Origin of the sequence: Campylobacter sp. BCW_6873, assembly GCF_001762365.1 — a bacterium.
In the GTDB taxonomy this organism is placed as follows: Bacteria; Campylobacterota; Campylobacteria; order Campylobacterales; family Campylobacteraceae; genus Campylobacter_D; species Campylobacter_D jejuni.
Genome location: NZ_MJWS01000020.1, coordinates 1 through 56,955, shown reverse-complemented (window position 1 = coordinate 56,955; position 56,955 = coordinate 1). Strand labels below are relative to the sequence as shown.

General features: G+C 30.3%; 55 protein-coding genes, 2 tRNA genes and 1 pseudogene. 40 read left to right on the top strand and 18 right to left on the bottom strand.

All coding sequences use genetic code 11. The features are described 5' to 3' along the window. A partial coding sequence (locus AJ932_RS00585) for an autotransporter outer membrane beta-barrel domain-containing protein (protein WP_148123011.1) occupies nt 1-939 on the top strand: 939 nt, incomplete at its 5' end. A gap of 234 nt (nt 940-1,173) precedes the next feature. Here AJ932_RS00585 and AJ932_RS00580 read toward each other — a convergent pair. Then, nucleotides 1,174-1,249 (bottom strand) — tRNA-Met (locus tag AJ932_RS00580). A gap of 34 nt (nt 1,250-1,283) precedes the next feature. Further along, nucleotides 1,284-1,358: transfer RNA gene (locus AJ932_RS00575), tRNA-Gln, on the bottom strand. A gap of 92 nt (nt 1,359-1,450) precedes the next feature. Here AJ932_RS00575 and AJ932_RS00570 point away from each other — a divergent pair. From AJ932_RS00570 to lpxD, 5 genes are read left to right on the top strand one after another with little or no spacing between them, the layout of a single operon-like run. Beyond that, nucleotides 1,451-2,470: a bifunctional 3,4-dihydroxy-2-butanone 4-phosphate synthase/GTP cyclohydrolase II gene (locus AJ932_RS00570; RefSeq protein WP_070233245.1), complete on the top strand. Its 1,020-nt coding sequence runs from the start codon at nt 1,451-1,453 to the stop codon at nt 2,468-2,470. An 11-nt stretch (nt 2,471-2,481) separates the two neighbouring features. After that, entirely contained in the window at nt 2,482-2,925 is a 444-nt protein-coding gene (locus tag AJ932_RS00565) for a GatB/YqeY domain-containing protein (RefSeq protein ID WP_002852081.1), read from the top strand. A 17-nt stretch (nt 2,926-2,942) separates the two neighbouring features. Next, on the top strand, nt 2,943-4,643 hold the full coding sequence (locus tag AJ932_RS00560) for an acetolactate synthase large subunit (RefSeq protein WP_070278473.1): 1,701 nt from the start codon (nt 2,943-2,945) through the stop codon (nt 4,641-4,643). Next, nucleotides 4,640-5,104 (top strand): acetolactate synthase small subunit, encoded by a 465-nt coding sequence (ilvN, locus tag AJ932_RS00555; RefSeq protein ID WP_070278475.1) that lies wholly within the window; start codon nt 4,640-4,642, stop codon nt 5,102-5,104. The genes AJ932_RS00560 and ilvN overlap by 4 nt, the downstream gene beginning before the upstream one ends. Continuing rightward, on the top strand, nt 5,101-6,066 hold the full coding sequence (gene lpxD / locus AJ932_RS00550) for a UDP-3-O-(3-hydroxymyristoyl)glucosamine N-acyltransferase (protein WP_070278477.1): 966 nt from the start codon (nt 5,101-5,103) through the stop codon (nt 6,064-6,066). Before ilvN ends, lpxD begins: the two co-directional genes overlap by 4 nt. Here the strand turns inward: lpxD and queA are convergent. The 4 genes and pseudogenes from queA to hemW all read right to left on the bottom strand — a co-directional run bounded on the left by queA (nt 6,055) and on the right by hemW (nt 9,347). Further along, nucleotides 6,055-7,083, bottom strand: coding sequence for a tRNA preQ1(34) S-adenosylmethionine ribosyltransferase-isomerase QueA (gene queA / locus AJ932_RS00545; RefSeq protein ID WP_070248252.1), 1,029 nt, complete (start codon nt 7,081-7,083; stop codon nt 6,055-6,057). The genes lpxD and queA overlap by 12 nt on opposite strands. Then, on the bottom strand, nt 7,076-7,813 hold the full coding sequence (tatC, locus tag AJ932_RS00540) for a twin-arginine translocase subunit TatC (RefSeq protein WP_002856930.1): 738 nt from the start codon (nt 7,811-7,813) through the stop codon (nt 7,076-7,078). The genes queA and tatC overlap by 8 nt, the downstream gene beginning before the upstream one ends. Next, a pseudogene (tatB, locus tag AJ932_RS00535) lies at nt 7,806-8,221 on the bottom strand (Sec-independent protein translocase protein TatB). Before tatB ends, tatC begins: the two are co-directional and overlap by 8 nt. A 58-nt stretch (nt 8,222-8,279) precedes the next feature. Further along, nucleotides 8,280-9,347 (bottom strand): radical SAM family heme chaperone HemW, encoded by a 1,068-nt coding sequence (gene hemW / locus AJ932_RS00530; protein ID WP_002881855.1) that lies wholly within the window; start codon nt 9,345-9,347, stop codon nt 8,280-8,282. A 101-nt stretch (nt 9,348-9,448) separates the two neighbouring features. Here hemW and AJ932_RS00525 point away from each other — a divergent pair, with 101 nt between their 5' ends. From AJ932_RS00525 to cmoA, 10 genes are read left to right on the top strand one after another with little or no spacing between them, the layout of a single operon-like run. Then, nucleotides 9,449-9,919: an RNA pyrophosphohydrolase gene (locus AJ932_RS00525; protein WP_044794063.1), complete on the top strand. Its 471-nt coding sequence runs from the start codon at nt 9,449-9,451 to the stop codon at nt 9,917-9,919. A gap of 1 nt (nt 9,920) precedes the next feature. Continuing rightward, nucleotides 9,921-11,123 carry an aspartate kinase gene (locus AJ932_RS00520; RefSeq protein WP_002880294.1) on the top strand — a complete coding sequence of 401 codons (1,203 nt, stop codon included), beginning with the start codon at nt 9,921-9,923 and terminating at the stop codon, nt 11,121-11,123. Beyond that, nucleotides 11,124-11,660, top strand: a complete 537-nt coding sequence (locus AJ932_RS00515) for a HobA family DNA replication regulator (RefSeq protein ID WP_002861289.1) — start codon at nt 11,124-11,126, stop codon at nt 11,658-11,660. A gap of 5 nt (nt 11,661-11,665) precedes the next feature. Further along, nucleotides 11,666-12,265, top strand: a complete 600-nt coding sequence (locus AJ932_RS00510; RefSeq protein WP_002880295.1) for a DNA polymerase III subunit delta' — start codon at nt 11,666-11,668, stop codon at nt 12,263-12,265. A gap of 1 nt (nt 12,266) precedes the next feature. Then, on the top strand, nt 12,267-13,409 hold the full coding sequence (folP, locus tag AJ932_RS00505) for a dihydropteroate synthase (RefSeq protein WP_070278479.1): 1,143 nt from the start codon (nt 12,267-12,269) through the stop codon (nt 13,407-13,409). Beyond that, nucleotides 13,410-15,353 (top strand): NAD-dependent DNA ligase LigA, encoded by a 1,944-nt coding sequence (gene ligA / locus AJ932_RS00500; RefSeq protein WP_070277251.1) that lies wholly within the window; start codon nt 13,410-13,412, stop codon nt 15,351-15,353. Next, on the top strand, nt 15,334-16,338 hold the full coding sequence (locus tag AJ932_RS00495) for a hypothetical protein (protein ID WP_079860372.1): 1,005 nt from the start codon (nt 15,334-15,336) through the stop codon (nt 16,336-16,338). The genes ligA and AJ932_RS00495 overlap by 20 nt, the downstream gene beginning before the upstream one ends. Next, a complete protein-coding gene (locus AJ932_RS00490; RefSeq protein ID WP_070277250.1) occupies nt 16,335-17,096 on the top strand; it encodes a TlyA family RNA methyltransferase in 762 nt (253 codons plus the stop codon). The genes AJ932_RS00495 and AJ932_RS00490 overlap by 4 nt, the downstream gene beginning before the upstream one ends. Next, nucleotides 17,062-17,916 carry a bifunctional riboflavin kinase/FAD synthetase gene (locus AJ932_RS00485; protein ID WP_070278480.1) on the top strand — a complete coding sequence of 285 codons (855 nt, stop codon included), beginning with the start codon at nt 17,062-17,064 and terminating at the stop codon, nt 17,914-17,916. The genes AJ932_RS00490 and AJ932_RS00485 overlap by 35 nt, the downstream gene beginning before the upstream one ends. Next, nucleotides 17,903-18,613 carry a carboxy-S-adenosyl-L-methionine synthase CmoA gene (cmoA, locus tag AJ932_RS00480; protein ID WP_072225838.1) on the top strand — a complete coding sequence of 237 codons (711 nt, stop codon included), beginning with the start codon at nt 17,903-17,905 and terminating at the stop codon, nt 18,611-18,613. The genes AJ932_RS00485 and cmoA overlap by 14 nt, the downstream gene beginning before the upstream one ends. Here the strand turns inward: cmoA and AJ932_RS00475 are convergent. The 5 genes from AJ932_RS00475 to nth are packed head-to-tail and all read right to left on the bottom strand — an operon-like array spanning nt 18,603 to nt 21,230. Then, entirely contained in the window at nt 18,603-18,824 is a 222-nt protein-coding gene (locus tag AJ932_RS00475; RefSeq protein ID WP_079860371.1) for an EexN family lipoprotein, read from the bottom strand. The two genes, cmoA and AJ932_RS00475, sit on opposite strands and share 11 nt — an antisense overlap. After that, nucleotides 18,815-19,255, bottom strand: coding sequence for an EexN family lipoprotein (locus AJ932_RS00470; protein ID WP_070277248.1), 441 nt, complete (start codon nt 19,253-19,255; stop codon nt 18,815-18,817). Before AJ932_RS00470 ends, AJ932_RS00475 begins: the two co-directional genes overlap by 10 nt. Before the next feature lie 58 nt (nt 19,256-19,313). Beyond that, nucleotides 19,314-19,946 (bottom strand): trimeric intracellular cation channel family protein, encoded by a 633-nt coding sequence (locus tag AJ932_RS00465; RefSeq protein WP_002861298.1) that lies wholly within the window; start codon nt 19,944-19,946, stop codon nt 19,314-19,316. Nucleotides 19,947-19,956: 10 nt separating this feature from the next. Further along, nucleotides 19,957-20,607 carry a DNA/RNA non-specific endonuclease gene (locus AJ932_RS00460; RefSeq protein WP_044780003.1) on the bottom strand — a complete coding sequence of 217 codons (651 nt, stop codon included), beginning with the start codon at nt 20,605-20,607 and terminating at the stop codon, nt 19,957-19,959. Then, nucleotides 20,604-21,230: an endonuclease III gene (nth, locus tag AJ932_RS00455; RefSeq protein WP_044779333.1), complete on the bottom strand. Its 627-nt coding sequence runs from the start codon at nt 21,228-21,230 to the stop codon at nt 20,604-20,606. Before nth ends, AJ932_RS00460 begins: the two co-directional genes overlap by 4 nt. An 80-nt stretch (nt 21,231-21,310) precedes the next feature. Here nth and peb4 point away from each other — a divergent pair, with 80 nt between their 5' ends. From peb4 to AJ932_RS00430, 5 genes are all read left to right on the top strand, one after another. Then, nucleotides 21,311-22,132: a peptidylprolyl isomerase PEB4 gene (gene peb4 / locus AJ932_RS00450; RefSeq protein ID WP_070278482.1), complete on the top strand. Its 822-nt coding sequence runs from the start codon at nt 21,311-21,313 to the stop codon at nt 22,130-22,132. Continuing rightward, nucleotides 22,132-23,196 (top strand): class II fructose-bisphosphate aldolase, encoded by a 1,065-nt coding sequence (fbaA, locus tag AJ932_RS00445; RefSeq protein WP_002931943.1) that lies wholly within the window; start codon nt 22,132-22,134, stop codon nt 23,194-23,196. Before peb4 ends, fbaA begins: the two co-directional genes overlap by 1 nt. A 94-nt stretch (nt 23,197-23,290) precedes the next feature. Beyond that, complete coding sequence (locus AJ932_RS00440) at nt 23,291-24,733, top strand: MotA/TolQ/ExbB proton channel family protein (RefSeq protein WP_070209851.1); 1,443 nt, start codon at nt 23,291-23,293, stop codon at nt 24,731-24,733. Further along, on the top strand, nt 24,730-25,683 hold the full coding sequence (locus tag AJ932_RS00435) for an OmpA family protein (protein ID WP_002852313.1): 954 nt from the start codon (nt 24,730-24,732) through the stop codon (nt 25,681-25,683). Before AJ932_RS00440 ends, AJ932_RS00435 begins: the two co-directional genes overlap by 4 nt. Continuing rightward, on the top strand, nt 25,670-26,545 hold the full coding sequence (locus AJ932_RS00430; RefSeq protein WP_070277245.1) for a 1-aminocyclopropane-1-carboxylate deaminase/D-cysteine desulfhydrase: 876 nt from the start codon (nt 25,670-25,672) through the stop codon (nt 26,543-26,545). The genes AJ932_RS00435 and AJ932_RS00430 overlap by 14 nt, the downstream gene beginning before the upstream one ends. Here AJ932_RS00430 and AJ932_RS00425 read toward each other — a convergent pair. Genes AJ932_RS00425 through AJ932_RS00415 form a run of 3 tightly spaced genes read right to left on the bottom strand, consistent with a single transcriptional unit; the run spans nt 26,537 to nt 30,299 of the window. Then, nucleotides 26,537-27,880 (bottom strand): sodium-dependent transporter, encoded by a 1,344-nt coding sequence (locus AJ932_RS00425; protein ID WP_070209852.1) that lies wholly within the window; start codon nt 27,878-27,880, stop codon nt 26,537-26,539. The genes AJ932_RS00430 and AJ932_RS00425 overlap by 9 nt on opposite strands. A gap of 50 nt (nt 27,881-27,930) precedes the next feature. Further along, complete coding sequence (locus tag AJ932_RS00420) at nt 27,931-28,599, bottom strand: MOSC domain-containing protein (RefSeq protein ID WP_070209853.1); 669 nt, start codon at nt 28,597-28,599, stop codon at nt 27,931-27,933. Continuing rightward, on the bottom strand, nt 28,596-30,299 hold the full coding sequence (locus tag AJ932_RS00415; protein ID WP_070209854.1) for a protein-disulfide reductase DsbD family protein: 1,704 nt from the start codon (nt 30,297-30,299) through the stop codon (nt 28,596-28,598). Before AJ932_RS00415 ends, AJ932_RS00420 begins: the two co-directional genes overlap by 4 nt. Before the next feature lie 93 nt (nt 30,300-30,392). Between AJ932_RS00415 and ppk2 the strand changes: the two genes are divergently transcribed. The 5 genes from ppk2 to AJ932_RS00390 all read left to right on the top strand — a co-directional run bounded on the left by ppk2 (nt 30,393) and on the right by AJ932_RS00390 (nt 37,021). Further along, nucleotides 30,393-31,274: a polyphosphate kinase 2 gene (ppk2, locus tag AJ932_RS00410; RefSeq protein ID WP_053872584.1), complete on the top strand. Its 882-nt coding sequence runs from the start codon at nt 30,393-30,395 to the stop codon at nt 31,272-31,274. Nucleotides 31,275-31,282: 8 nt separating this feature from the next. After that, a complete protein-coding gene (locus tag AJ932_RS00405) occupies nt 31,283-32,473 on the top strand; it encodes a M20 family metallopeptidase (protein ID WP_070278484.1) in 1,191 nt (396 codons plus the stop codon). Between the two features lie 78 nt (nt 32,474-32,551). After that, complete coding sequence (locus AJ932_RS00400; protein WP_070278485.1) at nt 32,552-33,724, top strand: efflux RND transporter periplasmic adaptor subunit; 1,173 nt, start codon at nt 32,552-32,554, stop codon at nt 33,722-33,724. Next, nucleotides 33,724-35,649, top strand: a complete 1,926-nt coding sequence (locus tag AJ932_RS00395) for an ABC transporter permease (RefSeq protein WP_070277241.1) — start codon at nt 33,724-33,726, stop codon at nt 35,647-35,649. The genes AJ932_RS00400 and AJ932_RS00395 overlap by 1 nt, the downstream gene beginning before the upstream one ends. Before the next feature lies 1 nt (nt 35,650). Next, on the top strand, nt 35,651-37,021 hold the full coding sequence (locus AJ932_RS00390; RefSeq protein WP_070277240.1) for a TolC family protein: 1,371 nt from the start codon (nt 35,651-35,653) through the stop codon (nt 37,019-37,021). Between the two features lie 2 nt (nt 37,022-37,023). Here the strand turns inward: AJ932_RS00390 and AJ932_RS00385 are convergent, their stop codons facing one another. Genes AJ932_RS00385 through ctf form a run of 4 tightly spaced genes read right to left on the bottom strand, consistent with a single transcriptional unit; the run spans nt 37,024 to nt 41,122 of the window. Further along, on the bottom strand, nt 37,024-38,202 hold the full coding sequence (locus AJ932_RS00385) for an SGNH/GDSL hydrolase family protein (protein ID WP_070278487.1): 1,179 nt from the start codon (nt 38,200-38,202) through the stop codon (nt 37,024-37,026). Further along, entirely contained in the window at nt 38,189-39,199 is a 1,011-nt protein-coding gene (locus AJ932_RS00380) for a DUF459 domain-containing protein (RefSeq protein WP_044780017.1), read from the bottom strand. Before AJ932_RS00380 ends, AJ932_RS00385 begins: the two co-directional genes overlap by 14 nt. Beyond that, complete coding sequence (locus AJ932_RS00375) at nt 39,200-40,576, bottom strand: MBOAT family O-acyltransferase (RefSeq protein WP_044780018.1); 1,377 nt, start codon at nt 40,574-40,576, stop codon at nt 39,200-39,202. Between the two features lie 42 nt (nt 40,577-40,618). After that, the gene (gene ctf, locus AJ932_RS00370; RefSeq protein WP_002852256.1) at nt 40,619-41,122 is read right to left on the bottom strand and encodes a non-heme ferritin; all 504 of its coding nucleotides are present in this window, start codon (nt 41,120-41,122) and stop codon (nt 40,619-40,621) included. Nucleotides 41,123-41,302: 180 nt separating this feature from the next. Here ctf and AJ932_RS00365 point away from each other — a divergent pair, with 180 nt between their 5' ends. The 14 genes from AJ932_RS00365 (at nt 41,303) to hypA (ending at nt 56,717) form a co-directional block, all read left to right on the top strand. Continuing rightward, nucleotides 41,303-42,298 (top strand): substrate-binding domain-containing protein, encoded by a 996-nt coding sequence (locus AJ932_RS00365; RefSeq protein WP_070274095.1) that lies wholly within the window; start codon nt 41,303-41,305, stop codon nt 42,296-42,298. Between the two features lie 9 nt (nt 42,299-42,307). Next, the gene (pstC, locus tag AJ932_RS00360) at nt 42,308-43,222 is read left to right on the top strand and encodes a phosphate ABC transporter permease subunit PstC (RefSeq protein ID WP_053872560.1); all 915 of its coding nucleotides are present in this window, start codon (nt 42,308-42,310) and stop codon (nt 43,220-43,222) included. Beyond that, nucleotides 43,219-44,307, top strand: a complete 1,089-nt coding sequence (gene pstA, locus AJ932_RS00355; RefSeq protein ID WP_044780021.1) for a phosphate ABC transporter permease PstA — start codon at nt 43,219-43,221, stop codon at nt 44,305-44,307. Before pstC ends, pstA begins: the two co-directional genes overlap by 4 nt. Next, the gene (gene pstB / locus AJ932_RS00350; protein ID WP_038853906.1) at nt 44,304-45,044 is read left to right on the top strand and encodes a phosphate ABC transporter ATP-binding protein PstB; all 741 of its coding nucleotides are present in this window, start codon (nt 44,304-44,306) and stop codon (nt 45,042-45,044) included. The genes pstA and pstB overlap by 4 nt, the downstream gene beginning before the upstream one ends. A 71-nt stretch (nt 45,045-45,115) precedes the next feature. After that, the gene (locus AJ932_RS00345) at nt 45,116-47,554 is read left to right on the top strand and encodes a hypothetical protein (protein WP_070278489.1); all 2,439 of its coding nucleotides are present in this window, start codon (nt 45,116-45,118) and stop codon (nt 47,552-47,554) included. Nucleotides 47,555-47,556: 2 nt separating this feature from the next. Then, the gene (locus tag AJ932_RS00340; RefSeq protein WP_070278491.1) at nt 47,557-48,873 is read left to right on the top strand and encodes an MATE family efflux transporter; all 1,317 of its coding nucleotides are present in this window, start codon (nt 47,557-47,559) and stop codon (nt 48,871-48,873) included. Continuing rightward, nucleotides 48,849-49,496, top strand: a complete 648-nt coding sequence (locus AJ932_RS00335; protein WP_070278493.1) for a M48 family metallopeptidase — start codon at nt 48,849-48,851, stop codon at nt 49,494-49,496. Before AJ932_RS00340 ends, AJ932_RS00335 begins: the two co-directional genes overlap by 25 nt. A 41-nt stretch (nt 49,497-49,537) precedes the next feature. Beyond that, nucleotides 49,538-51,058: a hypothetical protein gene (locus tag AJ932_RS00330; RefSeq protein ID WP_070278495.1), complete on the top strand. Its 1,521-nt coding sequence runs from the start codon at nt 49,538-49,540 to the stop codon at nt 51,056-51,058. Beyond that, entirely contained in the window at nt 51,039-53,228 is a 2,190-nt protein-coding gene (gene hypF, locus AJ932_RS00325; protein ID WP_070278497.1) for a carbamoyltransferase HypF, read from the top strand. Before AJ932_RS00330 ends, hypF begins: the two co-directional genes overlap by 20 nt. A gap of 77 nt (nt 53,229-53,305) precedes the next feature. Continuing rightward, nucleotides 53,306-54,046: a hydrogenase nickel incorporation protein HypB gene (gene hypB, locus AJ932_RS00320; RefSeq protein WP_070278499.1), complete on the top strand. Its 741-nt coding sequence runs from the start codon at nt 53,306-53,308 to the stop codon at nt 54,044-54,046. Further along, nucleotides 54,046-54,327: a HypC/HybG/HupF family hydrogenase formation chaperone gene (locus AJ932_RS00315; RefSeq protein ID WP_002776342.1), complete on the top strand. Its 282-nt coding sequence runs from the start codon at nt 54,046-54,048 to the stop codon at nt 54,325-54,327. The genes hypB and AJ932_RS00315 overlap by 1 nt, the downstream gene beginning before the upstream one ends. Beyond that, nucleotides 54,311-55,402 (top strand): hydrogenase formation protein HypD, encoded by a 1,092-nt coding sequence (gene hypD / locus AJ932_RS00310; RefSeq protein ID WP_070278501.1) that lies wholly within the window; start codon nt 54,311-54,313, stop codon nt 55,400-55,402. The genes AJ932_RS00315 and hypD overlap by 17 nt, the downstream gene beginning before the upstream one ends. After that, nucleotides 55,399-56,373, top strand: a complete 975-nt coding sequence (hypE, locus tag AJ932_RS00305; RefSeq protein WP_070278503.1) for a hydrogenase expression/formation protein HypE — start codon at nt 55,399-55,401, stop codon at nt 56,371-56,373. The genes hypD and hypE overlap by 4 nt, the downstream gene beginning before the upstream one ends. Continuing rightward, on the top strand, nt 56,373-56,717 hold the full coding sequence (gene hypA / locus AJ932_RS00300) for a hydrogenase maturation nickel metallochaperone HypA (RefSeq protein WP_070233280.1): 345 nt from the start codon (nt 56,373-56,375) through the stop codon (nt 56,715-56,717). Before hypE ends, hypA begins: the two co-directional genes overlap by 1 nt. The last annotated feature ends 238 nt before the right edge of the window (nt 56,718-56,955 follow it).

Below are 56,955 nucleotides of genomic sequence, written 5' to 3'. Positions count from 1 at the left end.
TTTGCTTTAGCTTCTTCAAGTAAATCTCAAAGCATTGCTATGTCTGAAAAGGGTAATTTATATGCAGATGCAAGTGATTATATAAAGAGTGATTTAAATAATGGAAGCTATGGTTCTAATAAAGAACATTCTTTATTCATCCTTCCTTATACTTCTTCACAGAATGTTGAACTTTCTTTAAATGAAGAAAGTAAAGGACACACTAAAGGAACCATTATAGGTTATTCTACTTTAAAAGACAGTGGAATATATGGTGTGTATGCAGGTTATGAAGATACAAGAATGGGTTCAACTTATTTTGATATTAATAATAGAACCTATTATGCAGGTTTAAAATACTTTAATACCTTATTTACTACAGAAAAAGGTCAAGAAGTTTATATCAAAGCTCAAGGTAAAGCTGCTTTGATTAAAAATGATTTAACTAAAAAAATAGGAAATAATGAAGCTAAAGCTGAACCTAATTCTTATGCTTATGGAGTCAATACAGCCTTAGGTATGAATTTTATTTCTAATAAAGATATATTCTCCCCTGAAATAGGTCTTGCTTATGAAGGAGGCTATACTGAAGCTTTTTCTATGAAAGACACTATAGGACAAGCAACAGTTAAGGATGGAGAAAGAACCTATGCAAACTATTTAAATCTTTTCTCTACTAAAACAAGCTTTACTTGGTTTAGAGATTGGTTGCCTAATTTAAAAACTTCAGTAGAACTTGGAGCTAAGTTTAATATCAATCCTAAAGTAGAAGCTGAGGCTAGATTTGGAAATATAAAAGTAAGTGATGAGTTTGATTTACCAAGAATACAAAAATTTGTAAGCACTTCTTTTATCGTTCCTGTTAATGAAGCTTTCTATTTTAGTTTAAACTATAATGGGATGTTTGATAAAGATGGCAATACTCATACAGGATTTACTCAGTTTAATTATCTTTGGTAATATCACAAAAGATAATACTTAGTTTGATTAGTTTACTCTCCTACTTGTTAAAAATTTCATCCTGATAATTTTAAAATTATTAGGATGGATGTTTTTAAGGTTGTTAAACTCTTTTTAGATTGCAATCATTCTTTTAAAGTATTTTAAAAACTCAGCTAAGATTAACAATACAATCATTTTAAATTATTTTAATACAATTAAAAAGAAGTGAAGAGGATTGAAGATTAATACATTTGGTTGCGAAGGGGAGATTTGAACTCCCGACCTTCGGGTTATGAGCCCGACGAGCTAACCACTGCTCTACTTCGCGGCATATAAGATACTTTGAAATATAAAATAAGAAGTGGATGGGGTAAAGGGATTCGAACCCCTGAATGACAGGACCAAAACCTGTTGCCTTACCGCTTGGCGATACCCCAATAAATATTTTTTAAAAGTGTAATTATAGTGAATTTTAATTTATTTGTCAAGCAATTTAAGTTATAATTTTAAAAATTTTAAGGAAATAAAGATGAAATTTGTTAACGTAGAACAAGCGATTAGGGATTTACAAGCAGGGAAAATGCTTGTAATGGTAGATGCAGAAGATAGAGAAAATGAAGGCGATTTAATCTTTCCTGCGCAATTTAGCACTCAAGAAAAAGTAAATTTCATGATAAAAGAAGCTCGTGGTGTGGTTTGCGTAGCTTTAGATGAAACTTTGGCAAAAAAATTTGAACTTCCTTTAATGGTGCCTAAAAATACTTCAAACCACGAAACCGCTTTTACCATAACCGTAGATGCAAAAGATGCTACAACGGGAGTTAGTGCTTATGAAAGAAATATGACTATACAAATTTTTGCTGATGATAATGCTAAAGCGAGTGATTTTGTAAGACCAGGACATATCAATCCTTTAATCGCAAAAAAAGGCGGAGTTTTAGAACGCACAGGTCATACAGAAGGTACGGTTGATCTTTGTAAATTAGCAGGATTAAAAGGTGCTTGTGTGATTTGTGAAATCGTAAAAGATGATGGAGATATGGCAAGAAGAGAAGATCTAGAATTTTTTTGCCAAAAGCATGATTTAAACATGATAGCCGTAAGTGATCTTATAGAATATCGCCTAAAACATGAAAGCCTTATTAAGCTTGAAGAAAAAAGTCAAAGTGTTTTAGCAGGCTTTAAAGCAGAAAAATTTATCTTTAGCGATCATAATCAAACCCAACACATAGCTTTTTGCTTTAAAGATATCAAAAAATGTGAAAATGTTAAATTTCATATCAGTGGTAGTGATTTTGAGCTTTTAACTTCAGATAAATTTTCAAAACTTTTAGAGCAAATCAAATTTCTTAGTGAAAATGGTGGCGTTATAGTTTTCATGCAAGGAGAAAAATCCAGTACCACTCAATACAAAAACTATGGTATAGGAGCGCAGATTTTAAGATATTTTGGTATAGAAGAAATTAAACTTTTATCTCAAAGTTGTGATAAAGACTATATAGGCTTAGAAGGTTTTGGTTTAAATCTTAAAGCTTGTAATTTTAACTAAAAAGGAAAAAAATGACTTTAAAAGAACAAATTTTAAACGATATCAAAGAGGCAATGAAACAAAAAGATGATTTTAAAAGAGATAGTTTAAGAACTTTAAATGCAGCTTTTAAGCAAATAGAAGTGGATGAAAGAATAGAATTAGATAATGAAAGAATTTATAAAATTATTGCAAGTGAAATCAAAAAACGTAAAGACGCAATCGAACTTTATCTTAAGGCAAATCGTGAAGATTTAGCACAAAAAGAACAAAATGAAATAAGTCTTTTTGAAATTTATCTGCCTAAACAACTAAGTGATGAGGAGTTAACTTTAGCCTTAAAACAACTTATAGAAGAATTGGGCGTAAGTTCACTAAAAGAACAAGGTTTGGTGATGAAAGAAGCTAAAATAAAATTAGGTGCGAGTGTTGATGGTAAAAGACTTAATTTAGCACTTAAAGAGCTTTTACAATAATTTTTTGGAGTGTTATTATGAAAGAGTTAAGCGGTTCAGCAATGATTTGCGAGGCTTTAAAAGAAGAAAATGTTAAAATTGTTTTTGGCTATCCTGGAGGCGCTGCGCTTAATATTTATGATGAAATTTACAATCAAAAGTATTTTAAACATATTTTAGTGCGTCATGAACAAGCGGCTTTGCATGCTGCTGATGCTTACGCAAGAATGAGCGGAGAAGTGGGCGTAGCTATAGTTACAAGCGGACCAGGTTTTACAAATACTATTACAGGCCTAGCTACGGCTTATAGTGATTCTATCCCTTTAATATTGATTTCAGGGCAGGTGGCAAATTCTCTTATTGGTACAGATGCTTTTCAAGAAATTGATGCAGTAGGTATTTCAAGACCTTGTGTAAAGCATAATTATTTAGTTACTTGCATAGAAGAGTTTCCACGCATTTTAAAAGAGGCTTTTTATATAGCAAGAAGTGGTAGACCTGGGCCTGTGCATATAGATGTGCCAAAAGATATAAGTGCAACTTTGGGACTTTGGGAATATCCTAAAGAAATTTCTATGAAAACTTATAAGCCTGTTTATAAGGGTAACTCAAAGCAAATTAAAAAATTTGCAGAGCTTTTAAAAGAAGCAAAAAGACCTTTATTTTACTTGGGTGGAGGTTGTATCAGTTCTAATGCAAGTGAGCAAATCAGAGAGCTTGTAAAATTTACAAAAATTCCAGCAGTTGAAACCTTGATGGCGCTTGGAACTTTAAGAAGTGATGATGTTTTTAATCTCAAAATGGCAGGCATGCATGGAAGCTATGTCGCTAATATGGCTTTAAGTGAGTGTGATTTGCTTGTGAGTGTAGGAGCGAGATTTGATGATAGGATTACAGGAAAAACAAGTGAATTTGCCAAACATGCGACTATAGTTCATGTTGATATTGATCCTAGTTCTATTTCAAAGATTATCAATGCGCATTATCCTATAGTAGGAGATATTAAAGAAGTTCTTAAAGAGCTTTTAGAAGAGCTTAAAAAGGAAAATTTCAACACAACTTTTAAAGAATGGCACGAAACTTTAAAGCGTTATAATGAACTTTATCCACTTTCTTATGAAGATAGCAATGAAGTTTTAAAACCGCAATGGGTGATTGAAGAATGTGCGAAGATGGCTCCTGATGCAAGGATTATTACCGATGTGGGTCAGCATCAAATGTGGGTAGCACAGTTTTATCCTTTTAATTATCCAAGACAGCTTGCAACAAGTGGAGGGCAAGGAACTATGGGATATTCTTTGCCTGCTGCTTTGGGTGCAAAGCTTGCTGTGGATGAAGAAGTGGTGATTAATTTCGTAGGTGATGGATCGGTTTTAATGAATATCCAAGAGCTTATGACTGCTCGTGAGTATGGTATAAAAACTATAAATATTATTTTAAATAATGCCTTTTTAGGTATGGTAAGACAATGGCAAAGTATGTTTTATAAAGAGCATTTTTCACAAACAGATTTAAGCACTCAGCCTGATTTTATCAAAATTGCTCAAGGCTTTGGTTGCGAAGGTTATGAAATTTCAAGCAAAGAAGAATTCATTCAAGCTTTTAACCAAGCTTTAAAAAGTGATAAAACCTCTCTTTTAAATGTAAAAATTGATCGCTTTGAAGATGTTTTACCTATGGTGCCTGCAGGAAGTGCGATTTATAATATGATTTTACCAAAGGCAAAGGATAGACAATGAGAAGGGTTTTATCGGTAATTGTTTTAAATGAGCATGGGGTTTTATCTCGTATAGTAGGACTTTTTTCAGGAAGAGGTTATAATATTGACTCGCTCACAGTAGCACCTTTGGAAAATAAAGAATTTTCGCGTATTAATATAGTCACTTCAGGAAATGAAAGAACTTTTGAGCAGATAGTCAAACAACTTCATAAGCTTATTCCTACTTATAAAGTGATAGAAAGAGAAGAATTTATTGACAAAGAAATGGCTTTGGTGAAAATTCCTTTAAATGAAAATTTAGGTGGACTTGATGCCGTTTTGAAAGCTTATAATGGTACTATTGCAAATAGTAATGAGAATTTTTTGTTTTTAATGGTTGCTGATGATGCAAATCGCATTGATAATTTTTTAAAAACAATTAAAAAATACAATCCTAGTGATATAGTTCGCAGTGGATCTGTTTTGATGGAGATTAAATGAAATTAAGTGAAATAGCAGAATTTTTAAGCTTGGAGTATAAAGGTGAGGATATAGAAATCAGTGCTTTAAATTCTTTATTGAAAGCAAATTTTACAGAGCTTACTTATTGTGATGGTGAGAAAAATACCAAAGATATACCTCATACAGGAGCTGCTGCTATTTTAGTATCTAAAGAATATGAAAATTTAGTGCCTAAAGATACTAAAGCTTTGATTACTCAAAATCCACATTTGAATTTTGCTTTTTTAAGCAAGCTTTTTGCTAAGCCTTTGATAAGCACAGCTAAAGAAAAAGTGCAAAATATCGCAAAAAGCGCAAGAATTATGCCTAATGTCTATATAGGTGATAATGTCTATATAGGTGATAATGTAATCATTATGGCAGGAGCTTATATAGGCGATAATGTCAGCATTGGCGATGAGAGTATTATCCATCCTAATGTAGTGATTTATAATGACACTAAAATAGGTAAAAAATGTCATTTGCTTGCTAATTGTGTAATAGGAAGCGATGGTTTTGGTTATGCGCACAATAAAAACGGCGAACATTATAAAATTTATCATAATGGCAATGTGATTTTAGAAGATTTTGTAGAAGTGGGGGCTTGTACAACTATAGATAGAGCAGTTTTTGATAGTACTATTATCAAAGCAGGCACTAAGGTAGACAATCTAGTTCAAATCGGACATAATTGCAATATAGGTCAAAATTGTATCATTGTAGCACAAACTGGAATTTCAGGTTCAAGTGAGTTAGGACGCAATGTTATTATGGGTGGTCAAAGTGCAACGAGTGGACATTTAAAAATAGGCGATTTTAGTACTATAGCTGCAAGAGGTGGTGTGAGTAAAAATTTAGAAGGTGGGCGCGTTTATGGTGGTTTTCCTATCATGCTTCAAAAAGATTGGCTAAAACTTCAAGCTAAAATAGCAATAAATTTTAAAGAAAAATCACAAGATTAACATCGCATCGCCATAAGAGTAAAAGCGATATTTTTCTTTTATGGCAAGTTCATAAAGTTTTAAACACTGTTCTCTACCGATAAAAGCTGAAACTAGCATGATAAGAGTAGATTTTGGTAAATGAAAATTGGTCAAAAGATGATTTTGTCTTATAGGTGGATTTTGCGGGTGTAAAAAAAGATCGCAAAAACCATTTTTTGTTTTAGTTCTTGCGTAATATTCTATAGTTCTTGTTACCGTTGTTCCTACGCCTAAAATAGCTTGTTTTGAATCTATAATTTCACATGCTTGCTGCGGAATATTAAAAAATTCGCTATGCATTTTATGCTCTTGTATATTTTCACATTCCACGCTTTTAAAGGTTCCAGCTCCTACATGTAAGGTTAAATGATAAATTTCGTGTTTTTTTCTTAAATTTTCAAGCATAGTCTCACTAAAATGTAAACTTGCAGTTGGAGCAGCTACCGCGCCTAAATTTTTTGCAAAGATACTTTGATAATCTTTCAAATCACTTTTTTCATCCTCCCTTTTAATATAAGGAGGCAAGGGTATATGTCCTATCTTGTCAAGCAGGTTGTAAAGATTTGATGTGTCTAAGGTTTTATCATTTTGAAAAAATTGAACTTTTCGAAGACCATCATCTAAAAGTTTTACAACGCGCGCTTTTAAATCCTCTTTAAAATATAAGATTTCATCTTTTTTAACACGCCCTTTAATTTGAGCTAGAAAAAGTGGATTGTGAGAATTTAAAAAAGGTTGATGTAAGAAAAGCTCTATTTTTCCTCCGCTTGCTTTATTGCCATAAATTCTTGCTTTAATAACTTTAGTATCATTGAAAAAAATCGCGCAGTTGGGTAAAAAGTCTTGTAAATTTTTAAAAGTAGTGTGAAAAATTTCTTTGTTTTTGCGATCAAAAACCAAAAGCCTAGCATCTTCTTTTGGATTTGCAGGATAGTTGGCTATGAGTTCATTAGCTAGAGTGTAATCATAGCTTGAAAGAAGTAAGTCTTTATTCATCACTTTCTTTATCTTTTGGGGCAGGATTTACCTTTTGAACAATTAAAATAGAAAGTCCATAAAGTCCGCAAAGTGGTCCTGCCATTAAAAATTGAGATAAAACATCAGGTGGAGTCATAAAGGCTGAAAAAACAAAAATAACTAAAACAGCTATGCGAAAATGGCGTTTTAAAAAACTATCATCTATAAGCCCGATTTTAGCAAAGAAAAAGGCAATTACAGGCATTTCAAAAGCTAAGCCAAAAGCCACAACAACTTTTGTAAAAAAATCTACATAAGTTCCTATGGTAATCACAGGATTAAAATCTTCATTTAAACCAAAATTAATCAAAAATTTAAAAGCCAAAGGCACTACAACAAAATAACAAAAACAAGCCCCTAAGGCGAACATAATGCTTGCAAAGCTAACAAAAGGCACCACAAGGCGTTTTTCATTATCGTAAAGTCCCGGAGCTACAAATTTCCAAAATTGCCAAAAAATTACAGGTAAAGAAAAGATAAAGGCCGCAAAAAAACTAACTTTCATTGCAGTAAATAAGGCTTCTTGTACTTCAATTACATTCACATGTTTGGCTACTTCGGGCAAAACAGCTATAAGTGGAGCTTTTAGAATATCTAAGATATAGCTTCGTAGAGCAAAACATACAATAAACATAACTACAATGCAAGCAACGCTTATAAAAAGGCGTTTTCTAAGTTCTATTAAATGAGGTCTTAATTCTTCAAACATTTATTTTTCCGTTTTATCTTGTGTTTCTAATTTGCTAAGATTTGGTTTTTCTTCTGTATTTAAATTTTGTCCGCTAAGGTTATTTTTTGTGTTATCATCTCTGCTATCAAAGGTTAAATCTACCTTTGTTTTATCTAAAATATCTCTTTTAAGGTCATCAAATTCTTCAAAACTGAGTTTTTTGCGTATGTTTTCATTAGTGCTTGAAAATTCATCTTTGTATTTCTTAGCTTCTTCTTTTAAGTCATTGATGCGTATTTCTTTTTCTATGCTTGATTTTGCATCATCTATGTTGCGTTTTACAGCTTTTAGAATTTTTGCTATTTGTACTATAGCTTCTGGAAGTTTATCAGGCCCTAAGACTAAAATCGCTACAACTAAAATAACTATAATTTCACCAAAACTCATTAATCGTTACTCTTTGATTTGATATTTTAAATAAATATTTTACTTAAAAAACTTAAATTTAAGATGAGAGATATAAAGCAAGCTCATCGCTAATGAGAAAATTAGGATTAAAATATCTTTTATTTTTGTAAAAAAGTTTTTTTTCTTTTAATAATATATTTATTTTGTCTTTTTGCCATTGATTGAGTTTTGTTTCATCAATCCCTACTATACTTCTAAGTCCTAAAAATAGGTGTTCTAAATTCAAGTCTTTAAAACTTAGCTGCTCTATAGATCTAAAAGTGGGATTTTCTATGTAATTTTTTAAATTTTTTGCTGTATAAAAACGCTTGTTTTCATAAAATCCTACCGCACTTAATCCACAAGCTAGGTAGTTTTTTCCTTGCCAATAAGCAAGATTATGTTTGCAAATTTGGGCTTTGGTTTTTGAAAAATTACTGATTTCATATTGAAAAAAGTCAAGCTCTAGGAGTTGTTTGATGAAAAATTTCATTAAATTAGGAGCATTTTTTTTAAAGTGTTCTTTTTTGGCAAAGGCTGTGTTTGATTCTATGGTTAAATTATAAGCACTAAGGTGTGTGATTAAAGCCTTGATTTGTTTTAAGTATAAGAGTTCAAATTCAAGCATTTTTTTATTGTCTAATTTTGTATCATAAATAAGATCTAAATTGATATTTTTAAAACCTACTTTATTTGCGTTTTCTAATGCTTTGATAATCATTTCTTGATTATGAATTCTTCCAAGAAAGTGAAGTTTTTTAGGATGAAAACTTTGAGCTCCAAAAGAAATGCGATTAACTCCTAGATTTTTCATATTTTTAAGCCAATTTAATGTTGCTGAGTTGGGATTAGCTTCGCATGAAATTTCTACATTTTTATCTAGTAAAGGATATAAAATTTTAAAAATATCTTCATAATTATACGCATCAACACAACTTGGTGTTCCTCCGCCTATGAATAAGGTTTTAATTTGATTTGATTGAATGTTAAATTGTTTTAATTGAAAAACAATATCTTCTTTTAAAGCCTTAAAATAGGCTTTTTCATAATCATTTTTTTTCAAACTTGTAAAAGCACAATAATTACATTTGCTTTCACAAAATGGAATATGGATATAAAAATGCATAAAAACCCTAAAATATTTTATTAAATTTTTTTAATGTATTTTAATAAAAATTTGATTTGATTTAGGTTAAAATTATTTCCTTTAAATTAAGGAAAAATATTGTGGAAAACGAGAAAAATTATAGACCAAATGTTGCAGCTGTTATTTTGTCAAGTTCTTATCCTTTTGAGTGTAAGATTTTTATAGCTAGAAGAAGTGATATGGATAATATTTGGCAATTTCCACAAGGAGGTATTGATAAAGGTGAAAGTGTCAAAAACGCTTTATTTAGAGAACTAAAAGAAGAAATAGGCACCGATGAGGTTGAAATCATTGCTGAGTATCCAGAATGGTTGAGTTATGATTTTCCAAGTAAAATTGTTAAAAAAATGTATCCTTATGATGGACAGATTCAAAAATATTTTTTAGTGCGTTTAAAGCACAGTGCTACAATCAATATCAATACCAAGCATCCTGAATTTGATGATTATCAATTTGTGAGTGTTAAACAAATTTTTGAAATGATTAATCATTTCAAAAAAAATATTTATGTTAAAGTGATCAAATATTTTGAAGAGAAAGGTTATATCTAAAATGCTTATAGTTCAAAAATATGGTGGAACAAGCGTTGGAACACTTGAGCGTATCGAAGCAGTAGCCAATAGGGTTATTCAGAGTGCGCAACAGGGTAATCAACTTGTTGTTGTAGTATCTGCAATGAGTGGGGTGACAAATACTCTTATCGAGCAAGCTGAATATTTTAGTAAAACTCCTAATGGCAAAGATATGGATATGCTTTTAAGTAGCGGAGAGCGTGTAACAAGCGCTTTACTTTCTATTGCTTTAAATGAAAAGGGTTATCCTGCTATATCATTTTCTGGGAGAAAAGCAGGAATTATTACAGATAGTGTTTTTACAAAGGCAAGAATTCATCATATTGATACAAAAGCGATAAAATCAGAACTTCAAAATGGTAAAATAGTCGTTATAGCGGGTTTTCAAGGTGTAGATGAGGAAGGTAATGTAACTACTTTAGGGCGTGGCGGAAGCGATTTAAGTGCTGTGGCAGTAGCAGGTGCCTTAAATGCGGATTTGTGTGAAATTTATACCGATGTTGATGGGGTCTATACAACAGATCCAAGAATTGAACCAAAGGCAAAGAAATTGGATAAAATTTCTTATGAAGAAATGCTTGAACTTGCAAGTTTGGGTGCAAAAGTTTTGCAAAATCGTTCTGTAGAGCTTGCAAAAAAATTAAATGTTAACTTAGTAACCAGAAGTAGTTTTAACAATAACGAAGGAACAATGATAACAAAGGAAGATGGAATGGAACAAGCTTTAGTAAGTGGTATTGCTTTAGATAAAAATCAAGCAAGAGTGACTTTAAGAAATGTAGAAGATAAACCTGGAATCGCAGCTGAAATTTTTTCTGTTTTAGCAAATGAAAATATTAATGTAGATATGATTATACAAAATGTTGGAGTTGATGGTGCTACAAATTTAGGTTTTACAGTTCCTCAAAATGAACTTGAATTAGTCAAAAATGCTATGCAAAAAATTTTAAGTCCAAAAACAACCATAGAAAGCGATAGCGCTGTGGTAAAAGTTTCCATAGTGGGTGTAGGTATGAAGTCGCATTCAGGGGTGGCAAGCAAGGCTTTTAAAGCTTTAGCTGATGAGGGTATTAATATCGGTATGATTTCTACTAGTGAAATAAAAATTTCGATGATAGTTCATGAAAAATACGGAGAACTTGCAGTTAGAGCACTACATGAGTGCTATGGGCTTGATAAATAAATGAGTGATTTTTTAAGCTTTACTCTTGAAAATATTCGCAATGGCGGAGCTTTTATGGCATGGTTGGAGTCGCGTCGTTTAGAATGGGCTCCTTTGATGGCTGCAAGACTTAAATATCTTTTAGAGGGACGCACTTTTGTCTTAATGTGTGATGAACAAAGATCTTGGTATGAAGAGTATTTTTTAAAAAATATAAATTCAAAAGCCGCTCGTCCCATGCTTCCTTTTGTGTCGTTAAATTCTTTATGTAAAAAGAAAGTGCAAAGTTCAGAGGATATAGCTTTGCTTAACGACTTGCTTGACATTTCTTTTCCTAATGGTTATGTGTATTTTTATATAGGAAGTGCTTCTGATAATAAATCTTTAATCGCTAAATCAAGAGATGATAGTTTATTGTGGCTTTTTGATGAGCAGTTGCAAGATAGTTTTTATTTAAATTCTAAAGATAAAGACTTGGATATCAAGCTTATTAGTTTATATCAACTTTTTGATGTAAGTTTGGATGCAATATTATTTTCCAAGGTGCAATTAGGATAAATATTTTGTTTATTAGTAAGATTATTATCAGTGAAGATTTTTTAGGTATTAAAGAAGAAATGATTAATAATTTTGGTATTAAAAAATTAAGATTTTTTATGCCACAAAATGAATTTTTACTCGATGATGCAAGAGCAGTTGAAAAAGAAAGCTATATCGCAGAAACTGAAGAAAAAATTATTGTTTTAATGGCGGATTCTTATAGGGTAGAAGCACAAAATTTTTTACTTAAACTTCTTGAAGAACCTCCAAAAAATATTAAATTTCTTATCGTGGTACCTTCTAAAAATTTACTTTTGCCCACTATAAAATCACGTCTTATTTGTGAAAAAAGAAAAGTTGAAAAGGAGGTTAAAAAACTTGATTTGGATCTTAAAAGAATGGATTTAAGAATGCTTTTTGATTTTTTGCAAAAAAATGAAAATTTGGATAAAAATGAACTTATGGAACAAATTGCATTACTTGCTAAAGAATGTGTAAAATATAAAGATTTTAATGCTGAAGAATTAGAGTTCTTTTATGAAAGCTATGAGCTTGCAAAATTAAATTCTAAAAGTGGGGTGCTTTTAGCTACTCTTTTGCTAAATTACTATACAAAGAAATAAAATGAAATTTTTTAAAATCAATCCAAATACCGATTTTAATTTACTTTGTTCTTTCATAAACCCTCATAAAATGGGGCAAAAGATTATGAGTAAAAAAACAAAAATTCATTTTATTTTTATCAAAGATATTTCTACTCCTGCAGCAAATATTTTAAAACAAGATGCCTTAAGAGTAGGAGCTGAGCTCATCACCCATAAAGAAATAATTACCGCAAAAATCACTCATTCAAATGCACTTTTAATGGCAAGTAAAGAACAAATTCAAAAACTTATTGCTAAAGAAAAACTTCAAGATTTTGGACTTAAAAATTTGGCTCTTTTTTTGCAAAAAGATTTTTTAAAAACAAAAAAAGCTGAGCTTATGGCAGTGATTAATGTTAATGAAGACAGTTTTAATGCAAAAAGTCGTGTGAGTGAAGAAGACTTTGAAAAAAGGCTTAATGACTTTCTTGCTTTAAGGCCTGAGTATATCGATATAGGTGCGGTTAGTTCAAGACCTGGGAGTGAGTATTGTGGCAAGGAAGAGGAATTTAAAAGACTAAAAAAAGTACTTGACTTAATTTATGAGAAAAATTATCATGAAAAAGCGATTTTTAGTTTAGATAGTTTTGATGAATATTGTCTAGAATATGCTTTAAATAAGGGTTTTAAACTTATAAATGATATTACAAGTTTAAGAAATCTTAATCTGGCTAAACTTGCAAGTAAATATGAGGCAAAATATTGCTTAATGCACATGCAAAACAATCCAAATAACATGCAAGATAATCCTTTTTATGAAGATTTGCTCGATGAGATGACTTTGTTTTTTAAAGAAAAACTTGAACTTTTAGAAAGTTTTGGAGTAAAAGAAAGTATTTTAGATGTAGGTATTGGTTTTGGAAAGAGTGCGGAACATAATATGATTTTAATCAAACACTTAGAGCATTTTTTGCAATTTAATAAACCTTTACTTATAGGTGCGAGTCGCAAAAGTGTGATTAATGCGTATTTTCAAAGCGAGATTAAAGATCGTTTAGCAGGAACTTTGTATTTGCATTTAAAGGCTTTTGAAAATGGTGCTAGTATTATAAGAGTGCATGATTTATACGAGCACAAACAACTTTTTGCTTTAGTGCAGGCAATGGACAATATAGGAGTTTAGATGAAAAAAGAAGAGTATTTAGAAAAAGTTGCTTTAGCAAATTTGTGGATGAGGGCATATTATGAAAAAGATGAACCCTTGGCTAGTGATGAAGAATACGATGCTTTAATCAGAGAATTAAGAGTTTTTGAAGAACAAAACAAAGATGAAATTTCAAAAGACTCTCCAACGCAAAAAATAGCTCCTGCCATACAAAGCGAGTTTAAAAAAATAGCTCACTTAAAGCGTATGTGGTCGATGGAAGATGTGTTTGATGAGAGTGAGCTTAGGGCTTGGGCAAAACGTGCAAAATGTGAAAAAAACTTTTTTATAGAGCCTAAATTTGATGGAGCGAGTCTAAATTTGCTTTATGAAAATGGTAAATTAGTAAGCGGTGCCACTAGAGGTGATGGCGAAGTGGGCGAGGATATAACACTTAATGTTTTTGAGATAGAAAATATACCTAAAAATATAGCCTATAAAGAAAGGATAGAAATTCGTGGAGAAGTGGTGATTTTAAAAGATGATTTTGAGAAAATCAACGAAAAAAGAGCTCTTTTAAATCAAAGTTTATTTGCTAATCCACGCAATGCTGCAAGCGGGAGTTTGAGGCAGCTTGATACAAGCATCACTAAAGAAAGAAATTTGAAATTTTATCCTTGGGGAATAGGGGAAAATACCTTAAATTTTACTAAACACAGTGAGGTGATGCAATTTATCAGAGAGCTTGGTTTTTTAAAAGATGATTTTGTAAGACTTTGCGCTAATTTAGATGAGGTTTTAAAAGCTTATGATGAGCTTTTAGCTTTAAGAGAAAAAAAGCCTATGATGATGGATGGAATGGTGGTAAGAGTTGATGATCTTGCGCTTTGTGAAGAATTAGGCTATACGGTAAAATTTCCAAAATTTATGGCAGCTTTTAAATTTCCTGCACTTGAAAAAACCACGCGTTTAACAGGGGTAAATTTACAAGTAGGAAGAAGTGGGGTGATCACTCCTGTGGCGGTTTTAGAGCCTGTAAATTTAGATGGGGTTGTAGTAAAATCAGCCACCCTTCATAATTTTGATGAGATTGCAAGACTTGATGTTAAAATCAATGATTTTGTAAGCGTGATAAGAAGTGGCGATGTTATCCCTAAAATTACTAAGGTTTTTAAAGAGCGTAGAGAAGGTTTAGAGATGGAAATTTTACGCCCTAAACTTTGTCCTACTTGCCAAAGTGAGCTTTTGGATGAAGGAACTTTAATAAAATGTCAAAATATAGATTGTGAAGATAGACTTGTAAATTCTATCATTCATTTTGTTTCTAAAAAATGTCTTAATATCGATGGACTTGGAGAAAATATAGTAGAACTTTTATACAAGCACAAAAAAATCACTACACTTGAGAGTATTTTTCATTTAAAATTTAGTGATTTTGAAGGTTTGGAAGGCTTTAAGGAAAAGAAAATCAACAATCTTTTAAACGCCATAGAACATGCAAGAGAATGTGAGCTTTTTCGTTTTATCACAGCTTTAGGGATAGAGCATATTGGCGAGGTTGCGGCTAAAAAATTAAGCTTAAGTTTTGGTAAAGAGTGGCACAAGCAAAGCTTTGAAGCTTATGCTAATTTAGAAGGTTTTGGAGAGCAAATGGCTTTAAGTCTTTGCGAATTTACGCGCGTTAATCATACAAGAATTGATGAGTTTTACAAGCTTTTAAATTTGAAAATAGAAAAACTTGAAATCAAAAGCGATGGTGTGATTTTTGGTAAAACTTTTGTGATTACAGGTACTCTTTCGCGTCCAAGAGATGAGTTTAAGGCTTTGATAGAAAAGCTTGGGGGTAAGGTAAGCGGCTCGGTTTCTAAAAAGACTGACTATGTGCTTTTTGGAGAAGAGGCAGGTTCTAAGCTTAGTAAGGCTAAAGAGCTTGAAGTAAAATGTATAGATGAAAGTGCTTTTAATGAGCTTGTTAAAGAATAGTTCTTATATTTTAACGCTTTTAAGCCTTTTTGGCTTTTTGCTAACTTGGCAAAGGAGTGCTTTTTCTTTATTTTTTTTAATTCCTATTTTTTTAACACTTTTTTGGGAATTCTTTTTATTTTTAAAGCTTAGAAAAAATATTATAAAAGAAGCTACTTTGATTAAGGGAAGTTTGTTTTATCGTGTTAGTATGGGGGATTTTTATCTTTATATTTTTAGTTTTTTCTTGGCGATTTTTGGACTTATTTCTTTATTTTTAAATTTTTTAAATCTTGAAAAAATTGATTTTGTTTTTATATTTATAATTTTGCCTTTATTGATGATATTTTTAAAAAAAGAATTACATTTGCAATTTGTAGATAATGCTTATAATGACTTTAGAATAGTTGTTATCGCTAGTTTTTTTACTGCTTTATTTTATGCATTTTATGGGCTTTTTTTTACTTACAATGAGCTTTTAAATTTAGAACTTTTTTCTAGGAAAATCATTGCTTATAAGAGTGCTTCTTTTGTTTATTTTGATTTTTTATCTGAATTTTTGTATTTTGTTTCAAATTTAAAACTTTTTATTTTTTCTCATTTTGGATATTTGAGCTTTAGAGCTTTAAATTTTATTTTTGATTTTTTTAATTTTTTTATGTTTTGCTCTCTTTTGGCTTTTGTTTTTAATTTTGTTTTGAAAATAAACATAAAAATAATTGTTTTATTTTTATGTTTTATCATGGTTTTAGGAAGTTATTTTTTAAAAGAGCAAAGAAATAATGCCTTAAAATCTGAACAAGAACAAATACTTTTATGGATGAATAATTTTAATTTTTTAAAAGATAATAACTTAAGTTTAATTCAAAAAGAAAAAGATCTTTTTGAAAAAGATCTTAAAGATCTTAGAGAAATTTTTAAAAAAAATGCTTTTGAAATAGGAATTTGGTGGTTTTCTAAAGAAAAAGAAGACTTGGAAAAAAGAATAAATGAGAGTTTAAAATGAGATTTGATTTTTTTGTTTCAAAGCGTTTAAATATCAGTAGAAATAAAGCTTTAGAGCTTATAGAAAATGAAGAGATTTTACTTAATAGTAAAAGTTTTAAAGCTTCTTTTGATGTGAAAAATTTTTTAGAAAATTTAAAAAAAACGCAAGATTTAAATCTTGAAGATATACTTTTAGCCAATGAGTTAAAATTGGATCTTTTAAGTGAAATTTATGTTTCAAGAGCAGCTTTGAAATTAAAAAATTTTTTAGAAGAAAATGATATTGAAATAAAACATAAAAATTGTCTTGATATAGGATCTAGCACGGGCGGTTTTGTGCAAATTTTACTTGAAAATCAGGCTTTAAAAATCACTGCTCTTGATGTGGGTAGTAATCAACTCCATCCAAGTTTAAGAGCAAATGAAAAAATTATCTTGCATGAAAATACAGATCTTAGAGCCTTTAAAAGTGAAGAAAAATTTGAACTTGTTACTTGTGATGTGAGTTTTATTTCTCTTATTAATTTACTTTATTATATCGATAATTTAGCTTTAAAGGAAATTATTTTACTTTTTAAACCTCAGTTTGAAGTGGGAAAAAATATCAAAAGAGATAAAAAAGGTGTTTTAAAAGATGACAAGGCAATCTTAAAGGCAAGAATGGATTTTGAAAAAGCATGTGCTAAGTTAGGTTGGCTTTTAAAAAATACGCAAAAATCAAGCATTAAAGGAAAGGAAGGTAATGTTGAATATTTTTACTACTATATCAAAAATTAATATTACTTCTTTAGCTATAGGTTGTTTTGATGGTATACATTTAGGGCATCTAAAACTTGTAAAATGTTTAGATGAGAATGGGGCTTTGTTGGTTATTAATAAATTTAAGGGTCAATTTCTTTGTTCAAATCGTCAAAAAGAAGAAATTTCAGGAAAAAAAGTTATAGAAGTGGATTTTGAAAGTATAAAATCTTTAGATGGTAAAGATTTTTTAAGCTTTTTGAAAAAAGAATTTATCAATTTGAAATTTATAGTAGTGGGATATGATTTTTCTTTCGGGAAAAATAGGGCTTATAGTGCTGAAGATATTGAGTCTTTAAGTGGGATAAAAACTATAATAGTTGATGAATTTAGTATAGGCGGAGTAGGTGTTCATGCAAGTTTAATTAAGGATTTTTTATCAAAAGCAAATTTACAAAAAGCAAAAGAATTTTTAGGAAGAGATTATAGTATTAAAGGAAAGTTGATTAAAGGACAAGGTTTGGGCTCTAAAGAACTTTTTGCGACTATAAATTTAGATTGTAAAGGCTATTTTTTGCCTCAAAATGGTGTTTATGCTACTTTGTTAAAAAGCCAAAAAAATATTTATAAAAGTGTGAGTTTTTTAGGTGTAAGATCAAGCGATGAAAATTTTGCCATAGAAAGTCATATTTTAGAGGAATTGGGTGAAAATTTCACACAAGGGGAGTTTTTCGAACTTGAGTTTATATCTTTTCTAAGAGAGAATCAGAAATTTCAAGATCTAAAAAAACTTAAAAATCAAATTGCCAAAGACATAGAACAAGCTAGAGAATTATTAAGGAAAAATGATGAAAGATGAACTTTTTAAACAAAGCCCTAAAAAACAATTTGAATTTGATAAAAGCGTGGCTAGTGTTTTTGATGATATGATTAATCGTTCTGTACCATTTTATAGGGAAAATTTAGAACTTTGTGCTAATTTATTGGCTAAAATTTTACTTGCAAATGCAAGTATTTGTGATTTGGGCTGTTCAAGTGCTAATTTTTTGATTTTGTTGGCAAATCTAAGAAAGGATTTTAAACTTTTTGGCGTGGATAATTCTGCTTCTATGCTTGAAGTTGCAAAGTCAAAAACTAAAGCTTATGGACTTGATATAAGTTTTTTTGAAGCTAATTTATGCGAATTTGATTTTTTTACTTGCGATGTTTTTGTGGCAAATTATACCATGCAGTTTATTCGTCCTCCTAAAAGACAGGAATTGCTTGATAAAATTTATAAAAATTTAAATCCTAAAGGCATTTTGATTATGAGTGAAAAAATCCTTTATGAAGATGCTTTTTTGTCTAAAAATATCATAGAACTTTATGCAGACTACAAAGAAAAACAAGGCTATTCTAAATTTGAAATTGCAGCTAAAAGAGAAGCCTTAGAAAATGTTTTAATTCCTTATAGTCAAAAAGAAAATTTAAACATGTTAGAAAAGGCAGGTTTTAAGAAAATAGAAAGTATTTTTAAATGGGCAAATTTTGAAACTTTTATAGCTTTTAAGGATTAGAGATATTTTCATTTTCCCATTCATCTTTTGGAAAACCTACCTTATACGCATTAACACAATCTTGACTGATGATAGTTTTGTGCCTGCATTCTAAACTTCTTTTTTTTGCTTCTTCAGGGTGATTTTGATAATATTCTACACTTTTGGTTTGTTCGCATGCTGCAAAAAATATACCAATAAGGCTTAAAAAAAGAGTTATTTTCATGGTAATTTTTCCTGTGTTATATTAATATCATCACTAAAGATAGAACTTTGATTGTTTTCTGTTGTTTTGGAAGGATAAATTTCAGAAGGTGTTTCTGCTATGGGCGGCATTATAATACTTTCATTATTTTCTGAACTTTGGTTAATATCTTTTGTGATTTTTTCTTTTTTTAAATCATTTTGTTTTAAAGCTTCTAATATCTGATTATCAGATTTTTTTGGTGTGTTTGGACTGTATTTACTCTCTTCATTTGTTGGCTTAATACCAATTTCTAATGCATTAATACAATCTTCGCTAAGAGTTCCGCTTTCTTTGCATTCTTTTGCTTTTTCTTTTGCTTCGCTAGGATGATTTTTGTAGTAATTTTCTGTTTTGCTATCGCAAGCTGTTATATTAATAATTATTAAAATTGTAAGTAAAATACTTAGTCTTTGCATTTATCAATCTCCTAAAAATTTTTAGCATCTTAGCAAACTTGTATAAAGCAACGATAAATTATTTTTCTTCATTATAAGAAAAAATAGGTAAAGACCATTGATATTTGATAGCTAAAAGCCTTGCAATAACTCCTATAAAAAGAGTTAAAAGTGTGCAAACTAGAGCATTAAGCTCAAGCCACATTATTAGAGAATAATAGATTGCTCCTGCAATTATGGCAATTCCTGCATAAATTTCTTTTTGAAATACCAAAGGGATTCTCATACATAAAATATCTCTTAAAATTCCACCAAAAACACCCGTAATTACAGCAGCAGCAACGGCTATGATAAACCCATGATTTTGATCTATGGCTATTTGAGCTCCAAGTATGCTAAAAACAACAAGTCCTATAGCATCAAGAGTTAGAAATAAAGTTTCAAGTTTGGTTACTACACGTGGAATTTTTGTGGCTATAAGGGCGCAAAAACAGATTAAAATAATATATTCAGGATGTTTAACCCAAGTTAAAGGATAATGTCCTAAAAGCACATCTCGTATGCTTCCACCTCCAATTGCTGTTACGAGAGCAATAAAAATAACTCCAAAAAGGTCCATTTTATGGCGTCCTGCAGCTAAAGCCCCTGTCATTCCTTCTGCGGAAATACCTATGATATAAAGAGTGGTTATTGTAAGAGCATTTATCTCCATAATTTATACCTTAAAATTTATCACAATTTATTTGATACTGTTTAATATTTTCATCATTTACTTCGTGGTTTGGTACTTGATAGCATTCTTTAAATTTCGGAGTTTTAATAATTTTTACATAAAAACTTGGTATAGCAATACGGTTTTTAATGTATTGTGGTTCTTTATCGTAAAGTACTAAATTTAAAACTTCAATACTTTGAAATTTTAAAGCCAAATTTCTTTCTCTTTGTTCGATTTCATTCCAAATTATATTATTTATTTGCGCATTTTGTGGGGTAATATTACTCATTAAAAATACTGAATTTTGGGCAGCTTTACTAAAGCTAAAAGAAGCATTGGGTGCAGTGTGTCCTCGCGTGTAGCCGCTGTTTTTATAATCACTCCAAGTAGTGCGGTATTTTTTAGGAATATTTGTATCATCTTCAAAGCGAGGGCGTTTTTTAATTTGTTTATTTTTTAAATTTGAAGCTTCTACTTTATAAGCAACGGCTTTTGTACCTTTGAGTTTATAATCATAGCAATTTAGATAAAAAAACTTATCTAAGATTTGCGAGCAATTTATGTTGTTAAAATAAGAAGAAAAAACAGCACTAGGCTCGTAAGATTCTAAGGCGAAAATATTAAGAAATATAGCGAGTAAAAAGATGAAAATTTTCATTTAAGTTCCTTATCTTTACTTTTGCAAAGATGATTTAAAAAACATTCTTTACATAAAGGTTTTTTAGCTTTACAAGTGTAGCGTCCAAAAAGAACCATGGCTTGATGAAGATAGTTAAGATTATCTTTAAATATGCGTGTTAAATCTTCTTCTGTAGCTTCTGGAGTTTTTGCTTTGCTAAGTCCTAAGCGGTGAGAAACTCTAAAAACATGAGTATCTACAGCCATGAAATTTGCTCCACACCATTCTATTAAAACCACATGGGCGGTTTTTTGTCCCACGCCTGCTAAGGATTTTAATTTCTCTTCTTCAAGGGGAATTTCTCCGTCAAAATTTTCACAAACTGATTTTGCCATTTTTATAAGATTTTGTGCTTTATTATTAAAAAATGAACAAGTTTGTATGTAGGTTTTAAGGCTTGATAAATTTGCATTTGCAAGAGATTTGATATCAGGATAAGCTTTAAAAAGATCAGGAGTGATGAGATTAACTCTTTTATCAGTGCATTGGGCTGAAAGCATCACACAGACTAATAGTTCGTATAAATTTGAAAATTTAAGTTCTGTTACAGGTTTCTCAAAATGTTTTAAAAAAAGCTCTTTGATTTCTAAATTTCTTTTCATTTTTTAATTTTAGTTAATTAGCTTTAAACCAAGTTTAGATATAATCGATTTTATATACATTTTATTAAAAAGGAAACCCAATGAAAAAAATTTCTTTAGTTGCAGCAGCTTTGATTGCAGGTGTAGCTTTAAATGTAAATGCAGCTACAGTAGCCACTGTTAATGGCAAGAGCATTAGTGATACAGAAGTAAGTGAATTTTTTGCCCCTATGCTTAGAGGACAGGATTTTAAAACTTTGCCAGATAATCAAAAAAAAGCTCTTATTCAGCAGTATATTATGCAAGACTTAATTTTGCAAGATGCTAAAAAACAAAATTTAGAAAAAGATCCTTTATACACAAAAGAACTTGATCGTGTAAAAGATGCAATACTTGTTAATGTTTATCAAGATAAAATTTTAAATACAATTAAAATTGATGCGGCTAAAGTTAAAGCTTTTTATGATCAAAATAAAGACAAATACGTAAAACCTGCGAGAGTGCAAGCAAAACATATCTTAGTAGCGACAGAAAAAGAAGCTAAGGATATTATTAACGAACTTAAAGGTTTAAAAGGTAAAGAACTAGATGCTAAATTTAGTGAGCTTGCTAAAGAGAAATCAATTGATCCAGGTTCAAAAAACCAAGGTGGTGAGCTTGGTTGGTTTGATCAATCAACTATGGTAAAGCCTTTTACAGATGCTGCTTTTACACTTAAAAATGGTACTATTACTACAACTCCAATAAAAACGAATTTTGGCTATCATGTAATCTTAAAAGAAAATTCGCAGGCTAAAGGTCAAATCAAATTTGATGAAGTAAAACAAGGTATTGAAAACGGACTTAAATTTGAAGAATTTAAAAAAGTTATCAATCAAAAAGGCCAAGATCTTTTAAATAGTGCTAAAGTGGAATATAAATAATGGGTGTTTTAGACATTGTAAAAGCAGGGGTGATTAGCGGAGATGAGCTTAATAAAGTTTATGACTATGCTAAAGCAGAGGGTTTTGCTATCCCTGCTGTTAATGTTGTAGGAACTGATTCTATTAATGCAGTTTTAGAATCTGCAAAAAAAGTTAACTCTCCAGTTATTATCCAGTTTTCAAATGGTGGGGCAAAATTTTATGCAGGGAAAAATTGTCCTAATGGAGAAGTTTTAGGTGCAATTAGTGGGGCTAAACATGTACATTTACTTGCTAAAGCTTATGGTGTACCTGTGATTTTACACACTGATCATGCCGCAAGAAAACTTTTACCTTGGATTGATGGGCTTATTGAGGCAAATGCACAATATAAAAAAACCCATGGACAAGCTTTATTTAGTTCCCATATGCTTGATCTTAGCGAAGAAAGTTTAGAAGAAAATCTTAACACTTGTGAAGTCTATCTTCAAAAACTTGATGCTTTAGGTGTCGCACTTGAAATAGAACTAGGTTGTACAGGTGGCGAAGAAGATGGAGTGGATAATACAGGTATTGATAATTCTAAGCTTTATACCCAACCAGAAGATGTAGCACTTGCATATGAAAGACTTGGAAAAATTAGTGATAAATTTTCAATTGCAGCAAGCTTTGGAAATGTACATGGAGTTTACAAACCAGGAAATGTTAGCTTACAACCTGAAATTTTAAAAAATTCGCAAAAATTTGTCAAAGATAAATTTGCTTTAAAAAATGATAAGCCTATAAATTTTGTATTTCATGGTGGTAGCGGTAGCGAGCTAAAAGATATTAAAAATGCAGTAAGTTATGGCGTAATTAAGATGAATATTGACACAGATACCCAGTGGGCTTTTTGGGATGGGGTACGTGAATATGAACTTAAAAATAGGGCTTATTTGCAAGGACAAATTGGAAATCCAGAAGGTGATGACAAGCCAAATAAAAAATACTATGATCCGCGTGTTTGGTTAAGGAGTGGTGAAGAAAGCATGATAAAGCGTCTTGAAGTCGCTTTTGAAGATTTAAACTGTATAAACAAAAACTAAGCATTTTAAAGGCTTAGTTTTATTTTGTTTTAAAAATTTTTATCAAATTAAGTAGCAATCTTTAAAATAAAATTTTTATTGAGGTATTGGTTTCATGGAGATTAAATCAGATGAAATTTCAGAACTTGTTTTGCCTGAAGGCAAAGATGCAAGAGGTTCTTTGGTTTATTTTAAAATTATTTTTATTCCAGCTTTTCTTTATATTTTGATTTTATTAGGTTATTTTAATGTAATTGACTTTAAGGTTGAATTACATACGGTTATTATGACAGGTGTGATTTTTTTTACAGCATTGATTTTTGCTAGACATAGTGCTGAGTATGCGTATAGTATTTTTGAACAACAAAAAGATGAATTTAAACAGGCTTTAAAAAGACATATTATGAGGCATTTTCTTGCCATAGGGAAAGACACGAAATCAAATGCCAATTTTGATGACTTTGCTTATACATATATTAAAGGTGCAAGAAATGAGAATTTTGCTAGTATAGGTTCGGCAATTTTTCCAATGATGGGAATTTTAGGAACTTTTATCAGCATAGCTTTTTCAATGCCAAATTTTAGTTCTAGTGATACAGCCGCTTTAGAACAAGAAATTGCAGATTTGTTAAGTGGAGTAGGAACTGCTTTTTATGTTTCAATTTATGGAATTTTTCTTGCATTATGGTGGATGTTTTTTGAAAAATATGGTAAAAGTAAAATAGATCGTTTACTAAATCGTCAAAAAAACGCTACAAGTGGATTTTTTTGGACAAAAGAAGAGCTTGATCAAAGATATTTAACTGAGAGTTTGCAACATTTTGAAAAAATTGGAGCAATTTTTAAACAAGTTAGCAATGATGATTTTTTTGCAGAGCTTGATCATGCTATTGATAGAAAATTTGGCATTTTTCAAGATATGCTAAATGTAGAAGAAAAAGCTATTAGATTAAGTAGTGAACACATCAAACAAACCATGGGTGAGCTTAGTAAAGCACAAAGAGATCAACGCGATCTTGGAAAGCTTTATAGTGAAATGTTAAATGGCATAGGTTTACTCAATCAAAATTTGAAAGAAATCAATACAAGAATGTCAGAACAATATAATCGCTTGCTCGATATCAGTAGTGATAAAATTCATCATCTTGATAAGACGCTAAGTGCATTCGATGAAAAAGTAGAGCGTTTTGGCAAAAATTTTGAACTTTATGAAAAAGCAATGTTGGAAAGTCAAGAAAAGGTTTTTGAGGGATTTAAAGCAAGCTTGTTTGAAGGTATGCATAAATTTAAGGAAGTATATGAAGAAGAAAAAAGTATCGATGCTAAAATCAAAATGATGGATGAGCTTAAAAAAGAAATGAAAGCACTTGATGAAGAAACAAGTCAAATGATGAGTAAGCTTTCTGGGGATGGAAATCAAAATAAAGAAAATGAAACCAAACAAATAGAAGATTTTTCAGAGTCTAAGACTGAAGAAAATCAAGATGAAATTCAAGCAGAAATATCTAAGCAAGAAAGCAATGATGAGTTAAAAAATGAAGATAAAGAAAATAAATGAAAAATGAGTCAAAAGAAGATAGCAATTTTTGGATAGCTTATGCTGATTTAATGGCAGGATTGCTGTTTGTTTTTATTTTGCTAATAGGTGCTATTGTTGTAAAATATGTTTTAACTCAAAGTGATTTAAAAGAAATTAAAGACAATCTCAATAAACAAGAGGCACGCTTAGAGGAGAGCAAAGAAGAGCTTAGAAATAAAGAAGCTATAGTGTTTAAACTAAGTTCTGATTTAAACAATGCTTCTAGTGCTTTAAATCTTGCTAATTCTCAAAAAGCAGAATTAGAGGCTAATATTACAAATTACAAGCAGTTAAGTAAAGATTTGAACTCAACTTTAGATAATAAAGATAAGCAAATTTTGATTTTACTAGGTCAACTAGAGAAAAAAGATGAAGAGCTTAAAAATTTACAAGAAGATTTTCAAAAAGCTAAAGAAAAGGTGCAAAATCTTGGTTTGATTCGTGAAAATTTAAGCAAGGAATTGCAAAGCAAACTTGATAATAATATCACTATAGATGAAAAGACAGGATCTATTTCTTTGCCTGCTGAAGTACTTTTTGATAAAGATTCTTATGTGTTAAAAAATGAAGCAAAGGCAAGTTTGAGAAAAATCTTAAGCGAATATTTTGATGCTATTCTTGAAGATCCAAAAATTTTTTCTAACATTGAAAATATCATTATTGAAGGACATACTGATAGTGATGGATCTTATATTTATAATTTAGATTTGTCGCAAAAAAGAGCTTATGAGGTGATGAATTTTATCTATACTTTTTATAAGAGTGATAAGCTTCAAAAGCTTTTAATGGCAAGTGGACGTTCTTTTTCAGATCCTGTGTTTGTCAACGGAGTTGAAGATAAGGATAAGAGTCGTCGCATAGAGATAAAATTTAGCATTAAAAATGATAATGCTTTAAAAGATGTAGAAAAATTCTTTGAATTTCATTAAAACAATTAGTCCTATACAAAAAATCAATTTTAACGGATTTGAATTTTATATTAAAAGAGATGATTTATTAGGAGAAATTAATGGAAATAAAGCTAGGAAACTTGCTTTTTATATCCATAAAAGATATCCTAAAAATCAATCTTTTATAAGTTATGGAGGAAGCCAAAGTAATGCTTTGGCGGCATTAAGTATTTTTGCTAAACAAAGATCATATAAGCTTGTTTTTGCTTGTGAAAAAATTTCTACTTTTCTTAAGAATAATCCTTGTGGAAACTATGCTTTAGCTTTAGAAAATGGTGTTGATTTTGTAGAAAATATCCATTCTTTATCCTTAAAGCAATTTGCCTTGTCTTTGTGTAAAAAAGATGATATTTTTATAGAACAAGGCATGGCTAATTTAGAAGCTCAATATGGCTATATGGAGCTTGCTCAAGAAATTCAAATGCAAAGTCAAAGTTTAAAGCTTGATTTTGATATTTTTTTACCTTCGGGTACAGGCACTTCGGCAGCTTTTTTGGCAAAGTATTCTAAATTTAAAGTATTTACTTGCGCTTGTGTAGGTGATATTAAATATCTTAAAAAACAAATTTTAACATTAGATCCAAGCTATGATTTTTCAAATTTAGAATTTTTAACAAGTGATAAAAAATATCACTTTGCTAGACCGTATAAAGAATTTTATGAGCTTTATATGGATTTAAAGTTAAAGTGCAATATAGAATTTGACTTGTTGTATGATATTTTAGGATTAAGTATAGCATTAAAACAAGAGTGGAAAAAACCATTGCTTTATATACATCAAGGTGGAATTTTAGGAAATTCCACTATGTTAGAGAGATATAAATTTAAAAAATTAGTTTAAAATTCCATAGATAAAAATGATTAAAATAATCAAAGGTACTATATATTTTACATAATAAAACCAAATTCCAAACCATGAACTTTTAAGTGTATTGTTATTGCTAAGTTCTTTTAGACTTTCTTGTTTGCCTAAAATCCAACCTACATAAATGCAGCAAAAAAATGCAGTTAAAACAAACAAAATATTTCCACTAATGAAATCAAAACTATCAAAAATGTTTTTTCCTTTGATGATAACAATATCACGCCAAGGCCCATAAGTTAGAATACAAGGAAGATTGCCAAGTATGAAGATAAACCCTAGAGTTAGGTTAATAGAAAGATTTTTAGAATATTTAAATTTTTCTTCTAATACGCTAATAATAACTTGATAAATTGGCAAGCTTGTGGTTAAAGCTGCAATCAAGAGTAAGACAAAAAATAAAATACACACAATGGTACCAAAATGGATATGAGAAAATGCTATAGGTAAAGTTTCAAAAACCAAAGAAGGCCCGCTATCTGGAGCAAGTCCTGCTGAGAAAAGTGCTGGAAAAATCATAAAACCAGCCAAAACAGCTATAATGGTATTTAAAACCCCTGTATAAATAGCGGTTTTTGCCATATTTTCATTTTTATTAAGATGAGATGAAAGTGTTATCATCACCCCAAAACCTAGGGATAAAGCAAAAAAGACTTGCCCTAAAACATCGATTAAAAGTTTTGATGATAAAATTTTACTAAAATCAGGTTCAAGATAAAATTTAACTCCAGCTATAGCTCCATCAAGGGTTAAATTGCGTCCCACAACAACAATAAGACAGATAAATAATAAGGGCATTAAAAATTTGACGGATTTTTCTATACCATCTATAATGCCTCTTTTTAAAATAATATAATTAATAATTACAAAAACAGTGGTAAAAATACCAACTCCTAAAGGATTGAAGGCTATTTTGTCGTTAAAAAACTGATGAGTAAATTCTTTGCTTACTACATTGGCAAGACTAAAATTCCCTAGGGTTAATTCCCAAATATAAACTAAAACCCATCCTCCAAGTACCATGTAGTAAGCCATTATGCCAAAGCTTCCTAAAAGTCCCATATATCCAATACTTTGCCATTTTTGTTTGAAAGCATCTACGCTATTTGTCATCGCTTTTCTGCCTATGACATTTTCAACTAAAATAACAGGAATGCCTATGATAATCATAGCTATACAAAAAACTAATACATAAGCACCGCCACCATTTTCTCCTACAAGATAGGGAAAACGCCAAGTTGCTCCAAATCCTATGGTTGCTCCAGCAACTGTTAGAATATAAGTTAGTGTGCTACTCCATGTTTGTCTTTGCATGATTATCCTTTCGAAAAAGAATTATTTTACCTAAAAATAACTTTAAAAACTTATAAGCTATCCATATAGCTTATATCGTAAGTATTTTTTAAGCGTTTGTGTATCGTTTCGTGCCAATTTTGAGATATGAGAGAGTTTAATTTTTCTAATTTATCTAATAAATTCAGATTTTGCTTAAGAATTTGATGCGGGGAGTAAAAAAGTTGATTGAGTTCAAATACACTAAGTGAAGTAGAATTTTTTTCTAAAATTTTAATATTTTCATGCTTTCGTATTTGTCCAACTTGTAAAACTTTATAATACCATCCACTCAAGCCCGTTTTAAAAATTTCATGTGTAAAATTTGGATTATTGTGAATTTTAGAAATTTTTACACAAGGTTTTCTAGGTTCGCTTACTTGCAGTATTGCATTTGAAATTTGATGTATATCACCTATGCAAACATTTTGTTCACAAAGCCCATCGATGCTCAAATTTTCACCCATTGAGCCAAAATTTAGCTTTTTATTAAGAAATCTTTCCCATATAGGATAGTTTTGACAAGAGTTGGCAAAAATAGCCTTATGGTAGCCTCCATGATGAATTTTATCAGCTATTTGATCATCTAAAATACCTAGAAAATCAATTTGTGTTTCTTCTAGGTAAGTATCTTTAATAAATGCGCTTTGGAAATTTTTATAGTTTTTAATTTTCCCTATTTGCAAACTTTGAATTTTCATGGTTCTAGTTTTTTTAATAAATCATCAGCACTGATAAAACCCGTGATTTTTAATTTTTCTTTTCCATTTTCAAAGAAAATTAAAACAGGTGGGCCAAAAACATTAAATTCTTTCATGGTTTTAATTTGTTCATTATTATTTTCGCTTACATCAACTTTGATAAGTTTGTAATTTTGCATTTTTTGTATGATTCTTTCATCGCTAAAGGTTAATTCATCTAAAAGTTTGCAATTTTCACACCAAGATGCAGTAAAATCAAGCATTATGGGCTTTGTATTTGTTTGTATTTCTTGCTTTAATTGTTCAAAATTGTTGATATAATCATAGCTTAAAGCAGGTTTTGAGGCAGATATAGTATTGAAATTTAAAGGATTTAAGAAATTTTTAGCCCCAAAAAGTCCCCCTAGGAAAATACTTAGAGAATAAGCTAAAATAAGAATTAAAATACTTTTTTTAATTTTAGAAATTATTGTAAAACTTTTTTCAAAAATTCCCATAAAAACACTAAAAAATACACCTAAAATTCCATAGGCAATTAAAATGTAATTTTCTTCAATAATTCTAGAAAGTATCCAAATAGCCATAGCCAACATAACAAAAGCAAAGAAAATTTTTACTTTTTCCATCCAAAAACTAGGTTTAATAAAACCTAATCCTAAGCCTATGAAAAGCAAAGGTATACCCATGCCAAAACTCATGATAAAAAGCGCACTACCACCTAATAAAGCATTGCCTGTATTGGCTATATAAATTAAAGCACCTGCTAAAGGGGCTGCTACGCAAGGACCTACTATTAAAGCAGATAAAAATCCCATAATAGCTATACCTACAACTCCCTTTCCTTTTTCGCTTTTTTTATGTATAAAGGTTTGAAATCTTAATGGTAATTCGAAACGAAAAGCTCCAAACATAGCAAAAGCAAAAGCTATGAAAATTAGAGCAAAAAGAATTAAAATAATAGGTTTTTGTAAAATTCCTTGAATACTTGCTCCTAGAAAACTTGCTATAACTCCAGCAATAGCGTAGGCTAAAGACATGAAAAAAACATAGATAAAAGAGAGAAAAAAACTATGTTTTTTTGAAAATTTAGCATTACTTTTTGCTATGATAAGAGAAGATAAAATCGGAATCATAGGTAAAATACAAGGTGTTAAGGAGAGTAAAAGTCCATAGCCAAAAAAACTTAGTAAAATCCAAAAAAAGTTATCTGTTGCTAAAAAATTTGCTATAGAGCTTTCTTCAGATTCAATTTTAGTTTTTTTATCTGTTTTTTGAGCTTTATAAGGTTTTGAAATTTCAAAAGTATCTTTTTTAGAAATGAGATCAAAGTACCAAGTTTGAGGATTATAACACAAGCCTTGTTCAGAACAACCTTGAAATTCGAGTTTGATTAAATTTGTAGTATTTTTTGCAAAGTGCTCTAGTAGTAAATTTGGCAAAGCTAAATTTAATTTTTGATAATAAACATTTTCATTGCCTCTTGTAGAGCTTTGAGGTAGATTAATCAAAGAACTTATATCTTTTTCATTTATATATAATTTAAGTTTATTAGAATAAAGATAAATATCTTTTCCAAGTTCAATATCAATTGAGATAGAACTATTATAAGAGTTTGATTTTACATTAAAAGCTTCATTTAAAGACAATATAGAAGCAAAACATAAGCAAAAACTTAATAAAATAATACCAAAAATACGCATAAATTTCCTAAAAACTTATTTTTCCTTTATCTTTAGCTTCAATTATAATTTATTATGATAAATTTACTTTAAATACTTTATAAAGGTTTGAAAATGCAAGAAAATAATTCTTCAAAAACACAAGGGGCTGTTAAAAAGAATGAAATTTATATTTCTGTTAAAAGAAAGAAAAGTACAATAGAATATGAAAAAGATTTAAAGAATTTGCAAATTGAGCTTTTGAAATTTCAAAATCATGTTAAAGCCAAGGGTTTAAAGGTTCTTATACTTATAGAAGGACGCGATGCAGCTGGAAAAGGTGGGGCGATTAAACGTTTGATTGAGCATTTAAACCCGCGTGGTTGCCGCGTTGTGGCTCTTGAAAAACCTAGTGATGTGGAAAAAACACAGTGGTATTTTCAGCGTTATATAGCACATTTGCCCTCGGCCGGTGAGATTGTGATTTTTGACAGATCTTGGTATAATCGTGCAGGAGTAGAACCGGTTATGGGTTTTTGTACACCGCAACAACATAAAGATTTTTTAAGAGAAGTGTCTTTGTTTGAAAATATGATTTCAAATAGTGATATTATTTTTTTTAAATTTTATTTTTCAGTATCAAAAGACGAGCAAAAAAAACGTTTTGAAAAACGCCGAAGTGATCCACTTAAACAATATAAATTATCTCCTGTAGATCAAAAATCACAAGAATTATGGGATAAATATACTTTAGCTAAATACTCTATGCTTTTAGCATCTAATACTCCAACTTGTCCTTGGACTATTATTTCTTCAGATGATAAGAAAAAAGCAAGATTAAATTTATTGCGTTTTATACTTTCTAAGGTAGAATATCCAAATAAAAAAACTGGAGATTTTTCCAAAATTGATGCAAAATTAGTGCGTAGTGGAGAAGAAGAAATACGAAAAATGGAGGCGAATTTGGAAAAACTTGACAGTAAAAAAGCAGATGAGAAAATAAAAGATTTAGATTAAGGAAAAGAATGCATAAGCTGGTTGAAAATTTAGCACTAAAGTACTATGATAAAGTAGTTGATTTAAGACATCAAATTCATATGCATCCTGAGCTTGAATTTGAAGAAGAAAATACAGCTCATTTAGTGTGTAAAATTTTAGATGAGTTTGGCATTAAATATCAAAAAAATATTGCAAAAACAGGAATTTTAGCTATTATAGAAGGAAAAAAGAAGAGTCAGAAAAAACCAAAATGCGTTCTTTTAAGAGCGGATATGGATGCTTTGCCTGTACAAGAAAAAACTAATCTAAGTTATGCTTCAAAAATTGATGGTAAGATGCACGCATGTGGACATGATGGACATACAGCAGGACTTTTGGGAGCTGCTTTGATATTAAATGAGCTCAAAGATGAATTTTGTGGCACGATTAAGTTTATGTTTCAGCCCGCAGAAGAGGGAAGCGGTGGAGCTAAACCTATGATAGAATCAGGTGTATTGGAAAATCCTTATGTTGATGCGGTTTTTGGTTGTCATTTATGGGGGTCTTTGCTTGAAAATACTGCTCAAATTGTAAGTGGTGAAATGATGGCTGGAACGGATATTTTTGATTTGGAATTTATTGGCAGAGGAGGGCATGGAGCTCATCCGCACACTTGTATAGATCCTATAATTATGGCAACACAATTTGTAAATAATATACAAAGTGTTGTTTCTAGGCGTTTAGCCCCTTATGAAGCAGGGGTGATTACCGTAGGTCAAATTTGTGCAGGAACTACTTATAATGTTATTCCTGCAAATGCTTATTTAAAAGGAACCGTGCGTTTTTTAAATGATAAAATACAAGATATTTTAAAAAGTTCTCTAGAAGAAGTGGCTGCTGCTACAGCAAAATCTAATGGTGGAGATTATAAGCTTAAATATACTAAAGAATTTCCTCCATTGATTAATGATGAAAAAGCTGCTTTCATAGCAAGAAAAGCTTTTGCAAAGGTCTTAGGAGAAGAAAATATCATTGTTTCTTCTAAACCTGACATGGGGGCTGAAGATTTTGCTTTTTTAACACGAGAAAGAATGGGAGCTTATGTATTTGTTGGAATTTCAAAGGATTTAAATCATCCAGCTTTGCACCATAGTTCTACTTTTTGTTGGGATGATGAAAATTTAAAAGTTTTAATGCAGGGTGATGTGATGATGGCTTTAGAATTTTTAAATTTATAAAATAGAATTAAAAATTCACAAAAAATTCACAAAAAATGAGTAAAATTTAATCTTGATTTTTCTTTAGGATTTGTTATTATGAAAAAGAAGATTGTTTTAATCATTTTAATTGCAATACTTGGAAGTGTTGGGGCTTATTTTATTTTTTTTAATAATGATGAAAAAATCAGCTATTTAACTCAAAAAATACAAAAAAAAGATATATCTCAAACCATAGAGGCAGTAGGAAAGGTATATGCCAAAGATCAAGTCGATGTAGGTGCTCAAGTTAGCGGACAAATTATAAAACTTTATGTCGATGTGGGAACTCATGTAAAGCAAGGTGATTTGATCGCTCAAATTGACAAAGATAAACAACAAAACGATTTAGATATTACAAAAGCTCAGCTTGAAAGCGCTAAGGCTAATTTAGAGAGTAAAAAAGTTGCTCTTGAGATTGCAAGTAAGCAATATCAAAGAGAGCAAAAACTTTATGCAGCTAAAGCAAGTTCTCTTGAAAATTTAGAAACTCAAAAAAATAATTATTATACTTTAAAAGCCAATGTTGTAGAGCTTAATGCTCAAGTAGTTCAGCTTGAAATCACTCTTAAAAATGCACAAAAAGATTTAGGTTATACAACCATTACTGCTCCTATGGATGGTGTTGTGATTAATGTAGCTGTAGATGAAGGACAAACAGTTAATGCTAATCAAAACACTCCTACTATAGTCCGTATAGCTAATTTAGATGAAATGGAAGTAAGGATGGAAATAGCAGAGGCTGATGTGAGTAAGATAAAAGTAGGAACAGAGCTTGATTTTTCTTTGCTTAATGATCCTCAAAAAACTTATCATGCTAAGATTGCAAGTATAGATCCAGCTGATACTGAAGTGAGTGATTCTAGTACAAGCTCAAGCTCATCAAGTTCGAGTTCTTCAAGCTCAAGCTCATCAAATGCTATTTATTATTACGCAAAATTTTATGTAGCCAATAAAGATGATTTTTTGCGTATTGGTATGAGTATACAAAATGAAATTGTTGTAGCAAGTGCAAAGGCTGTTTTAGCAGTGCCAACTTATGCAATTAAAAGTGATCCAAAAGGCTATTATGTTGAAATTTTAGAAAATCAAAAAGCTGTTAAAAAATATGTTAAACTTGGTATTAAAGATTCTATCAATACTCAAATTTTAGAAGGTGTAAATGAAAATGAAGAATTGATAGTAAGCTCAAGTGCTGATGGCTTAGCTCCTAAAATGAAGTTGAGATTTTAATGATTTTTCTTAAAAATATTTGCAAAAATATAGGCGAAAATGCCATTTTAAAAAATGTAAGTTTAAGTATAGAAAAAGGTGAATTTGTTGCTATTATAGGACAAAGTGGAAGTGGTAAAACTTCACTTTTGAATATCATAGGAACATTAGATACGCCAAGTAGTGGAACTTATGTTTTTGATGAGTATGAAGTCACTAAACTTAATAACGATGAAAAAGCAAGATTAAGGCGTGAAAAAATAGGCTTTATATTTCAAAGATATAATCTTTTAAGCTTGCTTAGCGCTAAAGAAAATGTTTCTTTACCTGCAGTTTATGCGGGAAAAAATTTACAAGAAAGAAGTCAAAACGCTAAAAAACTTTTAAATGATTTAGAATTAGCTCACAAGTTAGATTCTAAACCGAATGAATTAAGCGGAGGGCAGCAACAACGCGTTTCTATAGCAAGAGCTTTAATCAATGGTGGAGAGCTTATTTTGGCTGATGAGCCAACGGGAGCTTTGGATAGTAAAAGCGGTATTATGGTGCTTGAAATTTTACAAAAACTTAACGCGCAAGGTCATACTATAGTCTTAGTAACTCATGATCCAAAAATTGCAGCACAAGCTAAAAGGGTTATAGAAATTAAAGATGGAGAAATTTTAAGCGATACTAAAAAGGAAAAAGCTCAAGAAAAACTCACTTTAAAAACAATGTCTAAAGAGAAAAAAACACTTACTTTGCTTAAAAATCAAGCCTTTGAGTGTTTTAAGATAGCTTATTCTTCCATACTTGCACACAAACTTCGTTCTATTTTAACTATGCTTGGAATCATCATAGGTATTGCTTCTGTAGTTTGTGTTGTAGCTTTGGGGTTGGGCTCTCAAGCTAAGGTGCTTGAATCCATTGCAAGACTTGGAACAAATACTATTGAAATTCGTCCTGGAAAAGGATTTGGGGATTTGCGTTCGGGTAAAACAAGGCTTAATTTTAGTGATTTAGAAACGCTAAGATCTTTAGAATATTTAGAAGCAGTTGATGCTCACTCAAATACTTCAGGTGTAGCAACTTATACCAATATTTCTTTAAGTGCAAGAGCTGAAGGAGTGGGGGTAAATAATTTTGCCATAGAAGGTTTAAGGATAGATGCGGGAAGAATTTTAAATAATGATGATGTAAAAAATAGTACCAATGTTGCTGTGTTAGATTTTAACGCTAAAAAAAATCTTTTTCCTGATGAAAAAAGTGAAAATATTTTAGGTCGTGTGGTACTTTTTAATTCTCAACCTTTTAAGATCATAGGAGTTTTGCAAAAAGATACAGACAAGCCTATAGAAGATAATGTAGTGCGTCTTTATATACCCTATACAACACTGATGAATAAGCTTACAGGAGATAGAAATTTGCGTGAAATCATAGTTAAGGTTAAAGATGATGTGAGTTCAACTTTGGCTGAAAATGCTATCATAAGAATTTTAGAAATTAAACGCGGACAAAAGGATTTTTTTACTTTTAATTCTGACACCTTTAAGCAAGCTATTACAGCAAATAAACGCACTACAACGATACTTACAGCTTGTGTGGCTGTGATTGCTTTGATTGTTGGGGGTATAGGAGTGATGAATATCATGCTTGTTTCTGTAAGTGAAAGAACAAGAGAAATAGGCATACGCATGGCTATAGGGGCTAGAAGAGAAGATATTATGATGCAGTTTTTAATCGAAGCGGTTATGATTTGTACTATAGGGGCGATTTTAGGTGTGATTTTATCGATTTTTGTTATTTTTGCTTTTAATACTTTAAGTACTGATTTTCCTATGATTTTAAATGCCTATTCTGTGCTTTTGGGACTTTTAAGTTCTATGTTTATCGGTGTGGTTTTTGGTTTTTTCCCTGCAAGAAATGCAGCAAATTTAAATCCTATTAGTGCATTATCAAAGGAATAAAGTGAAAATAATACTTAGCATTTTTTTAGCATTTTTCTTGAGCGCTTGTGGTGCAAAACTTAGCTTGCCTAAAGAAGTTGATTTAACTCAAGAACAAATGAAAGATTTAAATCTCACTTATGATTGGTATAGATCTTATGATAATGCAAAATTAAATGAATTTCTAAATTTTGTTTTATTAAATAATAGTGATATTAATATTGCTAGAAAAACTTTGCTTTCAGCTTTGGCTAGAGCCGATTTGATTAATTATGATTTATATCCGACTTTAAGTGGAAATTTGGGTTTTGGTGCGGATAAAGATTTAAATTCAGGCAAACAAAGTAAAAATTTCAATAATTCTTTAAATTTAAGCCATGAGCTTGATATTTATGGCAAATTAAGAGATAGCGCAAGTGCGAGTGAATTTAGTGCGAAAGCAAGTGCTTATGATCTTGAAAATTTAAAAATAAGCATGATCAATACAGCTTTAAATAATGTGTTTGAGCTGGCTTATTTTAACGATGTAGATAAATTGCTTCGAGTCTATCTTTCAAATTTAGAACAAATGAAAGAGCTTTATAGCTATAAATACAAACTTGGAAAAATAGAAGAATTAGATCTTTTAAACATAGAACAAAGTCTATTAAGAGCTAAACAAAATTTATTAAGCAATGATAAAAATCGTAATTTACTCATAAAAAATTTACAAGATTTATTGGCAAAGCAAGAAGGTTTTGCCTATATAGAGTATTTTAAAACTTTATCTTTAAATGATTTTAAAACCTTAAGTCCTGATTTTAACATACCTTTAAAAGCCTTAGCATACCGTGCAGATGTGAGGTCTAAACTTAATAGCTTAAAATCAGCTTTTAAGGATTATTCTTCCATACAAAAATCTATTTTGCCTAGCATTTCTTTAGGTGGAGCATTAAGTGGGAGTGATAAAAAAATTGATGATAGTTTTAAATTTGAAATTTTAAGTGGCAATGTTAAGATTTCTTTGCCTTTCTTAGATTATGGTAGAGTAAAGCAAAATATCAAAATTTCACAATTTGCTTATGAACAACTTTTAATTTCTTATGAGCAAGCTTTACAAAGTGCGATGAATGAATTTGCATTGAATTATAAAGACTATCAAAGCGACACCTTGCTTTTGCAAAATTTGCAAAATATTAACATTAAACAAGAGCTTATCGCTAAGGCGTATTATGAAAAATATATTTTAGGAAAAAGTGAATTAAAAGATTATTTGGATGCAAATAACACTTTAAATTCTACCCAGCAAGAATTTTTAAGAGCTAGATTTAATCTTTTAAAAACCATTAATTCTTACTATCAAATCACAGCTTTAAGTTTTAATGATGAAAACTTAGAATTTCCTAAGTATTAAATTTAATAATCGATGATATTTTTTAAATCCTCGAGTAACTTTTTAGCCATCAGCTCATAGCCTTTTATAGTAAGATGTACATCATTGAGCGAAAGCTTTTGTTCTATCCATTTGTTTTTTCCCCCACTATCTTGCATAAACTGATGCATATCAAAGATAAGAGTTTTTTCTTCTTTAGCAACTTCATATAATGCTTTGCGTATGGTAAAAAAATCAGGAGCAAGCTTATAGTTTTTACCCTGTTTTTGAACTACGGTTGGTGGAGAGATTAGCATGATAACAGCGTTTTTATTGTAAGTTTTTAAAATGCTAATCCATTTTTTTAAATTATTTTTGAATTTTTGTTTTTCAAACCCTTTAAAGAGTGCATCATTAGAACCATAAGCAAGAATAATTAAATCATTGTGTAAAAGTTCTAGTTCTTTTTTTACAACTGCTTGATTCCAAGAGAGCCATAAATCACTTTTGGCACCATTGATTGCAATGGTATCTAAGAAAATATTATTATCTTTATTTGTGATGAAATATCCTCCTAGCTCAGCATCCTTTTGTAAGGCTGAAATTTGCAAAGGAAGATCAAGTTCTAGTTCTTTATAAGACCATTTGTTAATTTGTGTAGTTTTTAACTCATAGCTTTGGTTTTTTGCATCTTTGATGCTAAAAGCATTGGTATTTTGCTTGGTTTTAAATAAAAATCCTATCTTGAATTTTTTTTTATCTAAGGTTGTATCAAGGTTGATTTTTGCACCTTTGATTTTTGCTTTGGCTATTATCCCACCTAGTGGAAAATTATGTCCAGCATTAGCAGGATTTCTTGAGTTTAAAATTTCAAAGTTTTTATAAGAATAAACAAGATTAAGATTTTGTTGATATTTGGGCTGTAGAGGATAGGCAAAACCTATAGAGTTAGAGCGGATTAAATATCCTCTTATGACACGCGGAAAGAAATCAGCCGCCATATGAGAATCTCCATAAATTCTAATTCCTATGTTTTGATTTTTTTCTAATTTTTTTTCTAGATTTTTAAGATCTTTTTTTGATACATAACTTGTTAAAGCAGAGTGATTTTTGTTTTGATTGAGTATGGAATCTATTGTGTCATTTGTATTTAAATTTTGTGCATAAGAGCTAGTAAAAATAATAAAAAACAATAAGATAATTTTAAATTTATTTACTAGCATTTTCTTCCTTAAGTTTTATGTGTTCTAATAAAAGTTTAGACATTTCTCTTGCACCACTTGGGGTAAAGTGAATCCCATCATCTGTTCTTACTTTTATACTTCTATTGTTTTCATCTTTTATATAAGCTGAGTATTCATCATTGACACTAAAAAATAGTTTAGTGTTGATAAAAATTTCTTTATTTTTAAGAATTTCATTGCTGTAAATTTTATTGAGCACTTGTATTTTTTTGTTCAAATCTTCTTTTTTTACAGGAGGGATTTCAAACCAAAAAACCTTGGCTTTATGTTTTTTAGCGATTTTAATGATTTCATCTACACGATTTGTATAAATATCTATCCAAGAAGGGGAGCCAAAACGATGGTAATTTCCTCCTTTTTTAATATCCCAAGGATCATTAGCACCAAGAAGAACAACAAGATATTTAATATTTGAGTTTTTAACAAAAGCTTCATTGGTTGCTTTTGACCAGTTAAAATAGGATTTATAAGAAAGGCCTGTATTTTGTTTACTAAGATCGGTTACCTTAAGATTTAAATTTCTTAAATCTCTATTTAAGGCTATTGCAACACCTTGCATTAAAGAATCTCCGATAAATAAAAACTCATCTCCATTTTGTAGCTCTAATTTGGTATTGTCGATAAAACTAATATTTGCATCTTGGATTAAGGTTAGATTTGTTTCTTTATGAGAAGTGTTTTCATCATTTTCTAAAGTGTTTAAAACTTTATCTATTTTACTTAAGTTTTCATCTGTTGATTTACTTTCTTGATTTGTATCTTCTTCATTGGTTTGAGGCAAGGGTTCGTTGCTTAAAATTGCACGAATTTGTTCTAATTTAATTTTGAAGCCATTGGCTTCTTTTAAAAGATCATTATGAGGATAGAATGCAAAATGATATTTTTGTTCTATATAAGAGCTAATGCTCTGATTCATAACTACAACAACCAAGCCAAGTACTATAATCAAAATGAAGAAAAATCTAACTGCACTCATCTAAAAACTCGAATAAATAAAATCAGGAATTCCATCTGGCATAAAAGCAAAAACCAAAAGTAAAATAAAAGCTATGATAAAAGGTTTTAGTAAAAATGGAGTAAGGTTTAAAATCTTAATGCAATATTCTTTAAAATTAATAAATAAAGGATAGATCATAAAAAGAACCCCAAAAGCAACCAACATGTAAATATCATTATAGGATGGAATTTGGAAGAAATTATAATAACAAGCTTTAAAATATTCTATTGCATCTTCTAGATTTTTGCTATAATAAAAGAAAATCCAAGTAAAACATACAAATTGAAAGGTTAAAAATCTTCCTAAAGCTGGAATTTTTTGTAAACTAAATTTGCTTAAAGCTAGCAAATGTATAAAAACTATGCCAATGCCATGCAATAAACCCCAAACAATAAAAGCAAGTGTATTGCCATGCCATATACCTGAAAGTATAAAAGCGATGAGTATATTAACTATAGTGCGTGGCATTCCTTTTCTATTGCCCCCTAAAGGTATATAGATATAATCTCTTATAAAGGTTGAAAGACTGATATGCCATCTAGCCCAAAAATCTTTTAGATTTTTTGCAAGATAAGGCATGTTAAAGTTAGGTGGAAGGGTAAAACCTAACATTAAAGCAAAAGCACAAACTAAATCAACATATCCGCTAAAATCGCAGTATATTTGAATCGCATAGGCGTAAATTGCGCTTAAAAGTTGTATGAAATTATAAGATTGTGGAAAGTCTAAAATACTTTTAGCATAAATTCCAAGGTAATTGGCTATTAAAACTTTTTTAACTATACCAAAAACAAGCAAGATGATGATTAAATTTGCATGTTTAAATTCGCGTTTTTGATAGGCTTGTTCAAAGAAAAAAGAACTTCGCATAATAGGTCCTGAAAGTAGTGTTGGAAAAAATGATAAGAAGGTTGCTAAATTTAAAAAGCTTTCTAAACGGCGTTTTTGGTAAACTTCTACAAGATAAGTGATAGAAGTAAAGGTATAAAAACTAATTCCTATTGGAAATACTAAATCAATATTTAAAAATTCTAAACCGAAAAAATCTAATATCTCATCAATACTTCCTTTGATGCTAGGAAAGTATTTAAAAAAACATAAATTTAAAACAATAAAAGCCATACAAGTAGCGAAAATATAACGCTTGCGACGCACAAAAATAAGCAAGGCAAAATAGTGTATAAAAAAGGTGTATATAAATAAAACCAAGGCGAAATAAGGATTGATTAAAATATAAATAATATAAGAGAAAATTAAAATTAAAATATTTTGTATTTTGTAATCATTTTTAAAAGTCCAATAAATAGCAAAAAAAGCTATCATTAAGATACTAAATTCTAAAGAAAAATAAGTCATACCTTCAATCCAAAGCGAGATTTGCCCATAGTAGGGCAAAGATTATTTTTTTCTGCTTAATGCAATATTTTTGATGTATTGATCAGCTAAATAAAGTCCATTTCCGTGTTCTCCGATTAATTTAATCTTGTCAACTATACCACGGAAAAGTGCTTCTTCTTCGTGTTGTTCGCTTACATACCATTGTAAGAAATTAAAAGTAGAATAGTCTTTATGTGTTAGCATGTGTTCAACTAAAGTATTGATTGATTTTGTGATAAATTGCTCATGTTCATAGGTTTTTTCAAAAACATCAAGCAAGGATTTGAAATTTTGTTCAGGCTGTTTTACTTCTTGAAGCTCTACATGAGAATCTGTTTCATTAAGATAAGTGATAAGCTTTTTGGCATGATCGCTTTCTTCGCTTGCATGTGCAAACAAGAAGGCTCCAGCTCCATCAAGACTGTTTTCATAGCACCAAGAGCTCATACTAAGATATAAGTTCGCTGCATACATTTCTTTGTTTATTTGTTCATTGAGTAATTTTACAACTTCTTTAGAAAGCATTCTTATCTCCTTATTAAAATTTAAAATGTTTTATAATGATATATTATTTTTTTAAAAACAAGCTAAATTTTTTGATAGTTAAAAATTATATTTAAGAAAAATGCAAAATAAAAAATGTTTCCAAAATGTTTCCAAGTTTTTTTAAACTTCCATTACTTTTTTTAAAGTTAAGGAGAAAAAATGAAAAAAATTCTATCTTTAAGTGTGGCAAGTTTTGCGCTTTGTGGTGCTTTAAATGCAGCAGATTTAAAAATCGCAGGTTCATCGACTGTGTATCCTTTTACTTCTTTTGTAGCTGAAGAATACGCTTCGATTAAAAATACAAAAACTCCTATAGTAGAGAGCTTGGGAACAGGGGGTGGATTTAAGGTATTTTGCGAAGGAACTACTGATATTTCTAATGCTTCAAGACCTATGAAATTAAGTGAATTTGAAACTTGCAAAAAAGCAGGAGTAACTGATATAGTAGGGATTATGATAGGTTATGATGGTATAGTTTTAGCTCAAAATAAAACCAATGCTCCATTAAATATCACAAAAAAAGAACTTTTCTTAGCATTGGCAAAAGAAATTCCACAAAATGGAAAACTTATACCAAATCCTTATACAAACTGGAATCAAATCAATAAAAATTTACCAAATCGTAAAATTAGTGTTTATGGTCCACCATCAAGTTCAGGAACAAGAGATACTATAGAAGAGCTTGTTATGAGTGATGTGTCTAAAAAAATTCCTGAGTATAAAGGCGAGTATAAAACTTTGCGTCAAGATGGTGCTTATATCCCAAGCGGTGAAAATGATAATCTAATCGTTTCAAAACTTACTATTGATAAAGATGCTTTTGGAATTTTTGGTTATAGCTTTTTAGTGAGCAACTCAGATAAAATCAATGTCGCTACTATCGATGGTGTTACACCAAGTGAAGAAAATATTGCAGATGAAAAATACGAACTTGCAAGAAGCTTGTTTATTTATATCAATGCTAAGAAAAATCCAAAAGAAGCCTTTGATTTTGCAAAAATTTACATGAGTGATGATTTGGCAAAAAGTGGCGGAGAACTTGAAAAAATAGGACTTGTTCCTTTAAGCGATGATAAATTAAAAGCTTCTCAAAAACATATAGAAGATAGAAAAATTTTAAATGATGAGCTTGTAAAAGCTGGAAAAGTTTTTTAAGGAAAAACTTTGCTAAAAGAAAAAATAATCAAATTTGCACTTTTTTTATGTGCTTTTGTAAGCGTGATAGTAAGCTTTGCTATCATGCTTACAATTTTAATTGAAGCTTTAAAATTCTTTCAAAAAGAAAGTGTTGCTACCTTTTTATTCTCAAGTCAGTGGGCAGCTGATGCAGCTTTTATGAATGCAGATGGCACGAGCAAACAAGGTGTTTTTGGAGCGCTATCGCTTTTTTGGGGAACTTTTTATATTTCATTGATTGCTATGCTAACGGCTTTACCTTTAGGGGTTATGTGTGCTATATATTTAGGTGTTTTTGCTGGCAAAAAATCTAAAAATTACTTAAAACCTATTTTAGAAATCATTGCAGGGATTCCTACTGTTGTTTTTGGATTTTTTGCAGCTATAGTCGTAGCGCCTTTTATAGTGTGGTTTTTTTCTTTATTTGGCATACAAGCAAGTTTTCAAAGTGCTTTAGGCGCAGGTTTTATCATGGGGATCATGATAGTGCCTATAGTGGCTTCGTTATCTCAAGATTGCATTGAAGCAGTAAGCGAGAAAAGGATTAATGGCGCTTATGCTTTAGGTATGACAAAAAAAGAAGTGGTTTTTGCTGTGATTTTACCTGAGGCTATTCCTGGTATAGTTGCAGCTTGTCTTTTAGGACTTTCAAGAGCCTTAGGCGAAACTATGATAGTGGTAATGGCAGCTTCTTTGCGTCCAAATTTAACGATGAATTTTTTAGAAGATATGACAACAGTAACGGTAAAAATCGTAGAAGCTTTAAGCGGAGATCAAGCTTTTGATAGTTCTTTAGCTTTGAGTGCTTTTTCTTTAGGTTTGGTGCTTTTTATCATCACTTTAATCATCAATATGTTTAGCGTTTATCTCATTAATCGCTTTCACAAAAGGAAAAATTTATGAAAAAACTTTTTAAAAAAAGACAAAAAGCTTCAAAGTCTTTTAAAAGACTTTGTAAAATGGGGCTTTATATTAATTTAATTTTTCTTTGTATCTTTTTAGGAAGTGTGGGTTATCTTGGAATTGGAGCTTTTAAGCAAACTTATATTTTTGTAGAGGCTAATAGAAATTCTCCTGTTTATGATCTTTTATCTCGTGCTGAGCAAAGAAAAATAAGAACAGGGCAAATCACTGAAAAAACTTGGCTTTTGGCAAATTCAGAAGTGGATCAATATATGAAGCAAAAATATAATCGCCTTAGTGAAAAACAAAGAACTTTAGTCGATGATCTTGTGCAAAAAGGCGATATAGAGCTTAAATTTAATAGCAATTTCTTTTTAAATGGGGACTCAAAATCTCCTGAAAATTCAGGAATTTTATCTTCAGTTGTAGGGACTTTGCTTGTTATGCTTGTTTGTATGGTTGTGAGTGTTCCTATAGGCGTTGCAGCAGCAATTTATTTAGAAGAATTTGCGCCACAAAATATCCTTACACATTTTATAGAAGTGTGTATTAACAACCTTGCAAGTATTCCAAGTATCTTGTTTGGACTTTTAGGACTTGGAGTGTTTATCAATCTTTTTGGAATGCCTCGATCAAGTGCTTTAGTGGGTGGGCTTACTTTGGCGATCATGAGTTTACCTATTATCATTGTTTCAACCAAAGCGGCTTTAAAAAGTGTGGACATTAACATGAAAAATGCTGCTTATGCCTTAGGTATGACAAAGGTTCAAATGGTAAAAGGTATTATGTTGCCTTTGGCTATGCCTATGATTTTAACAGGTTCTATTTTGACTTTAGCTGGGGCTATAGGCGAGACTGCACCTTTGATGATTATCGGTATGATAGCATTTATCCCTGATGTAGCTAGTTCAATTTTTGATCCAACTAGCGTTTTGCCTGCTCAAATTTACTCATGGTCAGCTATGCCAGAGCGTGCATTTTTAGAAAGAACAGCAGCGGGTATTATTGTGCTTTTAGGACTTTTAGTCGTGTTAAATCTTAGTGCGATATTATTAAGAAAATATTTTCAAGGAAAATTAAAGTGATAGCAAAAACAACAAATTTAAATTTATTTTATGGAAAAAAACAAGCTTTATTTGATATCAATATGCAAATAGAACAAAACAAAATTACCGCACTCATTGGTGCTTCAGGATGCGGTAAATCCACTTTTTTGCGTTGTTTTAACAGAATGAATGATAAAATTGCAAAAATCGATGGTTTAGTAGAAATTGAAGGAAAGGATGTTAAAAATCAAGATGTAGTAGTCTTGCGTAAAAATGTAGGCATGGTTTTTCAACAACCTAATGTTTTTGTAAAAAGCATTTATGAAAATATCTCTTATGCACCAAAACTTCATGGTATGATTAAAAATAAAGATGAAGAAGAAGCTTTGGTGGTGGATTGTTTGCAAAAAGTAGGGCTTTTTGAAGAAGTTAAAGACAAACTAAAGCAAAATGCCCTAGCTCTTTCAGGCGGACAACAACAACGCCTTTGTATCGCAAGAGCTTTAGCAATAAAACCTAAGCTCTTGCTTTTAGATGAGCCAACTTCCGCACTTGATCCTATTAGCTCAGGTGTTATAGAAGAGCTTTTAAAAGAATTAAGTCATAATCTTTCTATGATCATGGTTACGCATAATATGCAACAAGGTAAACGCGTGGCTGATTATACTGCATTTTTTCACCTAGGTGAGCTTATAGAATTTGGTGAAAGTAAAGAATTTTTTGAAAATCCAAAACAAGAAAAAACCAAAGCTTACTTAAGCGGTGCTTTTGGGTGAGATTTATACAAAAACAAGTATCTTTGTATTAAAATTATATCCTTAAAAAAGAATTTCATAAGGATATAGTTTTGTTTGAAACACTTTTAAAACTTAGCGAAGAGCCTTTAAAAAGCAAGATTAAGGATTTGTATTTTTCTAAGTTTAATTATGTAGGTACTAAGATTGATTTTTGTATCACTCAAAATTTAGGACTTTTAGGCGAAGTTAATTTACTTTGGGCTGAAGCCAAACAAGGAAAAAGCGAGCTTAAAAAGTCTTTTGTTCAGCTTGTGCTTACCATAGGAAAGTATAAATTTTATACAGAGCAAACTCCAAATTTACTTTGTGCTTTTGACGCTGAAAAGATAGCCTTTTTACCTTTTTCTTCTTTGCAAGAAATTTTTTATCAAAGTGATATAGACTTTAGTGTAACACCTAGCAATCATAAAAGTGAGCAGTTTTTAAAACTTCTAAAAGAACTAGATAGCATTTTAAATACAGCACAAATTTTTTATTATGAAAAAAATGATGAAGAATTAAAAAATTTCATAAAAGAAAATCTTACGAGTGAAAATATAAGCAAATTTAAAATCGATAAAAATAATTTTGTAAGTATTTATCACAAATGGAACAAAATGGTTAAAGATACCATCAGTATTGATTGGAATTTGGCTAAAGAAAGTGGGATCATAGATGCTGATTTTTATTTGGCTGATTTGCTTTCAAATGAAAATGAAACCATCAGTCAAAATTTATTTGCTATTCTTAAAAAAGATTATTATGAGTTTAATAAAACAAAAAGTGATTTAGGCTCTATCATTAACGAACGCACTTCTTTTAAAGATAATCAAAAAGCTCATCATGAATTTTGGGCGATTTACGAGCGTCCTCCAAGAAAAGAATTTTGGGATTATATTATAAAACGCAGAGATTTATTAGTAGATCAAGATATAAGAGAGCGAAAAGGAGCGTTTTTTACTCCTAGAATTTGGGTGGATAAGGCTTGTGAGTATCTTTCTAAAACTTTTGGTGAAAATTATGAAGAGGAGTATTATATATGGGATTTAGCGGGTGGAACAGGAAATTTACTGGCCAATTTTACCAATGCAAAAAATATCTTTTGTTCTACTCTTGATAAAGCCGATATAGATGTGATACATGAGCGTATAAAAAATGGTGCGAATTTGTTTGAAAATCATATTTTTGAGTTTGACTTTTTAAATGATGAATTTTTTGATGAGGTAGATGATAAGGGTAAAATCATCCAAAAATCAAAATTACCTTTAAATTTACAAGAGATTTTAAAAGATGAAAACAAACGCAAAAAACTAATAATCTTTATCAATCCACCTTATGCGGAAGCTAGCAATTCAAAAACTGCTAGTGGTACTGGAAATCATAAAAGTAAAGTAGCAAGAGAAAATAAAATTTGTGAAAAATACAAAGATATTTTAGGTAAGGCAAACAATGAGCTTTTTGCACAGTTTTTTATCAGAATTTATTGTGAGATAGAAGATTGTTTAATGGCTAGTTTTTCGACTTTAAAATATGTAAATTCTACCAATTTTATAAAATTTAGAGAGAGTTTTAAGGCTAAGTTTTTAAAAGGTTTTATGGTGCCTGCTGATACCTTCGATAATGTAAAAGGAAATTTTCCTATAGGATTTTTGATATGGGATATGAGTAAAAAAGAAGAAATTAAAAAAATAAAACTTGATGTATTTAATGAAAATGGAAATTTCTTAGGAGTGAAGTATTTTTATAATGATAAAAAAGAAAGTATCAATAAATGGCTTAGAACATTTAATAAAAAAGATGGCAATAATATAGGTGTATTAATGGCTGATGCACCTGATTTTCAACAAAATAATCATATTGCAATTTTAAATAAAAAAAGAAATGTGCATTTAATTTTTCAAGATATCAATGAAAATATCATTAATATAGCTATATATTTCTCAGTGCGTCATATAATAGAGCATACTTATATAAATCATAATGATCAATTTTTGTATCCTAATGATTTATATAAAAATGATAATGAGTTTAAAAGTGATTGTTTATCTTTTATGCTTTTTCATGGTAAAAATCGCATAAGTGCAAAAGAGGGGATAAATCATTTTATACCTTTTAGCGAAAAAGAACTAGGTATCACAAAAGAAGCTTTTAAGAGTGATTTTATGTATAAATTTATAAAGGGCAATATAAAAGATGAAAACTCGCTTTTTGATGATGAGTTAGCCAAGATAGAATTTAGCCCCCAAGCAAATAAACTTTTAAAAGCTGGAAAAGAACTTTTTAAGTATTATCATACTCATAGTGAAGATAAAAACTATCTAGCCAATGCTTCGCTTTATGATATCAAAGAATTTTTTCAAGGCAGGGATGAAAAAGGCAGGATGAAGCTTCCTAGCCAAGCAAAAGACGAGCATTATAAAGCTTTACTGAGTGATTTAAATGCAAATTTAAAAATTTTAGCTAAAAAGTTAGAGCCAAAAATTTATGAATACGGCTTTTTAAAAGAATGATCATGGCAAAAAAACAACTTTCTTTAACAAGACTTAGTATTCCTATATTTTGGGATTTGCTTTCTAAGTATTTAACTGTGATTATCAATACTGCTATGGTGTCTCATTATTCTAATTTTCTTGTCGGTGCTATGGGGGCTGGAAATCAAATTTTAGATCTTTTTATCACTATTTTTTCATTTTTAAGTGTGGGTTGTAGTGTGGTGATAGCTCAGGCTATTGGTGCAAAAGATCATGTTTTAGCAAGAAAAGTGATTCATCAAAGTTTGTTCTTAAATGCACTTTTAGGCTTTGTGTGTGGTGCGCTTATTTTATGGCATGGGGAGTATTTGCTTTATCTTTTAAAAATCCCACAAGAATTGCTTAAAGATAGTGAAATTTACTTACATATGCTTGCAATTTGTTTGTTTTTTGATGCCATAGGAATTGTTTTAGCGGCCATTGTAAGGGTTTATAATATGGCTTATTGGGTGATGCTTATAGGCTTTTTGATGGATATAGTGGTGATTTGTGGAAATTATTATGTTTTGCATTATACAAAATTAGAACTTTTTGGAGTAGGACTTAGTAATATTTTTGCCCGTATTGTTGCTATAGTGGCTTTACTTGTGATACTTTTTTATAAACTTAAAATTCATCTTAAAATCAAAGAAATGATAAAACTTGAAAAAGAAGTTTTAAAAAAGGTTTTAAATATAGGTGGGTTTTCAGCAGGAGAAAATCTTTTGTGGATAGTTCAATACACTATAGCTTTTGCTTTTGTAGCAAGCTTAGGCGAGACGAGTTTGAGTGTGCAAACGATTTATTTTCAAATTTCAATGCTTATCATGCTTATAGGACAAGCTACGAGCATAGCTAATGAAATTATAGTAGGTAAATTAGTCGGTGCTAGATATATAAATATCGCTTATAAACATGCTTGGCGTGCTTTATATTTTAGTGTGATAGCGAGTGCTTTAGTGGCACTTTTGAATTATCTTTGTCAAGATTTTACTATGCAAATTTTAGGGCTTAAAGAAGAGCTAAAAAATTTAATGATACCTTTATTTGCTCTTTCAATCTTTCTTGAAATTTCACGAACTTTTAATATAGTTATGGTTAATTCCTTGCGTGCAAGTGGTGATGCCAAGTTTCCATTTTTTAGCGGACTTATTTTTATGATGGGAGTATCTTTGCCTGTGGGTTATGTGCTTTGTTTTCATTTTAATCTTGGAATTTTAGGGGTTTGGATAGGATTTTGTGCGGATGAGTTTTTGCGTGGAATGGTAAATTCATACAGATGGAAAAGTAAAAAATGGCAAGGCAAAGCTCTAGTTTAAAATCATTTATTTATAAAGATGAGTGTTATTTTTATTCTAAAAAACGCATAAAAACTTTAAGATTAAGACTCAATGAAAGGGGTGAATTTGTTCTTAGCATTCCTTATTTTTGCACTTTTAAAAGTGTTTATGAGTTTTTAGATAAATCAAGTTCTTGGATAAATGAGGCAAAAAAAAGATTTGAAAAAAAAGTTTTAAAAGATGATGAATTAATCTTTTTAGCTAAAAAATATAAAATTATTTTTGATGAAAATGTCAAAAAAACTTATTTTGATAAAGATAAAATTCTTTGTCAAAATAAAGCAAAATTAGATTTATTTTTAAGAGAAAATGCTAAAAAGATTTTTACTTTTTATCTTAAAAAATGGAGTCAAAAAACAGGTTTATTTTACACGCATTTAAGCATTAAAAATATGAAAACGCGTTGGGGTTCATGTAATCATAATAAAGCTTATATTAATTTAAATTTAAAACTCATTCAAAAGAGTTTAAGAGCTATTGAATATGTGATTTTGCATGAAATCAGCCACTTAAAATTCCCTAATCACAGCAAAGAATTTTACTCTTTTATGGAGCATTTTATGAGCGATTTTAGACAAAGAGAGAAAGAATTTTTAAGTTAAAAATGTTATATTTATAGTTTATTTTTCAAAAAAGGCATAATATGACTTTGGATTTTGATTTTATTTATAATGCGGATAATGATATTTTTGAATATTTATTGCGTTTTTATGCGAAAAATTATAACTACACCCTTAGTAAAGAAGAAAATATTTATCATTTTTCTATTAATGCAGATGAAGAAAATTTAAAGACTTTTTGTGATTCTTTAAACTTTATGAGTCATAGTGTTTTTTTGAAAAAATTTGATGTAAAAGCGGGACAGGATTTTAACCCTTGTATGCCAGAAGATAAAGAATTTTCAAAATTTTCTTATATTACTCATTTAAATTCTAATGCCTATCAAGAAAAAAAACTTTTAAACAAAAACGAATGGGGCGTGTTTTGTGAGTGTGAATTTTCAAGCAATTTATCAGAATTTGAAAAAATCAATGAAGAAAATTTCAATACTTTTTTAAATCTTGCCTTTGATTTGTTAAGTCAAGAAAAAAAGATTTATTTAAAAGATAAAAATGGCATTTATGAATTTTCTTTGTTTAAGAACGAATTTATAGGAGATTTTTTACTTCCTTGTGATATTAAGGCTATAAATTCAGTTTTTGTTTGTTCAAATGAAAATTTAAAACTTCTTGCAAGTTTAGAAAAACCTTTGATGAAGCTAAGACTTAATGCCATGTTTAGAAAAAATCACAATCTTGATTTTAATAATTTTAAAATCAGACTTGCTAGAGATTTGTTTTGCTTTGCTTTAGGTTTAAAACTTTTTGAAAATGAATATAAATTTTTAAGCGTAAAAAAAATAGAAGAATACCAAAAAGATTTTTATATCAGTGCTTTAGATGAGCAAGTGGTGGTTTTGGAAGGCTTTGAATTTATCAATGCTAAGGCAAGAGAGCTTATTTTTTCTAAAGAAGATAAAAATATGGCAAGAATTTCTTATCTTGTAAGTCGTTATAAAGAAAAAGCTTTTATTTTAGAGCTTAGCAAAGATGATGAAGATATTTTGCTTATTAACAAAGAGCTTAATTTGCTTAAACTTTCTTTACCAAAACACAGCAAAGAACTTTATGAAGAGATTAAAAAAGATGAAATTGGTGCAAGGCTTTTAGAAAATTTTAGCAAGGAATTTCCTCTTTTAGATGAAAATTTTGAGCTTCAAAACAATTTTTATTCCTTGCTTGGCTTGGTAGGCAGAGTGCTAAATTTGGGTAAAAATTTACAAGAGAGTGCTAGTGAGCTTTTAAAAATTGCTGATGAGTCAAAAATGCCTCGTGGAGTAAAGATTGATTATCGTTTGAAAGAAGATAAAAGTTTTGATTATACAAGAACTTTAAGATCTACTATGAGTTTTATGTTAGCAGGTGTAGATAGTACTAATATCGCTTATGGAGCGGTTGAGAGTTTGGCTTATTTCTTACGTGATACTTATGATGAATTAAGAGAGAAAAAGCAAAGCGACTTAGCGCTTATAAGTGGCTCTTTGTTTGAACATAAATCTTTACTTAAAAATACTTTAAAACATCTTAAAAATTGTCAGTTAAGCGATGTGCCACTTAGGATATAAGATCAAAATTTCAGGTCTAGTTCAAGGGGTGGGTTTTCGCCCTTTAGTTTATGAACTAGCTTTGAAATCAAAGCTTTTTGGAGAGGTAAGAAATGATGGTTTTGGGGTAGAAATCATCCTTGCTTGTACTCAAAAAGAATGTGAAAATTTCATAGAGAATTTAAAAAATCATCTCCCACCTTTAGCAAGAATAGACAAGCTTATAATCACGCAAATTTCTATTTCAAACTATGAAAATTTTAGTATCACTCCTTCTTTAAAGAACACAAAAAGCACACCTATGTTAAGTGATTTTGCGCTTTGTAAGGAATGTAAAAAAGAATTTTTTGATGAAAAAAATCCACGCTTTTTATATCCTTTTATCACTTGCACACATTGTGGGCCACGCTTTAGTATTATAAAAAGTCTTCCTTATGATAGAGCCCATACTTCCATGCAAGAATTATTGATGTGTGAGTTTTGCAAAAGCGAATACGAAGATCCTAAAAATAGGCGTTTTCATGCCCAGCCTATTAGTTGTCCTAAGTGTAAAATCAATGTTTTTCTTAAAAATTCAAAGGGTGAAATTTTAGCCAAAGATCAAGAAGCTTTTATGCAAAGTTCGAAGTTTTTAAAGGAAGGTAAAATTTTAGCCATTAAAGGCATGGGCGGTTTTCATCTCATGTGTGATGCTTTTAATGAAGAAGCTTTAAAAACTCTAAGACTTAGAAAAAATCGCCCCAAAAAACCCTTTGCTTTGATGTGTAAAGATTTACAAAGTGCTAAAGAACTTGCCTTTATAGATGAAAAAGAAGAATCTTTGCTTGGTGGGGTTTTAGCTCCTATTGTGATTTTAAAGGCAAAAAAAGCCTTTTCTTTAATCGCACCTGATGTTGATAAAATCGGTATTATGCTAGCTTATACGCCTTTACATCTTTTGCTTTTTGAGTATTTTAAAGGAAGTCTTGTGGCAACGAGTGCGAATTTAAGCGGAGAAAGTATCATTAAAGATGAGTTTAATTTGTGTCAAAAACTTGATAAAGTTTTTGATTTTTATTTGGATTATGATAGAGAAATTATCAACGCAAGTGATGATAGCATAGCTCAAGTGGTAAATGGCAAAACTATGTTTTTGCGTACTTCAAGGGGTTTAAATCCTTTTTATTTGGAAAGAAATTTTAATAAAAAAGGCACTTTTTTAGCTTTGGGCGCGGAGCTTAAAAATGAATTTGTGATTTTTTATGAAAATAAACTTTTAATTTCTCCTTATATAGGGGATTTGAAAAGTCTTGATGTGCATGAGAGATTTTTTAAACTTTTAGAATTTTTTAAACAAAATTATGATTTGAAATTTGATGCGATTTTGTGCGATAAACACCCGCATTTTAGCTATGCAAAAGAATTTGAAGAAAGGATTAAAATTTCTCATCATTATGCGCATTTTTGTGCGGCTTATTTTGAATACGAAGAAAATTTTGCAAAAGATGAAAAGGCTTTAGCTTTTATTTGTGATGGAACAGGTTATGGCGAAGATGGTAAAATTTGGGGTGGAGAAGTTTTTGTAGGAAATTTAAAAGAATATGAAAGAATTGCATATTTTGAAAATTTCACTCTTATAAATAGTGATATTAAAAATATACAAAATTTAGCTCTAAGTCTTATTTTTCATTATGATTTAGAAGATAAGGCTAAGGAGTTTTTAGCAAAAATTCCAAAAATTAAACTTGAAAATCTTAAAAAAATTTATTCACATTCTAACTTACAAACAAGTTCCTTAGGACGCATTATCGATGCTTTTGGAAGTATTGTTTTTAACTTAGAAAAAAGCTCTTATGAGGCTCAAGTTGGCTTGATGTGTGAAGCTTTTTATGATAAAAATCTTGATTTTTCTTATAAGCTTTTTGTAGAAAAAGGGCAGGTTAATTTTAAAAATTTAATTTTAGGGGCTTTGCAAGATGAAAAAACTAAGGCAATTACAGGTATGTTTAATGCTTTGGCAAATTTTATCATAGATTTTAGCAAAGATTATGATTTAAAAGTGCTTTTAAGTGGAGGAGTTTTTCAAAACAAAACCTTACTTGAAATTTTAAAAGCTAAAAATTTTGATTTTTTTGTACCTTTAAAATACCCTTGCAATGATAGTTCCATAGCTTTAGGGCAGATGGTATATTTTTTAAATTTGGAAAAATAAAGCAAATATTCTAAAAACTCATAATTTTTTAATGCTTTTAAGGTTAAAATGAAACAAAAAATATAAAAGGAAAGAAAATGTGTAAAGATTGCGGCTGTTCTATAAATTCAACCCATACACACGATCATCACGATCACCATCATGAAAATCCAAGCTTAAAAGAAAGCAAAACCATAGAAGTGATTTCTAAAATTTTAAGCAAAAACGACGACGAAGCTAAGCACAATAGAGCACATTTTAATGAAGCTAACACGCTTTGTATCAATTTAATGAGTTCTCCAGGTAGTGGAAAAACTACGCTTTTAGAAAGTACGATCAAGGCTTTGAAAAGTGAGCTTAAAATCGCTGTGATTGAAGGGGATTTAGAAACCAATAATGACGCTCTAAGAGTAAAAAATGCCGGAGCTTTAGCGTATCAAATCACTACAGGGCAAAGCTGTCATTTGGATGCTTTTATGGTGCATGAAGCTTTGCATCATTTAGCGATTGATGATGTGGATTTGCTTTTTATAGAAAATGTTGGAAATTTAGTTTGTCCTGCAAGCTATGATTTAGGAGAGCATTTAAATGTGGTTTTGCTTTCGGTAACCGAAGGAAGTGATAAACCGCAAAAATACCCTGTGATGTTCAAAAAGGCTGATATAGTTTTAATCACAAAGGCAGATTTGGCTCATCATTTTGATTTTGATATTAAAGAGGCGACCAGGTTGATTAAAGAATTAAATCCTAGAGCAGATATTATCACTCTTGATGCAAAAAATGGCACCAATATGGAGCTTTGGTATAAGGTGCTTAAACTTAAAAAGGAGCTTTTTTAATGTGTTTATCTATACCTTCTGAAATTTTAGAAATCGATGAGTTAAACAATGCTTTAGTGCAAACTTTAGGTGTGAAAAGAAAAGTTAATTTAGATTTGATTGATGAGCCTTTAAAACAAGGCGATTATGTCTTAATCCATGTAGGCGTTGCTATGGAAAAAATCGACAAAGAAGCTGCACTAGAAAGCATTAAAACCTATCAAGAAATAGTAGAAAAAATGAATAGCGGAGAGATAAAAAGCGATGAAGGAGATTTGGGTTTAAATGAATTTCATCGATGAATTTAGAGATAAAGAAAGCATTTTAGCTTTAAAAAAACTCATAGAACAAGAACTTAAAAATCCTATCAATATCATGGAAATTTGCGGTGGGCATACACATAGTATTATGAAATATGCCCTACCTTCTATTTTGCCAAAAGAAATTAACTTCATCCATGGACCAGGATGTCCTGTTTGTGTTATGCCAAGAGTTCGCATTGATACAGCTATCAAGTTAGCCTCCATGAAAGATACGATTTTTTGTACTTTAGGAGATCTTTTAAGGGTGCCTGGAAGTGAAATTTCTCTGCTTGATTTAAGAGCTAAAGGAGCTGATGTTAGGGCACTTTATTCTCCGCTTGAGATTTTAGAAATTGCTAAGCAAAATTTAAACAAAAATATCATCTTTTTTGCTATAGGTTTTGAAACTACTACGCCTATGAGTGCTTTACTTCTTCAAAAGGTTATAGAAGAGAAAATAAATAATGTCTTTTTTCATATCAATCATATCACAGTTCCAGCACCTGTAGAAGCGATTATGAATGATGAAAATGTAAAAATCAATGCTTTTTTAGGCCCTTCTCATGTGAGTGTGATTACAGGTTATGGTATTTATGAGCCTTTAGCAGCAAAGTTTAAAACCCCTATAGCAGTGAGTGGTTTTGAGCCAGTTGATATTTTAGAGAGTGTGTTAAATATTATAAAACAAAGCAATGAAGGCACTTTTAAAGTGTATAATCAATACAAAAGAGCCGTAAGCAAAGAAGGCAATGTTAAAGCGCAAAATTTAGTAAAAAAATACTTTAGAGTGTGTGATTTTGAATTTCGTGGCTTAGGACTTATTAAAGATGGAGGTTTGGAGCTAAAAGAAGAATTTAGCGCCTATGATGCAAGTAAAAAATTTGATTGTGCGGTGCAAAGTAAAAATGAAAGCAAAGCCTGTATTTGCGGACAAATTTTAAGAGGTTTGGCTAAGCCTTATGATTGTAAAGTTTTTGGTAAGGCTTGTACGCCAAGAAGTCCTATAGGAAGTTGCATGGTTTCTGGTGAGGGTGCTTGTGCGGCGTATTATAAATACTCAAAGGTGAATGTATGAAAAATATTTCCTTAGCCCACGGAGGTGGCGGAGAAGAGATGAATGAGCTTTTAACTAAGCTTTTTAAGATCTTTGATAATGAAATTTTAAACGCAAGTAATGATGCAGCAATTTTAGGAAATTTGGCTTTAAGCACGGATTCTTTTGTTTTAAGTCCGATTTTTTTAGATGAAGAGGTTAATATAGGCAAACTTTGTGTTTGTGGTTCTATTAACGATGTTTTGATGGTGGGTGCTAAGCCAAAATATCTAAGCTTAGGGCTTATCTTAGAAGAAGGTTTTGAGCTAGAAAAACTAGAACGCATTTTAAAAAGCATTAAAGAAGAATGTGAAAAATGCGGAGTCATGTTAGTTTGTGGCGATACTAAAGTCGTTCCTAAGGGTAAGGCAGATGAAATTTATATCAACACTACGGCCTTAGGTGAAATTATTTCTAAAAAAGAAAGTAAAAATATCAAAGCAGGGCTTAGCATACTTCTTTCAGGCGATATAGGAAGGCATGGAGCTAGTGTTTTAATCAAAAGAAATGAGTTAGAAGCTGATATTAAAAGCGATTGTAAGGCTTTGGATAAAGAGGTTTTAGAGCTTTTAGAAAAAGATATAAAGGTTGTAGCTATGAGAGATGCTACTCGCGGGGGGCTTAGTGCGGTTTTAAATGAGTGGGCAAAGCAAAGCGGAAATGATCTTTTGATCTTTGAAGAAAAAATCATCGTTCAAGATGAGGTTTTAGGACTTTGTGAACTTTTTGGTTATGAAGCTTATGAGCTTGCCAATGAAGGCACTTTCATACTTTGCGTGGAAAAAGAAGATGAGTTAAAAGCCTTAGAAATTCTAAAAAAATACAATGTAAATGCGAGTATTATAGGAGAAGTTTTAGAAGAGAAAAAAGCACGCGTGATCTTACAAAACGCTTATGGGGCAAAACGCTTTTTAGAAAGCCCTAAGGGCGAACTTTTACCAAGAATTTGCTAATGCACGAATTAAGCATAGTAGAATCTTTAATCGAACTTTGTGAAGAAAATGCCTTAAACAATAAGGCTTGCAATGTGCAAGAAATTTATGTAAAAATCGGACGTTTAAGCGGTATAGAAGTGGATCTTTTTAAGCGTTGTTTTGAAACTTTTAAAGAAAACTCAAATATTTGTAAAAATGCCAAACTTTTTATAGAACTTGCTCCGCTTGAAATTTTATGCTTAAAATGCGATCAAACAAGCATTTTAGAAGAAAATGTTTTTAAGTGTCCCAAATGTGAAAGTATAGAATATAAAATCACAAAAGGTGAAGACTTGCATCTTATGCGACTTGTGATGAAATAATACATTGCGATACTTGGTTAAGTATAGCTAATTTATAGATAAAATATCTAAAAAATACAAAATCAAAAATTTTAAATTTTTATCCAAAATATAAAAACTAAAAAAATACACTTTTAAATTTATTTTAAATATAATTTACAAATACCACAAAAATATTTACAACATTTCATACAAATTTACTCTCATTAAATCAATTTTTTATATAAAATAAAATTTAAATTGAAATTTTATAATTATA

Bases quoted from the DNA above. Each gene is read 5' to 3' on its own strand.
- hemW (WP_002881855.1), bottom strand. From the start codon at position 9,347: ATGCATTTTTATATCCATATTCCATTTTGTGAAAGCAAATGTAATTAT.
- AJ932_RS00330 (WP_070278495.1), top strand. From the start codon at position 49,538: ATGACTTTGGATTTTGATTTTATTTATAATGCGGATAATGATATTTTT.
- AJ932_RS00515 (WP_002861289.1), top strand. From the start codon at position 11,124: ATGAGTGATTTTTTAAGCTTTACTCTTGAAAATATTCGCAATGGCGGA.
- AJ932_RS00495 (WP_079860372.1), top strand. From the start codon at position 15,334: ATGAGCTTGTTAAAGAATAGTTCTTATATTTTAACGCTTTTAAGCCTT.
- AJ932_RS00425 (WP_070209852.1), bottom strand. From the start codon at position 27,880: ATGCAAAGACAAACATGGAGTAGCACACTAACTTATATTCTAACAGTT.
- AJ932_RS00435 (WP_002852313.1), top strand. From the start codon at position 24,730: ATGAAAAATGAGTCAAAAGAAGATAGCAATTTTTGGATAGCTTATGCT.
- AJ932_RS00470 (WP_070277248.1), bottom strand. From the start codon at position 19,255: ATGCAAAGACTAAGTATTTTACTTACAATTTTAATAATTATTAATATA.
- AJ932_RS00375 (WP_044780018.1), bottom strand. From the start codon at position 40,576: ATGACTTATTTTTCTTTAGAATTTAGTATCTTAATGATAGCTTTTTTT.
- AJ932_RS00490 (WP_070277250.1), top strand. From the start codon at position 16,335: ATGAGATTTGATTTTTTTGTTTCAAAGCGTTTAAATATCAGTAGAAAT.
- lpxD (WP_070278477.1), top strand. From the start codon at position 5,101: ATGAAATTAAGTGAAATAGCAGAATTTTTAAGCTTGGAGTATAAAGGT.
- queA (WP_070248252.1), bottom strand. From the start codon at position 7,083: ATGAATAAAGACTTACTTCTTTCAAGCTATGATTACACTCTAGCTAAT.
- AJ932_RS00440 (WP_070209851.1), top strand. From the start codon at position 23,291: ATGGAGATTAAATCAGATGAAATTTCAGAACTTGTTTTGCCTGAAGGC.
- AJ932_RS00415 (WP_070209854.1), bottom strand. From the start codon at position 30,299: ATGCGTATTTTTGGTATTATTTTATTAAGTTTTTGCTTATGTTTTGCT.
- AJ932_RS00565 (WP_002852081.1), top strand. From the start codon at position 2,482: ATGACTTTAAAAGAACAAATTTTAAACGATATCAAAGAGGCAATGAAA.
- AJ932_RS00485 (WP_070278480.1), top strand. From the start codon at position 17,062: ATGTTGAATATTTTTACTACTATATCAAAAATTAATATTACTTCTTTA.
- hypB (WP_070278499.1), top strand. From the start codon at position 53,306: ATGTGTAAAGATTGCGGCTGTTCTATAAATTCAACCCATACACACGAT.
- AJ932_RS00340 (WP_070278491.1), top strand. From the start codon at position 47,557: ATGGCAAAAAAACAACTTTCTTTAACAAGACTTAGTATTCCTATATTT.
- AJ932_RS00520 (WP_002880294.1), top strand. From the start codon at position 9,921: ATGCTTATAGTTCAAAAATATGGTGGAACAAGCGTTGGAACACTTGAG.
- fbaA (WP_002931943.1), top strand. From the start codon at position 22,132: ATGGGTGTTTTAGACATTGTAAAAGCAGGGGTGATTAGCGGAGATGAG.
- AJ932_RS00560 (WP_070278473.1), top strand. From the start codon at position 2,943: ATGAAAGAGTTAAGCGGTTCAGCAATGATTTGCGAGGCTTTAAAAGAA.
- tatC (WP_002856930.1), bottom strand. From the start codon at position 7,813: ATGTTTGAAGAATTAAGACCTCATTTAATAGAACTTAGAAAACGCCTT.
- nth (WP_044779333.1), bottom strand. From the start codon at position 21,230: ATGAAAAGAAATTTAGAAATCAAAGAGCTTTTTTTAAAACATTTTGAG.
- ppk2 (WP_053872584.1), top strand. From the start codon at position 30,393: ATGCAAGAAAATAATTCTTCAAAAACACAAGGGGCTGTTAAAAAGAAT.
- AJ932_RS00380 (WP_044780017.1), bottom strand. From the start codon at position 39,199: ATGAGTGCAGTTAGATTTTTCTTCATTTTGATTATAGTACTTGGCTTG.
- ilvN (WP_070278475.1), top strand. From the start codon at position 4,640: ATGAGAAGGGTTTTATCGGTAATTGTTTTAAATGAGCATGGGGTTTTA.
- AJ932_RS00400 (WP_070278485.1), top strand. From the start codon at position 32,552: ATGAAAAAGAAGATTGTTTTAATCATTTTAATTGCAATACTTGGAAGT.
- peb4 (WP_070278482.1), top strand. From the start codon at position 21,311: ATGAAAAAAATTTCTTTAGTTGCAGCAGCTTTGATTGCAGGTGTAGCT.
- hypF (WP_070278497.1), top strand. From the start codon at position 51,039: ATGTGCCACTTAGGATATAAGATCAAAATTTCAGGTCTAGTTCAAGGG.
- AJ932_RS00405 (WP_070278484.1), top strand. From the start codon at position 31,283: ATGCATAAGCTGGTTGAAAATTTAGCACTAAAGTACTATGATAAAGTA.
- AJ932_RS00460 (WP_044780003.1), bottom strand. From the start codon at position 20,607: ATGAAAATTTTCATCTTTTTACTCGCTATATTTCTTAATATTTTCGCC.
- AJ932_RS00315 (WP_002776342.1), top strand. From the start codon at position 54,046: ATGTGTTTATCTATACCTTCTGAAATTTTAGAAATCGATGAGTTAAAC.
- cmoA (WP_072225838.1), top strand. From the start codon at position 17,903: ATGATGAAAGATGAACTTTTTAAACAAAGCCCTAAAAAACAATTTGAA.
- hypE (WP_070278503.1), top strand. From the start codon at position 55,399: ATGAAAAATATTTCCTTAGCCCACGGAGGTGGCGGAGAAGAGATGAAT.
- folP (WP_070278479.1), top strand. From the start codon at position 12,267: ATGAAATTTTTTAAAATCAATCCAAATACCGATTTTAATTTACTTTGT.
- ctf (WP_002852256.1), bottom strand. From the start codon at position 41,122: ATGCTTTCTAAAGAAGTTGTAAAATTACTCAATGAACAAATAAACAAA.
- AJ932_RS00385 (WP_070278487.1), bottom strand. From the start codon at position 38,202: ATGCTAGTAAATAAATTTAAAATTATCTTATTGTTTTTTATTATTTTT.
- AJ932_RS00365 (WP_070274095.1), top strand. From the start codon at position 41,303: ATGAAAAAAATTCTATCTTTAAGTGTGGCAAGTTTTGCGCTTTGTGGT.
- hypD (WP_070278501.1), top strand. From the start codon at position 54,311: ATGAATTTCATCGATGAATTTAGAGATAAAGAAAGCATTTTAGCTTTA.
- AJ932_RS00420 (WP_070209853.1), bottom strand. From the start codon at position 28,599: ATGAAAATTCAAAGTTTGCAAATAGGGAAAATTAAAAACTATAAAAAT.
- AJ932_RS00335 (WP_070278493.1), top strand. From the start codon at position 48,849: ATGGCAAGGCAAAGCTCTAGTTTAAAATCATTTATTTATAAAGATGAG.
- AJ932_RS00465 (WP_002861298.1), bottom strand. From the start codon at position 19,946: ATGGAGATAAATGCTCTTACAATAACCACTCTTTATATCATAGGTATT.
- AJ932_RS00395 (WP_070277241.1), top strand. From the start codon at position 33,724: ATGATTTTTCTTAAAAATATTTGCAAAAATATAGGCGAAAATGCCATT.
- ligA (WP_070277251.1), top strand. From the start codon at position 13,410: ATGAAAAAAGAAGAGTATTTAGAAAAAGTTGCTTTAGCAAATTTGTGG.
- hypA (WP_070233280.1), top strand. From the start codon at position 56,373: ATGCACGAATTAAGCATAGTAGAATCTTTAATCGAACTTTGTGAAGAA.
- pstA (WP_044780021.1), top strand. From the start codon at position 43,219: ATGAAAAAACTTTTTAAAAAAAGACAAAAAGCTTCAAAGTCTTTTAAA.
- AJ932_RS00570 (WP_070233245.1), top strand. From the start codon at position 1,451: ATGAAATTTGTTAACGTAGAACAAGCGATTAGGGATTTACAAGCAGGG.